Source organism: Peribacillus sp. SIMBA_075 (genome assembly GCF_046534585.1).
In genome coordinates, this window is sequence record NZ_JAWRYN010000019.1 from 1 (window position 1) to 57,363 (window position 57,363).

Below are 57,363 nucleotides of genomic sequence, written 5' to 3' on the forward strand. Positions count from 1 at the left end.
CGCGGAAAGCGAGCATCTGGAGGGGAAATCAACCACAACTCACTACCTGGTAAATAGCAACAAAGTATGTGAAAACAACAGCCTTTTCAAAAGTTGTTCATAAGCTAAAGAAGTGTTCTGGATCATAAGGGTTATTGATGTGACAAAAGGTGGTTTGCACAGTCTTGACTATCTGATTGAAAGAATGCTATCATAAGGTTTCCGATTTTCCGTCTTTTGTAAGTATGTAAAAATTTATATAAATAAACCACTAGATTAATAGAGGTGAGAGCATGAATAATTTTCTTAAAAAAAGCCGGCATTTATTTGCAGATAACATACTAGGCTTTTTCTTTATTGCGGTAGTCTTGTTTTGGATAAAAACGTATATTGGATATCGAGTTGAATTCAACTTAGGTATTGAGAATGGACTACAACAGTTTTTGCTATTCATAAACCCGATTAGTTCAGCCATTTTATTCTTTGGGTTGGCATTACTGGCGAAAGGTAAAAAATCGTTTAAATGGATCATCGGATTGAACTTATTGATGTCCTTATGGCTATTCTTCAATATTGTTTACTACCGTTCATTTACCGATTTCATTACATTACCAACCTTGACACAAGTGCAAAATAATGCCGGGGATTTGGGACCGAGTATTTTAGAATTATTTAAATCCCATGATGTATTTTATTTCCTTGATACGGCACTTTTGATTGTGTTGTATAGTTTCAAAGACTTTAAAGTGGAAAACTTCAAAGTCAAACGCCGTACGGTTGGAATGATTTATCTTGCAGGGCTTGCAATTTTTGCTATTAATTTAGGACTTGCTGAAAAGGATCGTCCGCAATTATTGTCAAGAACATTCGACCGGAATTATATTGTCAAATATCTGGGTATGTTCAACTATACGGTATATGATGCCGTTCAGAATACTAAAACGTACGCTCAGCGTGCAACTGCAAATAGCACGGATATCGCGGAAGTGGTCAATTATACGAAGGCAACAAGCGCTGAACCGAACCCTAAGTATTTTGGTGCAGCAAAAGGTAAAAATGTCATATACCTGCATTTGGAATCCATGCAGAATTTCATGATCGATTATAAGTTGAACGGGGAAGAAGTAACTCCATTTCTAAACTCACTTGCACATGAGAAGTCAGATTTCATGTACTTTGATAACTTCTTCCATCAAGTAGGCCAAGGTAAAACGGCAGATGCTGAATTCATGCTTGAAAATTCCCTGTTCGGTTTACCACAGGGGGCAGCATTCACAAACCGAGCCCAAAATACGTATCAAGCGGCACCTGCGATTTTAGGAGAAAAAGGATACACATCTGCTGTTTTCCATGGTAATTACAAATCTTTCTGGAACCGAGACCAGATGTATAAGGCTCTTGGGTTCAATCAATTTTTCGATGCAAGCCATTATAATATGGAGAATAAAGAAGAAGTGCTAAGTTATGGTTTGATGGATAAACCTTTCTTTAAAGAATCGATTCCAATGTTAGAAACGCTTAAACAGCCTTTCTATACAAAATTCATAACGGTATCTAATCATTTCCCATATGCCATGGACCAGGACAAGGCAACAATCGGTAAGCAAACGACAGGTGATGCTTCCGTTGATAATTACTTCCAAACTGCACGCTACGCAGACGAAGCGCTTAGGGAGTTTTTCGTTTATCTGAAGAAATCCGGTCTGTATGATAACTCAGTAATCGTTATGTATGGCGATCACTATGGTATTTCGGAAAACCATAAAGAAGCCATGTCAAAAGTGCTTGGCAAGGATGTTGGCGCATTTGAGAACGCCCAATTGCAGCGTGTACCATTATTGATTCATGTTCCAGGTGTTAAAGGCGGGGAAATGCACCAATACGGAGGACAGATTGACCTTCTCCCGACTTTATTGCATTTGTTAGGAATTGAATCTAAAGATTATGTACAATTCGGTTCTGACTTATTGTCTAAAGATCATAATGAAGTTGTACCTTTCAGGAATGGTGATTTTGTAACACCAGATGTTACTTCCATTAAAGGAAAATACTTCGATACGAAAACAGGAGAACTGGTCAAGGAAAATGATGACATCCGCAATTATAAAAAGAGAGTTGAAAAGATGCTCAATTTATCCGACCAAGTGGTGAACGGTGACTTACTCCGTTTCTATACTCCAAAGGGTTTTAAGCCAATTAACCCTGCTGATTATGATTACACATATAATGAAGAAGGTTCAAAGGAATCCGATTCTGATAAATAAGCTGAAAAACAGGCAGGAAGCCATTGCTTCCTGCCTGTTTTTTTATATGCGTTAGATCATGCTTCATTGGTCATCATGGCAACATAATTTCTTATTTCTTCAGGCTTTCCCGCGTATTTTTCTGCACGCAGTTTATCTTTCATGATTTTATCCTTTGCTTTGATCAGGATTTCTTCACCCATGGATTGTGGCACGACAACGACTCCATCTATGTCCCCTATGATGATATCACCTGGAAACACTGTGACACCTCCACAGGAAATGGGGATATTGGTTTGCCCTACACCAGCCTTGCCACTTGAGGCAACCGTTGTCCCTTTACTGAAAACAGGGAAATTCATTTCTTTAATTGCTTCAAGATCACGAATGACTCCATCGACTACGAGACCGCCAATTTCCATGGTCTGCATCATGCCGACAACAAAGTCACCTGCTATTGCACGGTATGTATCACCTTTGCTGTCAACGACTATTATATCTCCAGGTCTTGCTTCGCCGATTGCTTTCAAGACGGCTGAATTATCACCGACGGGCATCTGTACGGTTAAAGCACGTCCGGCAAAATGAAACTTTTCTTTTAAGGGTTTAATCGCTGATTCCAGATTGTTCAATCCCTCCATTGCATCTGAAATGGCCGTGGTGGGCAAATTCCTAAACTGTTGAATGAGAGCATCCATGAATATGATTCCTCCTTGAAGGTTATGAATATAGTCTAATTATACACAAATTTCGTAATTTTCCATTTAGTTTCTGCTTATCGGTAAAATGGGAAATGTGGTGAAGTTCTTCTGTCATAAGGGGGCAAGGTAAGTCAATGGTTTAATCAATCGATTGATTAAATTTTCATGTTCATGGATTATCCTTTACACATCGCGTTTCCTACTTGTTCTGTATGTACTTCTATATAGCCTGTTTACTTCATTCGCCTATGTCATCAAGAGGGAAATATCTCAGTTATCCTGCCTCGAGCGACGGCGCAGTGAAGCGGTCCTTAAGTGGAACCGGTGTGAGGGAGATCACTAAAGAGTTTTCAGCAATCTTCAAAGCAGGAGCAAAACCAAGACGGAGGTTGCCAATGTAAGCCAAAGGGGGCTAAAAACTTCTGGATGAATGATCAAAAAAATGATTCCTGCTATAACGGCAGCCTGTTGTATGGTTATATGTCTAATGAAGTGTATTCCGGCTTTAAAACAGGCTTTAAGTAGAGGCATATGATTCATTTTCATTCCTCCTTTTTCTTTCAATAATATGACCAGGCATAAAAGAAAATACATGGGGATTCGTTTTCTGCTCAAGGATTACGGGTATAGTAAAGGTAAAATAAAAGGAGGAATCATAGGTGGTTATTGTATATATTAGTCTTGCCCTCTTTATCGGATCGATCATCTATTTCGCTTTTTTTGCTTTCAAAACATTTAAGGATTCCAAACCGACAATTGAAAGTGTGACTGAAACTGTTTCACGCATTTAGGCAAAAACGGATCAGATTAAATCAGAGACGGATCAACTCGCCATGACTCAGCAAGAAATCACAGAAGATGTTCAATATAAAAAAGAGGCTGTACAATATACGGTTGATGCCGCTAAAAAAACACCGGAACCATTCAAAAATATTTGGTTTACCATAAAAGGCGACAAATGGAAGCTTAGAAATAAAAGTGATGCATAGGCGTTTGCCCGAATTTGGAAATGCACATGATATCGTAAAGTAATAAAAGATTTGTTGGAATTTTACCGGAATGGTTCAGGAGAAACGCGCAGGGATCTGCTTACACGGAGGGGAAAAAGCCCGAGAGGTTATGATTATGACCTATCGGGCTTTTTTTGTATTGGGAGAGGAAAAAGAGATGGCTTTGATTCAATTGTGATTGCGTGAATATTTAATATAGGCGATGAGTTTAAAATATAATGATTGCTGGCATGGTTATTAGTTTTTTTATCATCGGCGATAAAAATCATTGCATAGGGAACCCATTATGCCATTTGGACTCGAATAGGGGCTCCTGGGATCAGTTCTGGTAGGCATCATGTACGGTACGAGGTGCGTTTGGTGTTTTTTGGGTGAAGGTACTATCGGATTGAAAGTCACTTCTCATGAATAATCTATCCACTCCTCGTAAATAGTAATGTTAAACGTTTGAAAGGAGTGGAGAATATGAATTATAAGGCGATAGTATCAAGTGTGATGATGGTTTTAGTGATTACAGGTTGTTCTACTAATAATAAACAAGGTGCCAATGAAAATCTTGGCCTGAATCGTACGCATCAGGATAATGTAAAACATCCGACGAATGTAAGCGATACAAAGCGAAATATAAATAATGATAATGATAATAATGCAAACGATATGAGGGTCTCCGATGATATCTCAAATCGTGTTGAAGCCTTGAAGGAAGTAAAGGACGCCAGGGTCATCGTGACTGATAATAATGCATATGTTGGGGCAGTATTAAATGACGGCGGGGATAAAGATATCTCGAATGACCTTAAAGGCAGGATTGCAGATGCAGCAAGAGGAGCAGATCCATCGGTAGACAACGTTTATGTTTCGACAAACCCTGACTTTGTTCAAAGCATGCATAAGTATGCGAATGACATTCAGAATGGAAAACCCGTTGCAGGATTCGTTGATGAGTTCCGTAAACTTGTAACACGCGTTTTTCCAAGCCAAAAGTAATTGGCAAAGAGTTAAATGAATGAAGACGCAAAGGCTTATCCGTTAGATATCATGCTTTTTTAGGCATGGGATCCGGATAGGTCTTTTCCTATTTCAGGAAAAAACTAAAGGTAATCAGCAGCGAGTTGGTTTTTAGGATATCGGTGAATCATGACTAACTTTAAAGAGGGTGGTTACAATAATTGGGTAAACTAAAAAATTCAAGACAGGTAATGGGAGGCGGAATTAGTGAGGTTTTTTAAGGGAAGGAAGAAAACGGATGCAGCAGCCTTTCAGGTTACTTCCAAGGACTTTCAAGAACTTCTTAAAAAATTTGAAGCATCTAATGATTTTCTTACCTTCCAATTTCCGAATGAAGATGGCTATACCATCTCCTATTTCAGTTCACTGATTAGTGAACAACAGCTCCATGAACAAGTACTGGCTGTCATCTCTAATCAAACAAAGAAGGATCTTAAGCAATTAAAAAGCGATATTCCGATGGAAGATATGAAAGTGACGACTGATATAAACGTCATTCAAAGGTTGGTTTTGGCAGGATCGATCTTGATTCAATACAAGAAAGATGATGAAATGTGTTTGCTGATTCCTTGTGCTCACAGTGTGAAAAGGCAAACTTCCATACCCGAGTCGGAATATACAGTCGCTGGGCCTAAGGAGGCTTTTGTTGAATCGCTTGATACGAATTTGAATCTAATTCGCAATCGGTTACCCATTCCTGAATTGCAGTCCAAGGAATTTCGGGTTGGGAGCATCTCGCAAACCAGGTTAGTGGTGCTCTACATAGATGGGATTGTAAATCAACAGATCATCCATACAGTCATGCAGAGAATAGATGATATAGAGTATGATACGATCGTGGATATTTCGTTTGTAAACCAGATGATCACGGATAATCGGAATTCGATGTTTCCCCAACTGATTGATACGGAGCGGCCTGACCATCTGGCCAGTGTATTATCAGAGGGGAAAATAGGGATTATGCTGGATGGATCGCCTCATGCATTAGTTGGTCCCAACACCATCATTTCGTTCTTTTCTTCATTTGAGGATTATTTTCAAATTTGGAATCTTGGTACTTCATTCCGTTTGATTCGTCTTTTCGCAGTCCTGTTTTCCGTTTTATCTTCACCTCTGTATGTTGCCGTTTTAACCTATCATTATCTGGTGATCCCTACTGATTTGTTGCCAATCTTAATTTCATCAAGGGGAGTGATCCCTTTTCCGCCGATTTTGGAAGCGATCGTACTGGAAGGTACGATCGAATTGCTGAGGGAAGCAGCGGTTAGGCTGCCTGCTAAGGTGGGCTCTACCATCGGCATTGTTGGCGGTATAGTCATCGGTACAGCCGCTGTGGAAGCGGGATTTGTCAGTAATGTCCTATTGATGCTTGTCGCTTTGGCTGCCTTGGCTTCATTTACAGTGCCGATTTACCAAATCAGTAATACGATTCGCCTTATCCGCTTCCCTTTTCTAATTGCAGCGCAGTTATACGGACTGTTCGGATTAGCTTTATGCAGTGCATTCATTTTAAGTCATTTATTGAAATTGACTTCGCTTGGCAGTCCATACTTAGACCCTCTTTACCCGTTAAGGATTTATGACTTTAAAGATAGTCTAATTCGCCTCCCTTTTTCAAAGCAGACTAAACGCCCACAATTTCTGCGGACGGAAAAGCCACTAAGGATAAGGAGGAAGGAGGAAACTAATAACTCCCAAAGTGATATTGATGAATAAGGCGAAGAAAGCGGTGAAAATGTATGGAAGTCAAACCAAAGGAAACTAAACTAATATCTCCATTTTTTGTTTTTTTTCTCTTGCCAGGCATGCAGATCGGAGTAGGGGTATTGGGGTTTGAACGGATCATAGCGAAAGAGGCTGGTCAAGACGCTTGGATATCGGTCCTCATTTCAGGGTTAATCATAAATGTTCTGCTTTGGATGTGTTTCAAGCTTTTAGGCAGGGGCCCCCAAACACTGGATTTGGTTGCCATCCATAAAGATTTGTTTGGTAAATGGGTAGGAAATGCTTTCAACATTTTTTTCATCCTCTACTTTATAATGATCTCCATCATTCTTATCAGGACTTATTTGGAAGTCATTCAGGTTTGGATGTTCCCTGGTGTTAATGTCCTGATGCTATTAACCATCATTCTAATTCTCGTGTATAGTTTTGTGGTGGGAGGGTTTAGGGCCGTTACTGGTTTTTGTATAATCGGACTTATTATTGGATCGCCGTTATTACTTTTGAATTATTTCCCATTAAAGCACGCCCACTTTGAGAATTTGGGTCCTTTACTTGATCATTCCTTTTTGGAAATCATGAAGGCCTGTAAGAGAATGACCCTGAATTACCTTGGTTTTGAATTACTCCTGATCTATTACCCATTCATTAAAAAGCGTGAAGACTCTCAAAAGTGGGCCCACTTAGGTGCGTTGTTTACCATGTCGATATATTTAGTCTTCATTATTGTCTCGTTAGCCTACTATCATCAAGATCAGCTGAAAGATGTAATTTGGGCTACATTGACTTTATGGAAAATTGTGGACCTTCCATTCGTTGAGAGGTTTGAATATATAGGGATTTCCGTTTGGCTGTTCATGGTGCTGCCGAATGTTTGCCTAGGGGTTTGGGCAGCGAGCAGAACAGTAAAAAGAGTGTTTGGATTTAGACAGAAAAAGGTGTTAGTTTACATCCTGCTTATCATTTTAGTTTCTTGCTGTTTTTTGGATAACCGCTATAGAATCGATAGGTTTAACACAATCAGTTCGGAAATAGGTTTTTATATCGTTTATTTGTACCTTCCTCTCTTATTCATATGGCAGTCGATTGTCTATAAAGTTAGGAGTCTTAATCCATGAAAATCAAACTTCTCTTGATTACATTATGTTGTTTCATGATGACAGCGTGCGGGGTGGAGAAGCAAATATTAGAAGATATTTTAATTGCTGAAGTCGTAGGTTATGATGATGCCGGAGACAAAAAAGTGAAAGGAACGGTCGCTGTCAGCGTTCCTCAGCCTGGGGAAGAAGCAAAACTAAGTAGAGAAGTATATGAAGCGACCTCCCATAATATAAAGACTGGCCGCCAGCAAGAAAATGCAAAAACACCATTCCCGATTGTCGGCGGGAGACTGACAGTCATTCTCTATGGTGAACAATTGGCAGGTAAGGGCTTGAATGATTATATTGATACATATAGGCGTGACCCAATGGTGGGAAGGGATTTATATTTAGCGATCGTTCATGGCAAAGCGGAGGATGTAGTTAAAATGGAGCCAAGGTTGATTAAAACTCCAGGAGTCCAAGTGAAAGAGCTGATCGAACAGAATATCAGGACTAATTTGCCTGATGTAGATTTGCACAGGTATTTATATGCATGTCATGGTAAAGGAATCGATCCGGTCATGCCCCTATTGGAAACTGCAGGAGACCATATACGGGTAAGGGGTATCGCCCTGTTTAAAAGGGACAAGTATATCGGCAAATACATCCCTTATCAGGACGGATTTTTATTCAAAGTCCTTAGTGAAAATTTTAAGCTGGGGAGTTATGAAATCAAATGGAAGGAAAATGACTTTTCAGATATCAATAACGTGGAATCACGTGTCCATTATGATATCAGGAATGCAAATCAAGACCCCGAAGTCAGGATTGAAGTGAAATTAAAAGCGAGTCTGCTTGAGGTCCAAGGTTATGACTTGGGTAAATCAGTCGACCTGAATAAAATAGAGGCCAAAGCAGAACATGTCATTGGTGAAAAATTACATGAGATGGTAACCATGTTTCAGGAAAACAACATAGATCCGATTGCACTCGGTGATATCGCTAAAAGTAAAACAAGAAATTTCAATCAGAAACATTGGGAGGAGGCCTATCCTCATATTCCAATCGAGGTGGATTTGGATATTGAAATGATTCAAACGGGAATAGTAGAATAAAAGAAGAATATTCTGAAGTTTCCCCCTTTATAATAGGGGTATTGGTGTAATTATATCAATGCGGCTAAAGAGGGGGGAAAGGCATGGACAAAGCATGGTGGAAAGAGGCAGTTGTATATCAAGTGTATCCAAGGAGTTTCATGGATAGTGATGGAGATGGGGTAGGGGATTTAAACGGGATCTTTATGAAACTCGATTATTTACAGGAGCTGGGTGTGAACGTGATATGGCTATCCCCTGTTTATCAATCTCCCAATGATGACAATGGGTACGATATCAGTGATTATCAATCAATCATGACTGAATTCGGGACCATGGCTGATTTTGATAGGTTGCTGAAGGCGTTGCATGAACGTGGAATGAAGATGATGATGGACCTGGTGGTCAACCATTCTTCAGATGAACATTCGTGGTTCAAGGAATCCCGATCCTCTATAGACAATCCAAAGCGTGATTATTATATTTGGAAACCTGGAAGGCATGGGAAAGAACCAAATAATTGGGAGTCCATTTTTAAAGGTTCGGCATGGGAATATGATGAAGGAACAGATGAATATTATTTACACTTATTCAGCAAGAAACAACCGGATTTAAACTGGGAGAACCCTAAGCTCCGTGAAGAAATCTACAGCATGATGACTTGGTGGCTGGATAAGGGTGTCGATGGTTTTCGGATGGATGTCATCAACTTCCTATCAAAAGATCAGAGCTATTCAGATGGATCCATTCAGCATGGGAAGCAGTTTGGTGATGGAAGCCCCTTTTTCTTGAATGGCCCGCGGATACATGAGTTTTTACAGGAAATCAATCAACGGGCACTTTCAGGATATGACGTGATTACCGTTGGGGAGATGCCAGGAGTCACCCCGGAGGAAGCGCAATTGTTCACAGGGAAAGATCGTGGTGAATTACATATGGTCTTTCAATTCGAACATATGGATTTGGGGGGCGGACCAGAAGGGAAATGGAGTAACGAAAAGTGGAACCTAAGCGATTTAAAACGAATTCTTTCCAAGTGGCAGACTGGTTTGGAGGAGGATGGCTGGAACAGTTTATACTGGAACAATCATGATCAGTCCCGGATTGTCTCAAGGTTTGGAAATGATGGAGAGTATCGTATTGAAAGTGCAAAGATGCTTGCCGCCTGTCTTCATATGCTTCAAGGTACACCTTATATATATCAAGGGGAAGAGCTGGGAATGACCAATGTTGCATTTGAAAGCATTGATGAATATCGGGATATTGAAACGTTGAATTCATATGACGAACTCGTCAATTCGCATGGCTGGTCAAAAGAGCGGATGATGTCAGCCATTCACGCCCGAAGCAGGGATAATGCGAGGACACCGGTTCAGTGGAATGACTCCCGGAACGCAGGATTCACGAAAGGGACTCCTTGGATTAAGGTCAATCCCAATTTCCCCGAGATTAATGCAGAAAAAGCCTACAATGATCCAAATTCCATTTTTCATTTTTATAAAAGGCTTATCCAATTACGCAAAAAATATGAAATTGTCGTTTATGGCCGTTTTGAACTGCTCTGTCCAGATGATGAACGAATATTTGCCTATACGAGAACGTTGGAAGATGAAAAGCTGTTAGTGCTATGCAACTTTAAGGAGGAGCATGCCGAATATTCTTTGCCTGAAGAGCTAAATTCATATTCTGCTACAAGGCTGATCGGTAATTATGAACAGGGGGAAAAAGGAATCTCGAGAATGCCTCTGCGTCCATATGAATGTCGTGTATATCATTTGAAATGAAAAAGGACCTGGTTTTCTCCGTTGGAGAAGACCAGGTCCTTTTTAGTATTATTTTGATTTAAGGTCACATTCCTCAAGAGGAATGACTTTCGTTTTATGTTTAATTTTATAGCCGAACCATAGGACGAAAAATAGAATTAAGCCAATGTAGGAAACGAACATTGAATTCCAGTCGATCCCATTACTGCTGAAAGCTTGATAGCCTTGTCCGATGATAATGATAATACATAGGACAAGGGCGAATATTGGCCCGAATGGGAAGCCTTTGGCCCGGTATGGCAAAGCATTCATATCAAGGCCTTGAGCTGCGTAGGCTTTGCGGAATCGATAATGGGCGATCGCAATCCCGACCCAGGTGACGAATCCTGCCATGCCTGAAGCATTCAATAACCAAATATAAACGACACCATCTCCGAAAAATGATGCTAAGAATGCAACGCAGCCAACTAAAGAAGTCACGATAAGTGCATTCACGGGTACTCCTCTTTTATCTAACTTGCCAAGGAATTTAGGTGCTTTCCCATCACGTGCCAAGTCCCAGAGCATACGGGTTGAAGCGTACATGCCTGAGTTACCGGCGGAAAGTACGGATGATAAAATGATCGCGTTCATGATGGATGCAGCAAATGCAAGGCCAGCCCGTTCAAATACGAGCGTGAAGGGACTTACGGCAACATCTTCACTCAATAAACGTGAATCCGTAAACGGAATGATCATTCCAATTACGAAAATGGCAAGGATATAGAATAAAATGATGCGCCAGAAAACGGATCTGATCGCCTTAGGGATATTCTTTTCTGGATCTTCACTTTCACCAGCCGTCACTCCAAGCAATTCTGTTCCTTGGAATGAAAAGCCGGCAGCCATGAATACACCTAGAATCGTGAAGAACCCTCCATTAAAGGGACCTTCGCCCATTGTGAAATTGGAAAAACCAATAGGGTCTTTTCCACCCATGATTCCGAGAATGATCAGGACACCAGTGATCAAGAAAATGACGACTGTCACGACTTTGATCATGGCAAACCAGAATTCTGCTTCCCCAAAACCTTTAACGGACATGTAATTGATAAGAAACATAGTGATTAACGCAATAGCACTCCAGATGAAGGAGGGAGTATCAGGAAACCAGAACTTCATAATTAAGACAACAGCTGCTAATTCAGCGGCAATGGTGATTGCCCAGTTATACCAGTAGTTCCATCCAATCGCAAAACCGAAAGACGGATCGACGAATTTGGATGCATAGACACGGAACGAACCGGCCACTGGCATGAATGCTGCCATTTCTGCAAGACTTGTCATTAAGTAATAAACCATGATGCCGATGACCGCGTATGCCACCAAGGCACCGCCGGGTCCGGCTGAATGGATGGCACCGCCACTTGCTAAAAATAAACCTGTTCCAATCGTTCCACCTAATGAAATCATCATTAAGTGCCGCGCTTTCAGGCTCCTTTTTAATTCAGTGGGGCTTGATGCTGATTGTGAATTTGGCAATTGATGTTACACTCCTTTTTATTGGAAGGGAACGAAATATAAAAAAACAGCAGTCGAAAAAGATCGACGGCTGTTTATAATAAACCCGTTTATCCTTCCGAAGATAGCTCCCCACGCTTTTAGAAAAAACGTGACAGTGATGTTCCTGTTCGGTGACACCGCCAGCGAGAATATACATGGAATATACCCTAACTTCGGCAACTTATCCTTTCAAACGGAGTCTTGAATTTTCCAGAATCTCGTCCGTTCTACTTTTATAAGCTGCAGCCTCTAACTCATCGGTAAATGAGGAAGTATTCAATTTTCTTAAATCGTAACGCCAGCTTGTAATTGGCCGTACGATGGTACTCATGAAAAATTATGCAATCGCAAATAGAATGCTAGTAACTGAGTAAACTTTACTATATCAAAATTATAAAATAACTTCTGGGATATCGCAATGATTATTTTATGTGGTTATTTTTCCCTAGTTCTCGAAAGATTGGAAGAGGAAACGATATATAAAAGTAAAGCCATTCTGATAACAATACCGTTATTAAACGGTCCTTCTTTTTATAAGGGCGTAGTCCAATTTTACATGTTGGACCGATTCGGGATTCTCAAATAGATCCACTGCCATTTTTCCAATCCATTCCAGAGGCAAGGAAATGGTCGTGATGTCCAGCATCTCACTGAGGCCATCATTATTGAAGCCCAGAATGGCCACCTCTTCAGGTACCCTCATACCCGATTTCTTAGCGGTGAGCATGAATCCAGCAGCCGTGTCATCATTAGTGATGATGATGGCTTCAGGTTTGTTTATCATCGAATGCCAATCCTCAAACAACTTTACACCGTCTTTGATGTGATAACTGCCTTCAAACAACCATTCTTTATTGTTTATAAGTTGATGTTTACTCATGATATCGTTAAAGGCCTTTGTTCGCAGAGAACTGTTCCTGCTCTTTTTACGGCCGAGGCTGTATCCAATTTTCTTATATCCTTTAGAAATCACGTATTCAAGGGCACAGGAGAATGCTGCATAATGATCAATGCTGATGGATGAGAATTCAGCCTGGGCTGTATCCTCACATAAGATAATAGGTCCGTATTTTTGATAATCCAAGAGGATTTTCATTTCCGAAATTCTTGAACAAACGATAATGCCATCGAGTTGCTTCATTTGCAGCATATTCAAAGCCTGGATTTCTTTCTCTCTTTCATAATGGGTTTGAAAGATCACGATATGACACCCAATTGCATTTGCCTGTTTAGTAATTCCGTTAACGATTGCCCCGTAATATGGGTGATTGGTGAAGGGGATGATGATGCCGATAAGATTTGTTTTGCCTTTTGAAAGATGAATGGCGTTGATGTTTCTCGAATAATTCAAGCGATCAATGGCTTGTAAAACGCTCTCTCTCTTATCAGGGCTTACATAAGGATGATTATTCAATACACGAGATACTGTTGAGACAGATACACCAGCACATTGAGCAATTTCTTTAATGTTTGTCATGGGATCACCATTTTTTCTTTTTTTTATATTGTACCGTATGAAACCCATTTCAGAGCAAGAGAACAGAGCATGGCTGCTGAAGATTTCTTCAAATAAGGTCTTGTTCTGGTATGGGTTTCATCCTTTAAGATTGGTTTAAGTCTTAGAGGAGGAGGAGATCAGGATGTTCCAAACTTTAATCAGCCTGTTTGTACTTTGCGGAATCGAATTGGGATTGGCGTACATGGCAGTTTCTTTAAAGCCGGAAAAATGATTGGCAATGCACATGGAATGCCAGATGCCCGTCGAGAAATCCGCGTTTACTCTTGAAATACACACGTTTACTCGTGAATTTCACGTCGTCCCATCATAAACATTAGAAAAAGCTCCCCTAGTTTATATTCACCATAAAAACTCTACAATATAAATTAACTTCATCATTACGTTTTATGTACTGAAGGAAAAGCACTCTCCATTTTAGTAGTTGGAATGCTCATCATACCTGCCGCAACGGCTTATCTGCTGACAGATCGGTTAATTAGAATGATATTTTCAGTATAATGGTCGGGGTGTTAAATTAAGTCATCGGTTATAATTCAGCTGCCATTTTGGATGCCTCGATATCCGGTTGCATGGTTGGATTGGCCTTTCTCTTTTCCCCAAGCCATGGATTGGTCAGAAGTGTGCTGAAATTGGAGAAAATCAAAGGAGGCACATGCTTAAATTCCCCCTTTCTGCAGGCTCCATGCAGATAACTTCATGAAGCTTGTAAACTATTCTTCGATATAGTTGTGATTTTATTTGTTTAAAGTATAATGAATAAGTGTATTTAAAGATGTATCGCAGGAGCCTTTTTAAGGGAGAGTTAAGTATGGAAGAACAAAATAAATTTTCATCTCGAATAGATTTTTCTTTGGTCACAATATTGCTGTTATTATGCGTAGGAAGTTGCTTAGCAATCTATAGTGCCCAAACGACTGGACAGTACGCGGAAAACTTCTTAATCAAACAAATCTTTTGGTATATAGTGGGGATTGGAATCGTATTAGGGTTTATCACCCTTGATTCGGATCAACTGAAAAAAATTTCCTGGTATGCCTATGGATTCGGATTATTTTTGCTTTTATTGCTGATCCTAATGCCAGAAAGTGTAGTACCTAAAATAAATGGTGCAAGAAGCTGGTACAAAATTCCAGGAGTCGGTTCGATTCAGCCATCGGAATTCATGAAGGTTTTCCTAATCCTGGCATTAGCAAATCTTATATCAAACCATCATCTCAAAAACACGCTGAAAACGATTCAAACGGATATCTGGCTGCTTATTAAAATCGGTCTCGTTACAGGTGCCCCGCTAATGTTAATCATGCAACAGCCGGATTTAGGCACCGGGCTTGTCATCTTGTCAATCATGCTAGGAATGGTTTTCATATCAGGTATATCATGGAAGATTCTGCTGCCTATCATTTCGGGAGGAATCGCCGTGGCTTCCACGGTCCTATACTTCGTCCTTTGGAAGCCGGAGATCCTGGAAAAATACTTAGGGGTAAAAACCTATCAATTCGGCCGTATCTATTCTTGGCTTGATCCATATAATTATGCGAGCTCCGAGGGGTACCACTTAACCAGATCCTTACTGGCCATCGGCTCCGGCCAGACCACAGGTAAGGGGATAGGTGAGAGGGTAGTGTATCTCCCAGAGAGTCATTCGGATTTCATTTTCAGCATCATCGGTGAAGAATTCGGTTTCATCGGATCAAGCATCTTGATTTCCTTGTTTTTCCTATTGATTTACCACATAACAAAAACGGGAATGGACACGAAAAATAACTTCTATACATATATCTGTGTTGGCGTTATAAGCATGTTGACGTTTCACGTTTTTCAAAATATCGGCATGACGGTAGGCCTTTTACCGATTACGGGGATTCCACTTCCATTTATCAGTTATGGAGGAAGCTCGCTAATGGGGAACATGATGGCCATGGGCTTAATATTCAGCATTCGGTATCACTATAAGAAGTATATGTTTTCTACGGATATCTAAACATAAAGCCGGCCTCCCGTGGCCGGCTTTACTTGTGCAAAAAAAACAAAGGGAAGCAGAATCTCCCCCTGAATGTTTGCTTATTGAATGTTCGATCCAGGTGGGAACTGATTTTTATATCCGGAAAATTGTTGATACGATTGGCTTAGGCTCGGAGCCTGCGCCTTTTCTAAACTATACCAGCCTTTTTCGAACATAAGGTTATAGAGCTCACGCTGCATCTCCTGATTTTCTTTCGAAACGGAGAAAATGTCTTGGAATAATGCTTGGTTACTCATTTCATGCAAGGCAACGGAAAAGGAGTTACAAAAGTACTTTTCAGTTGTGAGCATATCATTTATAAAATCCCTGTCATTCATTTGAGGAGTCTTTGCTACAGGAGATTCTGGATTTTGGACTTTGTTTTCATTGGGCATCAAGAACCCTCCTTTACTGGTATTGTTGTTGAACCTGGTTTTGATCCGGATTCAAATGTTTCAAAATGGTATCGTAATGGCGTTGATGCATGAGTCCGCACCGATTTAACGCATCAATGATTTGTGGGTCCTTGCATTGAGTGGCAAAAAAATGTGCTTTTTTAATCGCATTCAGATTCCATGCAAGCATATCGGTTAAGTATAAGCTGTCTTTTACCGAAACCATTTCCGGTGGCTGTTTCATATAGCCGGTGGACTGCTGTTGGCTGTTAAACGAATTTTGCTGTTCCATCATTCTACCTCCTTCAGTGTTCTTTAAACGTACTTAAGTTCCCCTTCAAGAAATTTTTTTATTCTTGATTCTAAATTTCTGAAAATTGAATTAAATGGTAAAATAATCTTGTGCATCTATTTTCCGAAATGATTTGGAGGGGAATGCAGATGGAAAGAATATTGAGAAGTCTATTTCTTTTTTTATCAACGAACAAAAGCATGACAATGGCAGCGAAAAAATACGGATTACGGTTTGGGGCCTCGCGTTTCGTGGCAGGAGAAACATTGGATTTGGCCTCTGTTGTGATTGCAGACCTAAATAGGAAAGGGCTCGCTGTTACCATTGATTATTTAGGCGAATTCATAGAAGAGGAACAAGAAGCAAGGAAGATGGCAGATGAATGTATAGAAGCGATTCGCATGATTGGCAGAAATGAACTGGATTCACAGTTATCTCTGAAGCTAACCTCGATGGGCTTGGATGTATCCGAACGAGTCGCAATGAACAACATGCGGAGGATTTTAGCGGAAGCCAAAGCCCATAAGGTTTTCGTGACGCTTGACATGGAAGATTTTCCGCGCTGTCAGCCAACTTTGGATGTATTCAAAAACTTAAAGGCTGAATATAATGAATTGGGGACTGTCATCCAAGCATATCTGTATCGGACCGAAAAGGATATTGAGGAGCTGAATGAATACCATCCGAATCTAAGACTTGTTAAAGGAGCATATAAAGAATCAAGGGAAGTGGCTTTTTCCGAGAAAAAAGACGTCGATGAAAATTTCAAGAAAATTATCAAGAAGCATTTGCTGAATGGCAATTATACAGCAGTTGCCACACATGATGATAAAATCATTGATTATACGAGGGACTTGGTCAAAGGGGAGGGAATTCCCCAGGATCAATTTGAATTTCAAATGTTGTATGGCATACGTAATGAGAAGCAGCTTGAACTTGCTAAAGAAGGATATAAGGTTAGGGTGTATGTTCCTTATGGTACGGATTGGTATGGGTATTTCATGCGCCGCCTTGCGGAGAGACCGGCCAATATTGCTTTCGTTTTAAAAGGCCTTTTCAAGAAATAGAAAGCGAGAGCCGCCCCGGATAAGGGACGGCTGCTCTAATAGAAGGCTTTATTTTTTGAATTGATTGTTCTGGCTGTTCACTTTATTGATTCCATGTTGACGTTCACCGCCAGGTCCGGCATTGCCTTTTACGCTTGCTGCACTTACAGCTGCTTTAGAAGGATTATTTTTACTCTTCATTTTATAATTCACCTCCTGCCCGGTTATTTTTTACTGAACAGAGGAGAAATAACCAAAGTAATTTGGAGGAAAAAATATTTTTTTTCCTGTTTAATCATTGCGGAATTTCCAAATTTATTCTATATTAATAATAAGAAAAAATATTCAAAATTTTTTGGATTAAAAATGAATGAGTATTCATTCAATATATTGCGTAAGGGGGATATAAACTTGGTTCGACAAATACGAAAGGCTGCTGTTCTAGGGTCAGGAGTTATGGGATCAGGGATTGCCGCACACCTTGCTAACATTGGCATTCCGACTTTATTATTGGATATTGTACCTCGTGAGCTCACAGAGGATGAAAAGAAAAAGGGTTTGACATTAGATAATGAACAAGTGCGTAACCGCATCAGCCAAACTGCGATTACTAAACTTTTAAAACAGAAACCAGCTCCGCTTTCTGCTAAGGGAAATATTGCATTGATCGAGGCAGGAAACCTGGAAGATGATATAAGTCGCTTAAAGGATGTCGATTGGGTCATTGAAGTGGTCGTTGAAAAACTTGAGGTTAAGCAAAGTGTATTTGCCCAGGTTGATCAGCATCGTAAACCAGGAAGCATCATTTCATCGAATACATCCGGAATCTCAATCGAAGCGATGGCAGAAGGCCGTTCGGAGGATTTTCAAAAGCACTTCCTGGGAACCCACTTCTTCAATCCACCGCGTTATCTTAAATTGTTGGAAATCATCCCTACTAAAGCTACTTCACCAGAAGTGCTCGAATACATGAAACGATTCGGAGAAGATGTACTGGGAAAAGGTGTCGTCGAAGCCAAGGATACGCCAAATTTCATCGCAAACCGCATTGGCACTTATGGTTTATTGGTCACTCTCCGGGAAATGCAAAAAGGCGGATACAGTGTCGGAGAAGTCGACTCGGTTACAGGACCGTTGATCGGAAGGGCAACTAGCGCGACTTTCCGGACACTTGATGTAGTTGGATTGGATACCTTTGCACATGTTGCCAAAAACGTATATGACCAGGTGGATGGGGAAGAAAAAGAAGTTTTCAAAATACCTGATTTCATGAATGAAATGCTTAAGAATGGGTGGCTTGGAAGCAAGTCAGGCCAAGGGTTTTTCCTGAAAAGGGGCAAGGAAATCCTTGAACTGAATCCCGGAACCCTTGAATATGCTGAACGAAAAAAATTAAAAACGCCTTCCATCGAAATGGCTAAACAGGCCAAGGGCTTGGAAAATAAACTGAAAGCGCTTGTTTATAGTGAAGACCGTGCTGGCCAATTGCTTTGGAACGTGCTGAATCCGGTGATTGTATATTCTGCCCAACTGCTTGGTGACATCGCGGATGACATAGTGGCAATCGACCAAGCGATGAAATGGGGCTTCGGCTGGTCCACTGGTCCTTTTGAAACCTGGGATGCGATAGGTGTAGAGAAATCGGTAGCCCGCATGGAAGCGGATGGCCTCACAGTTCCGCAATGGGTGAAGGATATGCTCGCCAAGGGCATCACTTCTTTCTATAAAGAAGAAAATGGCATTGTCCACTATTATGATAATGGTGAATATAAAGAGCTTATCGAAAATCCTAAAGTGATCAATCTTAAAGCAATCAAGAAGCAAAAAGGCGTAATCAAGAAAAACAGCGGTGCAAGCTTGATAGATATCGGCGATGGAGTGGCTCTTCTTGAATTCACTTCACCGAATAATGCAATCGGTCTGGATATCATGCAAATGATCAATGCGGCGGTCGACGAAGCGGAAGCGAATTTTAAAGGCCTGGTCATCGGTAACCAAGGCAAGAATTTCTGTGTTGGCGCTAATATTGCAATGATGTTGATGGAAGCGCAAGATGACAATATTCTCGAACTTGATATGGTCATCAGCCAATTCCAAAAGGCGATGCTTAAAATTAAGTACAGTGCGGTCCCGGTAGTGGTAGCCCCGTTTAATATGACACTTGGCGGTGGTGCTGAAGTATCCCTTCCGGCTGCGCGCATCCAGGCAACGACTGAAACGTATATGGGACTAGTGGAAGCTGGTGTAGGTTTGATCCCAGGCGGCGGCGGTACTAAAGAACTTTATGTGAAGACATTGAGGAATATGCCGAAGGGTGTCGACTTTGATTTACAGAAAGTGGCCAACAAAGTATTTGAAACGGTCGCCATGGCAAAAGTTTCAACCTCTGCTGAGGAAGCACGCGGGGATAATTTCCTTAATTCAACTGATGGAATAAGCGTGAATGCGGATCATCAACTATATGATGCGAAGCAGGCAGTCATCTCCATGTATGAACAAGGTTATACTGCTCCAACCTGCACAAAGATTCCTGTAGTAGGTGAAACGGGTTATGCCACACTGCTATTGGGGGCGGAATCCATGCGCCTTTCAGGATTCTTATCCGATCATGACCTTGTCATAGCCAAAGAGCTTGCATACGTCTTGGCAGGGGGGAAACTCCCATTTGGCACGAAAGTGGATGAACAGTATATCTTGAACCTAGAAAAACAAGCGTTCCTAAAACTGATTTCAACTCCAAAATCACAAGCAAGGATGCAGCACATGCTTGTTAAAGGGAAACCACTCCGTAACTGATAATAGATGAAGATATGGCCAAACGAAGGTTAATAGATTGATAGCTTAAAAATGAGTAAGGGGGATCCTCATGAAAGAAGCGGTAATAGTAGCTGGAGCAAGGACTCCGGTAGGAAGAGCGAAAAAAGGTTCTCTTGCTAATGTACGCCCGGATGATTTAGGGGCTCTTGTTGTAAAGGAAACGTTAAAGCGTGCAGGGAATTATGAAGGCACCATCGATGATCTGATTATCGGTTGTGCGATGCCTGAAGCTGAGCAAGGATTGAACATGGCGCGTAACATTGGAGCATTGGCAGGATTGCCTTATACAGTGCCAGCCATAACCATTAACCGTTACTGTTCAAGCGGATTACAAAGTATCGCTTATGGAGCGGAGAGAATCATGCTTGGCCAAAGTGATACAGTCATTGCAGGCGGAGCGGAATCCATGAGCCTTCTGCCGATGATGGGCCATGTAACACGTCCGAACGCGCAACTTGCGGAAAAAGCCCCGGAATATTATATGGGTATGGGTCATACTGCTGAAGCCGTTGCAAAAAAGTACGAAATTTCCCGAGCCGATCAAGATGCATTTGCTGTACAAAGTCATCAAAGGGCGGCTAAGGCCATTGCAGAAGGAAAGTTTTCGGATGAAATCGTGCCGGTTGACGTAACCCTCCGCTCAGTGGGGCCTGATCTTAAATTAAAGGAAAAATCATTCACATTTGCGGAGGATGAGGGCGTTCGTCCAGGAACGACTGTTGAAGTGCTGAAAAAACTAAGACCTGCATTCTCTGTTACAGGATCCGTAACAGCAGGGAATTCATCACAAACGAGTGATGGAGCAGCCGCGGTCATGGTCATGGATGGGGAAAAGGCATCTTCATTAGGGATGAAACCGATTGGTAAGTTCCGCTCCTTTGCTGTAGCGGGGGTACCACCTGAAATTATGGGCATCGGACCGATTGCAGCCATCCCTAAAGCTTTAAAACTAGCAGGCCTTGAGTTATCCGATATTGGTTTATTTGAATTGAATGAAGCCTTCGCTTCCCAATCCATTCAAATCATTCGTGAGCTGGGATTGAATGAAGAGATTGTCAATGTGAATGGTGGAGCCATTGCCTTGGGCCATCCCCTAGGATGTTCAGGAGCAAAATTGACATTAAGCCTGCTTCATGAAATGAAGCGCAGAAACCAACAATTCGGAGTCGTGACAATGTGTATCGGCGGCGGAATGGGAGCTGCCGGAGTATTTGAATTATTAGCGTGACCCACCCTTTCCAGAAGCTGTCAACATGCTTCCGGCGGGTTTACTATCATTAACATTTAGGAGGAAATAACATGTCGAATCAAACTAAAGATAACCTCATTAAAGGCGGAGCCTTTTTAGTAGAGGATATTACGTATGATCAAGTGTTTACACCTGAAGATTATTCCGATGAGCATAAAATGATTGCCAAAACTTCTGAGGATTTCGTAGTGAATGAAATTCTGCCGCAGGTTGAACATTTAGAGAACCATGAATTTGACCGTTCTGTTAAATTACTGAAGCATGCAGGTGAAATCGGTTTACTTGGTGCTGACGTTCCTGAGGAATACAGCGGATTGGGTCTTGATAAAATCAGTTCGGCATTAATTACAGAAAAAATGGCACTTGCAGGCGGCTTCGGTATTACGCATGGTGCACACGTAGGTATCGGATCTTTGCCAATCGTATTATTCGGGAATGAAGAACAAAAGAAAAAATATCTCCCTTTACTGGCAACGGGAGAGAAAATTGCTGCGTATGCATTGACGGAGCCCAGCTCAGGTTCAGATGCCTTAGGAGCAAAAACGACAGCGAAATTGAATGCAGAAGGAACCCACTATATTTTAAATGGTGAAAAACAATGGATTACGAATGCAGGTTTTGCAGATGTCTTCTGTGTTTACGCTAAAATCGACGGCGAACAATTCTCTGCTTTCATTGTTGAGCGAGATTATAAAGGCGTATCAACTGGTGCTGAAGAGAAGAAAATGGGGATCAAAAGCTCATCTACACGTACATTAATCCTTGAAGACGTTCTTGTACCAGTCGAAAATCTTTTGGGTGTAGCAGGAAAAGGGCATGTCATTGCATTCAATATCCTGAATATTGGCCGGTATAAGTTAGGCGTGGGTGCTGTCGGCGGATCTAAACGTGCCCTTGAGATTACAGCTGCTTATACGAATCAACGCCAACAGTTCAAAACGAAAATTTCCGATTTTAACTTGACGAAAGAAAAACTTGCAACAATGGCGGCAAAAATTTATGCTGCTGAAAGCTCTGTTTACCGTACCGTTGGACTTTATGATCAAAGACAGAGCAAGTTGACGGATGAGCAAGTGAAAGATGGAAAATCAATGGCAGCTGCAATCGCTGAATATGCAATTGAGTGTTCAGTGAATAAATTCTTCGCCTCCGAAGTATTGGATTACGTTACGGATGAAGGTGTACAGCTTCATGGTGGTTATGGTTTCATGCAGGAGTATGAAATTGAAAAAGCATATCGTGATTCCCGTATTAACCGGATCTTTGAAGGTACAAATGAAATCAATCGATTGCTTGTTCCGGGAACTTTCCTGAAAAAAGCACTTAAAGGGGAATTGCCACTTCTTCAAAAGGCACAAAGCCTGCAAGAGGAATTAATGATGATGATGCCGGAAGAGCCTGGCGATGAGCCATTGGCACAAGAAAAAATGCTTGTTAGAAACGCTAAGAAAATCGGTATTTTGGCTAGTGGCCTTGCTGCACAGAAATACGGGAAAAACCTTGATCAAGAACAAGAAATCCTCTCCAACATTGCTGATATAGCTTCCCTTGCCTATGCAGCTGAGTCCGTTGTGTTACGTACGGAAAAAGCAATTGCGTCTACGGGGCTGGAGAAGAACAAACAAAAAGTACTTTATACGGAAATTTTCGTTCAGGAAGCTTTCAATGAAATAGAACAACATGCAAAGGAAACGTTAATTGCGGTTGAAACAGGCGACACACTTCGCATCATGCTTGCTTCCCTTCGCAAGCTGACAAGACACACTCCAATCAATGTCATTGCGAAAAAACGTGAAGCTTCGGTTAAGGTAATCGAAACGGAAAAATATGCGCTATAAGCAATAAATCAGAATCTGTAAAGGGGATGCCCGTAAAGGCATTCCCTTTATTTCCTTTGATGAAATCTCATTGGGAATTCAAAGGATATTTCATTGTATTGCGTGGTGAAAACGGGTATTCTAATGATAGGTGGTGAAACGATGGGCTTAACATTATATTGGTACCCAAAATGCGGCACATGCCGTAATGCGAAAAAGTGGCTGGATAATCATGAACTGCAATATGAAGCAATCCATATAGCGGAAAACCCGCCTTCGCGAACTGAAATCGAACAACTATATAAAATCAGCAATTTAGAGTTGAAGAAGTTTTTCAATACTAGCGGTCAAAAATATCGGGAGCTGGGCTTAAAGGATAAGCTGAAAGAAGCTTCTGATGCAGAGATGCTTGATATATTGTCCACAGATGGCATGCTTCTGAAAAGGCCGATTGTTACGGATGGTACCAAAGTGACGGTAGGCTTCAAAGAAGAGCAATTCAATCAGGTTTGGAACTGAAATTTAACAAAATATTTGGTTAATTCCTTACTAAAACATAAGATCTGCCTTATAATGGAATAGATAAAAAAAGATGTACATATGGAGGGTTAAAATAATGACAACAACACCAAAAGAACTTCGTTACACTAAAGAACATGAATGGGTCAAAACGGAAGATGGAACAGTGCGCATTGGAATTACTGCTTTCGCCCAGTCCGAGCTTGGGGACATCGTATTCGTTGAGCTTCCGGAAATCGGTGATGAACTGAAAGCGAACGAGCCATTTGGAAGTGTGGAATCCGTTAAGACGGTTTCTGAGCTTTATGCTCCAATTAGTGGCAAGGTTGTTGAAGTAAACGAAGATTTAAGTGACAACCCTGAATATGTAAATGAATCTCCTTTTGAAAAAGCATGGATGATCGTGCTTGAACCATCAAATAGCAGTGATATTGAAGATCTGATGAGCGCTGAAGAATATGAAAGTTTGATTAACGGTTAAAATAAAGGAGAGGGGGGCCTGGAAAGGCCTGCTCTCTTTTTCATTTTGTACAATTGCAGTTGCGCACATAATTCGTGAGATGGAGTGATGACATGGAATGGGGCGAGTTCGATAAAGTGATCATTGTAGAAGGCAGTTCCGATAGAAAAAAAGTTGCCTCCGTTTTAAATGAAGATGTGGATATAAGATGTACGAATGGGACCATATCATTAACTAAGCTCGATGAATTAGTGGATGAATTGATGGAACGTGATGTTTATCTCCTGTTTGACGCAGATGAATCAGGAGAAAAGCTGCGGAAGCAATTCCGAAGGGAAATGCCGGAAGCGAACCACCTGTATATTAATAAAATGTACAAAGAAGTGGAAAGCTCACCCGAACATCATATCGCAACTGTGCTTTTATCTGCCAATATGAATGTGAAAATGAAATTTTTAAGTCAAAGGATGAACGATTAATTGATGCAGGAATGGAAAGAAGAAGAGTGTAAGATTGCCGTTGAAAAAGGGGAAACCTTTTGTTTATATTTATATACGCCTTTATGCGGTACCTGTCAGGTGGCTTCCAAGATGCTGACGATATCCATGGAACTTTTCCCGGAATTGAAGGCAGGCAAAATGAATATGAACTATGTCCAAGCAATCGCCGAATCGTATGAAATTGAAAGTGTCCCTTGTTTATTGCTTTTCAAAAAAGGACAGCTGCACAAAAAAATATATGCCTTTCAATCCGTTCCTTATTTGTATGGATTGCTTAAGGAAATCAGCTAAGAAACCAATCAGAACCGGATTGGTTTTTTTATGCTCCCAAATTGAAATCAAAAAAAGAATATTCTAACAATTCATTGACTGATTAATTCTAAAATGCTATATTTTGAATTAAGTAAGTAACGGCTGAATTTAATAGTTCTTATCAAGAGTGGCGGAGGGACTGGCCCGACGAAGCCCGGCAACCGGTATAAATTTATATACGGTGCTAATTCCAGCAGAGTGTTGGCTCTGGAAGATGAGGTGTGTTTTAAAACCTCTTCTTGTGGAAGTGGTTTTTTTGTTTATGAAAGGCCAGGTTTTCATGAAATTCCAACTAAATCCATAGAAAAAGGTGAAATCATATGTCAGAGAAAAAGTTGCGTTTTGAAACATTGAGTGTTCATGGCGGTCTGCAAGCTGATGAAACAGGTGCCCGGGCAGTCCCTATCTACCAAAGCAATGCATACTTGTTCAAAGACACAGACCATGCAGCGAATTTATTTGGTTTAAAGGAGAATGGTTATATATATACACGACTCCATAATCCCACGGTCAGTGTTTTTGAGGAAAGAATGGCCTTATTGGAAGGCGGTATCGGCGGATTGGCAACTGCAAGCGGAATGGCAGCCATCTCACTGTCAATCCTGAATATTGCCGGTGCAGGGGATGAAATTGTTTCAGCCTCTACATTATATGGCGGCACGTATAATCTTTTTGAAAATACTCTTCCTAAATATGGGATTAAGGTGAAGTTCGTTTCACCTGATGACCCAGAAAGTTTCAAAAGGGCAATTACGCCAAGAACAAAAGCCATATTTGCTGAAACGATCGGAAATCCAAGTTTGAGGGTCCTTGATATAGAAGCAGTAGCGGACATCGCCCACGAAGCCGGGATACCTTTAATTATCGATAATACCTTCGCTACACCGTATCTATGCAGACCAATTGATTTTGGGGCGGATATTGTCATCCATTCCGCTACAAAATGGATTTTGGGAAATGGAACGACGTTAGGCGGTGTCATAGTGGATGGAGGGAAGTTCGACTGGAACTCGCCAAACTACCCTGGCTTTACGGAGCCAGACCCAAGCTACGACGGTCTTGTATACGCCGATGCAGTTGGACCTGCTGCTTTTATAACGAAAGCCCGAGTGCAGTTGCTTCGTGATTTAGGTCCTGCGCTAAGTGCCCAAAGTGCATTCCAGTTTACGCTTGGACTTGAAACGCTGCATGTAAGAATGAAAGAGCATCTTTCGAACACCAAGTCTGTTATTCAATATTTGGAAAATCACCCTGCCGTGACTTGGGTTTCACATCCCGGTAAAGAGGATCATCCAGATAAAGCCCTTGCGGACAAATACTTGCCTAAGGGAGCAGGATCTGTTGTGACTTTTGGAATACAGGGTGACCGCGAAGCCGGGGCAAAACTTATCAATTCGGTGGAATTATGGTCCCATGTAGCTAATGTAGGGGATGCTAAGAGTTTAATCATCCACCCTGCCAGTACGACCCACCAACAATTGAATGATGCAGGTCTGGCGAAAGCGGGAGTGCGTGCTGATCAGGTCCGTTTATCCATCGGGATTGAAAATGCAGAGGATTTAATAGAAGATTTAGAGCAGGCAATTGAAAAAGCGACGAATATCGTCTCCCTGACGTCTAAAACGGTTTAAGCAAAAAGTCCAGTTCATTCTTTTACTAGAAATAATATACATTGCACTCCTTTTTTATCTATGATAAAATTTCCCCATACTAAAGAACTTAATGTTGTACAAATATTCTATATATTAGCTCTTATCAAGAGAGGTGGAGGGATGTGCCCGATGAAACCCGGCAACCGACAAGGAGATTCCTTGGAAAGGTGCCAATTCACACAAAGTTTAATTACTTTGGAAGATGAGAGGAAGGCCAGCTTCTTCACCTGCCTTTCTGCTCATGCAGAAAGGTTTTTTCTATTTCATTTGGGAAAACCTTCATGAAAGGAAAAAATGGTATTAAAAACTGACTAATAATGTAGAGAAATCAACTAAGTTCATAGGTTTTATTGGATAAAAGAGGTGAGCATTAATGATTACATTGACGAAAGTAAGTAAGCTTTTCCGAACAGGAAAAGGAAACGGTGAGACTATTAAGGCAGTAAATAATGTGAATGTTGAAATAAATAACGGCGAGATTTTCGGTATTATTGGTTACAGCGGAGCGGGGAAAAGTACTTTGATCAGAATGCTCAATGGATTGGAAACACCTACAGAGGGATCCGTTGTGGTGGCTGGGAAGGAAGTTTCAAAAATTAAAGGGGCTCAGCTCCGTAAGGCACGTCAGGAAATCAGCATGATTTTTCAACATTTCAATCTATTATGGTCCAGGACCGTTCAGGAAAATATATCCTTCCCATTGGAAATTGCAGGAGTTTCAAAACTTGAACGCACCAGGCGTGTGAACGAATTGATCAAGTTAGTCGGATTGGAAGGCAGAGAAAAGGCATATCCTTCGCAATTAAGCGGAGGGCAAAAGCAAAGGGTGGGAATAGCCAGGGCCCTTGCAAATGATCCTAAGGTCCTGCTTTGTGATGAAGCGACTTCTGCCTTAGATCCACAGACTACCGATTCCATACTCGAATTGCTTGTTGACATCAATCAGCGCCTGGGGTTGACGATTGTTCTGATAACACATGAAATGCATGTAATACGTAAAATCTGTCATCGCGTGGCCGTGATGGAAAACGGGCAAGTCGTTGAAGAGGGACCTGTCCTGGATGTATTCAAGAATCCTAAAGAACAAATGACGAAGCGTTTCGTGCAACAGGTAACGGAACCAGAAGAAACGAAAGAAACGATGGACCATTTGCTTGAACGCTTTCCTGCAGGTAAAGTGATTCAATTGACTTTTGTAGGTGATCATGCAGAAAGCCCGTTGATCACCAAGCTCGTACGTAACTTCGAGTTGGATGTCAATATCGTTCAAGGTAAAATATCCCAAACAAGAAGCGGTTCATATGGAACGTTGTTTATCCACCTTGATGGTAATGAGGATGAAATGCTCCGCGCAATAGAATTCATAAAAGCACAGCAGGTAGGCGTGGAGGTGATTACTCATGCTTGAAGAATTATTGCCGAATGTAGATTGGGAATCCATTTTAGAAGCAACGAAAGAAACGCTTTATATGACAAGCATCTCTGTAGTGGCTACCTTCTTTATAGGCATACTATTAGGGCTGATCCTGTTCTTGACAGGGAAAGGGAATATATGGGAAAATCGGGCGGTCAATGCGGTCATTGGTGCTTTCGTTAATATATTCCGTTCCATTCCATTTCTTATTTTGATCGTGCTGCTCATTCCTTTCACTAAAGCGCTTGTCGGTTCCATGATTGGTGAGAATGCAGCATTGCCAGCACTTATTATCGGGGCGGCGCCATTTTATGCGCGTATGGTTGAAATTGGTCTCCGTGAGATCGATAAAGGTGTAATTGAAGCGGCTAAATCCATGGGGGCAAAAACGAGTACGATCATTTGGAAGGTCCTTCTTCCAGAGTCGATGCCGGCCCTTATTTCCGGGATTACGGTAACTTCGATTGCATTGGTCGGCTATACCGCAATGGCCGGGGTCATCGGCGCAGGCGGGCTTGGTAATCTAGCCTATCTAGACGGCTATCAAAGAAGCAACAATGACGTTACGTTAGTAGCGACTATCGTTATTCTGATTATCGTCTTCATTATTCAAATTATTGGAGATGTGATTACATCTAAATTAGACAAAAGATAAAGGGAGATGAATAGGATGAAAAAGTTTTTAGGATTTGCATTAATCCTTGTTTTATCGATTGCTCTGGCAGCTTGTGGAGCCGATAAGGACAAAAGTGGCAGCGATACAGAAAAGGAAACGAAGAAATTAGTTGTAGGGGCATCCAATGTTCCGCATGCTGAGATTCTTGAAAAAGCTAAACCTCTTCTTAAAGAAAAAGGAATAGATTTGAAAATTGAAAAATTCCAGGATTATGTTTTACCGAATAAGGCTTTAAATGATAAGGAATTGGATGCTAACTATTTTCAGCACCTACCTTTCCTTGAGGCGGCCAATAAAGAGAATGGATATCATTTAGTCAACGCGGGCGGAATTCACATCGAGCCTATCGGACTATATTCACAAAAATATAAAAGCATCGCTAAACTTCCGGAAGGGGCAACAATCATTATGAGCAGCTCGGTTGCTGACCACGGACGTGCGTTATCTCTGTTGGAAAAGAATGGCCTGATCAAGTTGAAAGAGGGCATCGATAAAACGACAGCAACAACAAAAGACATCGTTGAAAATAAGAAAAACCTTAAATTTGATGCTAATTATGAAGCAGCTTTACTTCCAAAGATTTATGAGAGTGGCGAAGGGGATGCAGTTCTGATCAACTCTAACTATGCAATCGACGCAGGCTTGAATCCATTGAAGGATTCGATTGCCATTGAAGATTCAAAATCACCATATGTGAACGTTATTGCGGTTAACAAAGGTGATGAAAATAAAGAAGAAATCAAAACTCTGGTAGAAGTATTGCATTCTAAAGAGATTCAAGATTTCATCCTTAAAGAATATGATGGTGCAGTTGTACCGGTTGATAAATGATTCAAGAAATGGCGGCCTGATAAATTCAGGTCGTTTTTCATGTTTAATCCCGAATCTGAAGGGTAAATAATTATTGAAGGAAATAAAATGATACACAAATTTGAAAGGATGGTTCACTATCAATACTCTTGATTTAAATGTAACAAGCGAAATGGAAAAGGCGATGCAGTCTTCACATGGGATTGGCTACAGTGAGTACAGTAGGAACTTAGACCTCCGTATCGAGGTTGAGAAGGAACGAGATAGGGAACATGTAAAGTGCAACAAAATGGTCCTGGATCTTCAACGCAAAATTCACGTCTAAGCATATAAAAGAGTTCTTTAAAAGATCGGTCTGTAGAGGTAAAATGGAAAGTGGTCCGGAAAATAAGGGTTTCCTTATTGGATAAACTTACATAATGCCTGACAGTCCGATTTTTTTCTTTCCAAACCGGAACGTTCATACCTTCCAATCGAATCTGTCGAACATATATTAATAAGAACGAAGGTTTGCCGAATAATAAGATAATTTTAACAAAAGCTAAAATACGGCTGAATATGCTGTAAATATGCCCTATCTGTTAGTATCCTAAGAATAGGACAGGTTTTTACTATGTAATAAGTGGAAACCCCTATCTATATTAGTTGATTCTAAATTGGATTTGTTATAAAATTGGAATGAGAATAAATTGAGAATGCTTTTATGCAAATTATAGTAAAGAAAGTTATCTTTACTTTCTGGTAATAAAATAGGAATTAGTTCACGGAGGTATTATTATGTCAGCTTCTACATTAACGGTTAAAGATCTTCACGTATCAATTGAAGGTAAAGAGATTTTAAAAGGGGTAAACCTTGAAGTTAAAGGTGGAGAAATCCATGCGATCATGGGGCCAAATGGAACTGGTAAATCCACTTTATCATCAGCAATCATGGGTCACCCAAAATATGAAGTGACAAGCGGAAGCATCACATTCGATGGGGAAGACGTATTGGAAATGGAAGTCGACGAGCGCGCTCGTGTAGGTCTATTCCTTGCTATGCAATATCCAAGTGAAATCAGTGGCGTTACAAACGCTGACTTCTTACGTTCTTCCATTAACGCACGCCGTGAAGAAGGCGATGAAATTTCATTGATGAAATTCATCCGTCAAATGGATCAAAAAATGGAATTCCTTGAAATGGATGAAGATATGGCGCAACGCTATTTAAATGAAGGTTTCTCCGGCGGAGAGAAAAAACGTAACGAGATTCTTCAATTAATGATGATTCAACCTAAAATTGCAATTTTAGATGAGATTGATTCAGGGCTTGACATCGATGCACTTAAAGTTGTTTCAAAAGGAATCAACGAAATGCGCGGAGAAGACTTTGGATGCTTGATCATCACTCACTACCAACGTCTATTAAATTACATCACTCCTGATTATGTACACGTAATGATGCAAGGACGTGTCGTAAAATCAGGCGGTCCTGAACTTGCTGCCCGCTTGGAAGCGGAAGGTTATGATTGGATCAAACAAGAATTGGGCATTGAAGACGAAACTGTTGGCGAAGAAGCGTAAGTAGGAGGATTTGCAATGACTACAGAAACGAAATTACCGATTGAACAAGAGGATATAAGCTCTTATTCAACTAAAAATAATGAGCCAGCTTGGCTTTCCGAGCTTCGGATTCAAGCGTTTTCTGAATTTGAAAAGCTCCCGATGCCAAAGCCGGATAAAACGAAAATCGACAAATGGAATTTTACTTCTTTCAAGACCCACGCGGTTGAAAGTGAAGCTTTCGCCTCTAAAGAGGAGCTTCCGGAAGAAATCAAAGCCATCATTGAAGAAAACGGAAACTTATACATTCAACGCAACAATACGCCGGCACATATCAATCTGTCAGCAAATGTGAAAGAACAAGGCGTCATTTTTACGGATATTTTCACAGCGGCACGTGACCATTCCGAGCTTGTGCAAAAGTATTTCATGAAAGACGGCGTTAAAATCGATGAGCATCGTTTAACAGCATTGCATGCTGCATTAGTTAATGGGGGAGCATTCCTTTATGTTCCGAAAAATGTAGAAATCAAAGAGCCGATTCAAGCGGTATTCTTGTTGGATAATCCAGATACTGCACTTTTCAATCATGTATTGATCGTAGCGGAAGATAACAGCTCGGTAACATATGTGGAGAACTATTTCTCAAATGTTGAATCTAACGAAGGCATCGCCAATATCGTAACTGAAGTATTTGCGAATGCGAATGCAAAAGTGGAATACGGAGCGGTCGATACACTTTCAAAAGGCTTTACGACATATGTTAACCGTCGTGGAGTGGCAGGACGTGACGCCCGTATTGAGTGGGCGCTTGGCCTGATGAACGATGGAAATACGATTTCAGATAATACAACATATCTAATGGGCGATGGCTCTCACGGTGATACTAAATCCGTTGTTGTCGGACGCGGGGAACAAAAACAGAACTTTACGACAGCCATTATTCATTTTGGCAAACGCTCTGAGGGCTATATCCTTAAGCACGGTGTCATGAAAGACGCAGCATCCTCTATTTTTAATGGAATTGGGAAAATAGAGTTTGGTGCTACAAAGGCTAATGCCGAACAAGAATCACGCGTACTGATGCTGAGTGAAAAGGCACGCGGTGACGCCAATCCAATCCTCTTGATTGATGAAGATGATGTAACGGCTGGTCATGCTGCTTCCGTCGGCCGTGTTGACCCGCTTCAACTGTATTATTTAATGAGCCGTGGTATTACAAAGAAAGAAGCAGAAAGACTTGTCATTCACGGATTCTTGGCCCCTGTTGTTAACCAGCTTCCTATTGAGGGAGTTAAAAAACAATTAGTAGCGGTCATTGAAAGGAAAGTACAGTAATGAACCCATACGAAATTCGTAAGCTTTTTCCAATATTAGATCAAGAAGTCAATGGTCAGCCATTAGTTTATTTAGATAGTGCTGCAACCTCTCAAAAACCGGCTGCAGTGATTGAAGCGATTGAGCAATATTACCGCGGATACAACTCGAATGTTCACCGCGGGGTGCATACACTAGGAACAAAAGCTACGGATGCGTATGAAGGTGCACGTGAAAAGGTACGTAAGTTCATTAATGCTTCTTCTACAGAAGAAATCATCTTCACTAGAGGTACAACGACTTCTTTAAATACTGTAGCAAGAAGTTACGGTGGTGCAAATATTAAAGCGGGTGACGAAATCGTCATCTCCTACATGGAGCATCATAGTAATATCATTCCGTGGCAGCAGCTTGCCAAAGAAAAAGGCGCTGTACTGAAGTATATTCCGCTTCAGGAGGATTGTACGATTTCCCTTGATGATGTGAGGGCAACAATTACGGACGCAACGAAAATCGTTTCCATCATGCAGGTTTCGAATGTACTTGGTGTTATCAATCCTGTGAAGGAAATCGCGCAAATCGCCCATGAACACGGTGCTATAATGGTAGTCGACGGGGCGCAAAGCACGCCGCACCTAAAAGTGGATGTCCGTGATCTGGATTGTGATTTCTTTGCCTTCTCAGGTCATAAAATGGTCGGCCCAACTGGTATCGGCGCATTATATGGCAAAAAAGAACTTCTGGAAAAAATGGAGCCGATTGAATTCGGCGGTGAGATGATTGATTTTGTAGGTTTGTATGAGTCTACATGGAAAGAACTCCCGTGGAAATTCGAAGGCGGAACCCCTATCATTGCAGGTGCCATCGGTCTTGGGGCTGCGATTGATTTCTTGGAAGAAATCGGCTTGGATAATATTGAACGGCACGAACATAAACTCGCCGCTTATGCGATGGAGAAAATGTCTGCAGTTGAAGGACTGACGATATACGGTCCAAAAGATTCAGAAAAACGTGCGGGTGTAGTAACCTTTAATATTAATGACGTACATCCACATGATGTCGCTACCGTACTTGATGCAGATGGAATTGCTGTCCGTGCCGGTCATCACTGCGCACAGCCATTAATGAAATGGCTTGACGTGTCCTCGACAGCAAGAGCAAGTTTCTATCTCTATAACACGGAAGAAGATATTGATAAGCTTGTGTCCGGGCTTGTTAAAACGAAGGAGTATTTCAGCAATGTCTTTTGATAACTTAGATACACTTTACCGTCAGGTCATTATGGATCATTATAAGAAACCACGTAATAAGGGCATGCTAGAGGATGGCAGCATGACGATTGACATGAACAATCCAACTTGCGGTGATCGGATTCGATTAACGATGAAGATTGAAGATGGAAAAGTCAACGATGTTAAATTCGATGGTGACGGTTGTTCGATATCCATGAGTTCAGCTTCCATGATGACTCAAGCCATTAAGGGCAAAGACGTTGAAACTGCTTTAGCCATGTCCGAGACTTTTTCCTTAATGATTCAGGGAAAAGAATACGATGATGAGATGGACCTTGGGGATATTGAAGCCCTTCAAGGCGTTTCTAAATTCCCTGCCCGAATCAAGTGTGCGACGTTAGCTTGGAAGGCCATGGAAAAGGGATTGAAGGAATAATTAAATTAAAATGAGCTGTTGTAATTCAGCCATTTGAAATGGAGGAATACGAGCTATGGCAAAGAAAATGCCTGAAATCGGCGATTATAAATATGGCTTTGCGGATAAAGATGTTTCCATCTTCCGTTCAAAGCGCGGTCTGACAAAAGAAATCGTGGAAGAGATTTCTCGAATGAAGGATGAACCGCAATGGATGCTTGATTTCCGTTTGAAATCATTGGAGCATTTTTACAACATGCCAATGCCTCAATGGGGCGGCGACATGCAGAGCTTGAACTTTGATGAAATCACATACTATGTTAAACCATCAGAGAAATCGGAAAAATCTTGGGATGAAGTTCCTGAGGAAATCAAACAGACTTTTGATAAGTTGGGAATTCCTGAGGCCGAACAAAAATATCTTGCAGGCGTATCCGCTCAATATGAATCTGAAGTGGTTTACCATAGCATGAAAGTTGAATTGGAAGATTTGGGTATCGTGTTTAAAGATACGGACTCAGCACTTCGTGAAAATGAAGATATCTTCCGTGAGCATTTTGGAAAAACGATTCCGCCTACTGACAATAAATTCTCGGCATTGAACTCGGCGGTTTGGTCAGGCGGATCTTTCATCTATGTACCAAAAGGCGTTAAAGTGGATACTCCGCTTCAAGCTTATTTCCGAATCAACTCTGAAAACATGGGTCAATTCGAACGTACGCTGATCATTGTTGATGAAGGCGCATCCGTTCACTATGTAGAAGGTTGCACAGCACCTGTATATACAACTAACTCCCTTCATAGTGCGGTTGTTGAAATAGTCATTAAAAAAGATGCTTACTGCCGTTACACGACGATCCAAAACTGGGCAAACAACGTGTTTAACCTGGTTACGAAACGTGCGGTCTGTGATGCTAACGCAACTATGGAATGGATTGATGGTAACATCGGTTCTAAATTGACAATGAAATATCCTGCTGTCATCTTAAAAGGTGAAGGTGCCCGCGGTATGACATTATCCATTGCCATTGCCGGAAAAGGCCAGCACCAAGATGCTGGGGCAAAAATGATTCACCTGGCGCCAAATACATCTTCAACTATCGTATCAAAATCAATTTCTAAACAAGGCGGTAAAGTAACATATCGCGGTATCGTTCACTTCGGACGTAAAGCGGATGGAGCTCGTTCGAACATTGAATGTGATACATTAATCATGGATAATCAGTCTACATCTGATACAATCCCTTATAATGAAATCTTGAATGACAACATTTCCCTTGAACACGAAGCGAAGGTTTCCAAAGTATCTGAAGAACAATTGTTCTACTTGATGAGCCGCGGAATTTCTGAGCAAGAAGCAACGGAAATGATCGTAATGGGCTTCATCGAACCATTTACAAAAGAACTTCCGATGGAATATGCGGTTGAAATGAACCGTCTGATCAAGTTCGAAATGGAAGGCTCCATCGGATAATAACCGACTGTCATGCCTGTAAGGCGATTTAGAATAACCCATTCATACAAAAAGCCTGCCAGGGAGACTTGGCAGGCTTTTTGTTTTGGAAAGTGATACTCGACACCCTTATCAAAGATTGAATATGGTTATACAAGGGTAAAAAATAGTAGCCAGGAAATGGGGCCTGTCCCGAAAGGAGTGATGGTCAGATGATATATGTTGGTGTGACCGGTTGGGGGGATCATGATAGTTTGTATCATGGCGGTGTGTCGCAACGTGATAAACTCAAAGAGTATGGGGCTCATTTTCCCATTGTGGAGGTGGATGCCTCATTTTATGCAATCCAGCCAAAGAGGAACAGTGAAAAGTGGATATCCGAGACACCAGCGTCATTCCAGTTTGTCGTTAAAGCCTATCAAGGGATGACGGGACATCAGCGTGGGGAAATTCCATTTGAAAGTAAAAAGGAAATGTTCAAGGCCTTTCGGGACTCTCTAGAAGCTTATCAGAAGTCCGGCAAGCTCGCGATGGTCCTATTTCAGTTTCCGCCATGGTTTGATTGTAAACGTGAAAATGTAAATTACCTGAGATGGTGTAAAGCTGAAATGGGCGATATTCCAGCTGCCATAGAATTTCGGAATCAAAGCTGGTACAGACCCAACATGGTCCAGCAAACCCTGGACTTCATCCAAAAGGAGGGTTGGGCCCATACTGTATGCGATGAGCCTCAGGCTGGGGAGGGATCCATTCCTATCGTCCTCCATTCCACCCATGAAGATAAAACGCTGATCCGCTTTCATGGTCGTAACCTGCATGGTTGGCAAAGACCTTCTTCGGGTGATAATTGGCGTGAGGTCAGGTACTTATACCGATATAATCATCAGGAATTGAATGAATGGGTGGAGAAAATCAGGATATTGGAAAAGGAATCCAAGGAGATATATGTCCTTTTCAATAATAACTCAGGCGGAGATGCCGCTGATAATGCCAAACAAATGATTGAGTTGCTTGGTATAGAATATGAAGGACTGGCTCCCCGGCAGCTTGGTTTGTTTTAAGACGCATTATATAATTAATAAAGAGATGGTATAACAAGCAAGTAAGATGTAATATCCTCACAAACAGGTAAAGGCGGATTTCTTTATGGTATGGTTAGTATTAGTGGGTATCGGATTATTAGCGGGTTCAATTGGCTCTCTTGTCGGTCTGGGCGGCGGCATCATCATTGTGCCTTCTCTTTTATATTTAGGTGCATCTACAAATATAATAGAAGAACTGACACCTCAGATCGCCGTCGGTGTTTCAACGGTGATCATGATTTTTACCGGCTTATCTTCTACTTTATCTTATTTAAAACATAAAGTGGTGGATTATAAGGCAGGCTTAATCTTCTTTATTGGCAGTGCACCTGGTGGAATAATAGGAGCCTATGTGAATAAAAACCTTAATGTCCAAGCTTTTTCATTGTACTTTGGGGCTTTCATGATTTTCATGGCTATCGTGTTATTAGTGAAAAACCGTTTGAAGCCAATGGTTTTCAAGCCTGGTAAAGCGAAAATAGTTAAGACGTATAAAACTGAAAATGGACATTCGTTTTCTTATGGTTACCATCCCCTGATAGCTGTATCGATTACATTTGTCGTGGGATTCAGCTCCGGGTTATTTGGAATTGGCGGTGGAGCCTTAATGGTTCCTGTAATGATGCTTCTTTTCTTCTTCCCTCCGCATATGGCTGTAGCGACTTCGATGTTCATGGTATTTCTATCTTCGGTCACAAATTCGATTACACATATTTCCCTTGGAAATGTAAATTGGCCATATGCTTTTGCCCTGATACCAGGTGCATGGTTCGGTGCTAAATTAGGGGCTTACATCAATACGCGCCTAAAGAGCGGGGCACTTGAAAATATGTTGAAAATAGTACTGATAATCATTGGTTTACGTCTTATATACCAAAGTATTACAGGATAAACGAGGAGGAAAAATGATGTCAGAAATCATTCATTTATATCACACCAATGATCTCCATAGTCATTTTGAAAATTGGCCTCGTATTGATAAGTTTCTTAAAGAAAGAAGACAACTTCATCAAGAAACGGGAGAAGAGGCAATCATACTTGATATAGGAGACCATGTGGATCGCTGGCATCCATATACAGAAGGTACGTTGGGTAAAGGAAATATTGAACTTCTGAATGAAGCGGGCTACCAATTTGTAACCATCGGCAATAATGAAGGGATCACTTTACCTCATGATGCGTTAGACTCCTTATATGATCATGCAAGGTTCAAGGTCTTGGCAGCCAATATTTATTATAGGGATAATGAAAGGCCGGAATGGGCGCTGCCATATTGGATACATACAACGGTAAAAGGCACCAAAATTGCCTTGATAGGTCTGACAGCTTTTTTTCAAAAGTTTTATTCTGAGATGGGCTGGGAATTAACAGAACCATTCGTTGAGTTAAAGGAACAACTAGAAAGGGTTAGAACAGAGGCAGATGTAATCATCATCCTTTCTCACCTGGGCATCCATGATGATGAGCGGATGGCAGCGGACTTTCCGGAGATTGACGTCATACTTGGCGCGCATACCCACCACATCCTTCACCAAGGGAAATTGATCAATGATACACTCCTATGCGGTGCAGGGAAATATGGTTTTTTTGTTGGACAGGTGGAAATGACCGTCAATCAGGAAAAGAGAATTAGCAAGAAGAGTGCCATTCTCTATGATACGAATGACTTTTCGGAATTAGAGAATGAACGATCATGGATTGAAGCGATGTATCAGGCCGGTGGGGAAACGCTAAAACAGGTCGTAGTGGACTTACCGGAAGCGCTGGAAAATGATTGGTTCAAAGTAAGTGCTTTGACGAAAATCCTTGGTGAGGCCTTAAGGGAGTGGAGTCAGGCGGATTGCACCTTTTTGAATGCGGGTCTTCTGCTCGATGGATTGCCAAAGGGACCTGTCACAAAAGGGGATATTCACAGAATCTGTCCACACCCCATCAATCCTTGCATCGTTGAAGTTAATGGGAATGAATTAAAGGAAATCTTAATGCAATCGAGAAATGAGGAGTGGCCACACATTCAGGTGAAAGGTTTCGGTTTCCGGGGAAAAATCATGGGCGTCATGAATTATGATCAAATTGAATTTAACGAAATGGAGAATGGAATCGTAAAAGGGATATTGATAAAAGGGGAGAAACTGGAGACTGATAAGTCCTATAAACTGGCAATACCTGATATGTTCACGTTTGGGCACTTTTTTCCAAGTATTCAGCGCACAAATCGCAAGAAATATCTATTACCGGAATTCTTACGGGATATCCTTTTATGGAAGTTGAAAAAAATATATACAGATGCCTAACGCTAAATCACGGTTTCGCCTTTTCATTCATAAAGTATGAGGAAGAAAGGGGCGAACCCAATGATTAGCATGATACCAATAATACTTGATAATCATACATTCCTAGCCATTTCTGTCCGACTTCCCAAAACGAATTTACTTGCCATCGCTTCCGATAAAGGATATATAATGTGCGGTGCGTTGGATGTAGCGCTGCTGAATGATAAATTGAGAGATCGTAAAATCCTTGCAGGCAGGGCTACAGGAGTTAAATCGATTGATGAGCTTTTGGAAGCGCCGCTTGAATCAGTTACCTGGGAAGCTGTGGAAAAAGGCATTTATCCAGGAATGATTGGTAAAGAGGCATTAATCAAAATGATTTGAAGTGGTGGGCTTTCTTTTATCCAGAAGGGGGCCTTGTTTTAATTCACCAAGAAAATAGTTAATATTTTTCAATAAATATTTTTAAACGGATTCATTTATAAGGATATTTTCCGATAACCCTTATAAAGGAACGGTTTGATTTACAAATATTGAATTGGGAAATGGAGTACAAGTATGAGGCTAGCCATTACAAAGTCCCTGAGCCCTGGAGCCAGGCTTGGAAAAGACATTTATAATGAGCAGGGCCATATCCTCTTGTGTGAGGGTCTTACATTAACGCAGAAAATGATCGCTCGACTGGTATCCCTTAATATTCCTTTAGTTTACATTCAAGATTCTAGGACGGATGACATTATTCCAATGCCACCAGTATTCGGGAACCTAAGGAGAGAAGCCATTAATAGGATTGAAACCACTTTCCTGGACATGAAAAACGAAATGAACCTTGATGGATCTTTCACGATGGAGCAACCTAACGTCAAGTTCACTCAAATCGTCCGAAACATCATGGACGAGCTCAATAGGAATAATGAGTTATTAACTATATTGGCGGATGTTTATACATACGATGACTATATCTTTACTCATTCCTTCAATGTGACCCTATATACCCTGGCAATCGGGATGGAGTTGAATATTAATAATAAGAATCTCGAAATTCTTGGGCTTGGAGCGATTTTACATGATGTCGGCAAAATGTTCATACCTTTGGGAATCCTCCATAAACCCGGTAAGTTAACGGAAAAGGAATTTGAACAAATCCAAAAACATGCCGATTATGGATTTCATCTAATCAAAAATGTTCATACCGTTTCACATTTAGTTGCAAATTGTGCCTATCAGCATCATGAAAGGCTTGATGGATCTGGATATCCACGTGGAATAAAAGGGGATGAAATCCATTATTTTGGCAAGATCATTGCCGTTGCCGATGTGTTTGATGCCGTGACTTCCAATCGGGTTTACCGTAAGGCCATGCTGCCTCATCAGGGGTTGGAAATCCTTTATGCGGGAATCGGGAAAAAATTCGACAATACGATCATCGAGGCGTTCCGCCGGGCAGTTGCCATCTATCCAAATGGTAGAATTGAATGATGGGAGAAAAGGTGTCACATCCGCTCAGAATGAGGGGATAGGGGACCGACCTATGATAAGGATACTTGAAGAAAATGGGGAACAGGTAAAAGAGTCCTATGAAGTGGATTTGAATAAAAACCTGCAGTTGCTGATCATGAAATGTCTCAATATACAAGAACCAGCCTAAACTCAAGGATAAGCTGGTTTTTTTATTCCTTGTTTTCCTTCATGATGGCAGGTGCCACCGAACCGTTTCCGTTACTATAATAACTTGGTACATCACCCTCAATTAGCAAGCTGCCGACTGTCACTTCCTGACTGACCTTGGTCTCTTTAGTGAAGGAGGGGATGACGATTTGAATATTGACATCAAAATCAACAATCAATTCATAATACACATTATTGATGCCTGCGTTTGTCAATTTTGTCTTCAAATCCGATTCAACATTACCGATGACTGACATTTTCACTGGGATTTCAGGTCCATAGTTGGAAAGGAGATTATTCCCGGTTACGACACCCAATGGTATATAATAGACTACACTTTTATATTGTTCATCATTTATTTTGGAGGAACCCTTTTTAAAAGGATTTCCCTGTTCGATGCCAAGCTTGTTTTGAATATCCTTTGTAATGTTAGCGCGCAATTCACTGTATATGACCGGATTGAAGCTATAGGAAGAACTGGAGTCCTTACCACCTTCGTTGTTGGTGATGATTTTGTTCATATCAATCTTGGATATATTCTCATCTACAGATTCATGAATCGTTTCCGTTGCAATCCGTTTGATTTCATGTTCGGCTACACTCATGATCACCGGTTCAATTGATTTATCAACATACCAAAGAGTCATGATGCTTGATATGATAAAAAGGATAAATGAGTAGAGGAATACTTTTCGGGTGGGAAGAGGCCCCTTTTTTCGGAATTTCTTTGTTCGAAATCTTTTTCGGAACACGCTTTAGCCCCCTTTACTAATACCTATGCATCAAGTTCGGGGGTTTATGTTCGAATCAAAAAAAAGCAGCGAGAAATTCGTCGCCGCTCACTTTTGTTTTTTAGCTAAATCCTTCCTTTCCCACATTTTTAAATAGGGGTAAGGGTCAAAGCTCCATTCTGTGATTCCGTTGTCTTTGTACATCCCATAATGAAGATGCGGAGGGAACTTACCCGCAGTTCCAGGAGGGCCGTAACCTGTACTGCCTACACCTCCGATGATTTGTCCGGGCTCGACGACTTGTCCGACTTTCAATCCTTCGGCAAATCCGCTTAAATGGGCAAAGTAATGATACGTATTATTTAAATCCCGTATCCCAATCCGCCAACCCCCGAATTTATTCCAGCCTTTCATTTCAATGATTCCATAGCTCGTTGACCGAACAGGAAGGCTATAATCCGCAAATATATCTGTACCCTCATGGATTCTCCTTCCGCCCCATCCACGAGCGCTTCCCCATGTATTTAAATACGTATAATGCGTCCGTACTGGAACTGGAAAGGCTTTTTCCTGTAAATCCAGCCGGCCATATTTCTTATAGATCTTCGCATTGCCGATAATGATGCTGACGGCTTTATCTCGTTTATAATATTCCCACAAGCCGATCCGGATATTATCTTCATCTGAACCATAAGTATGGAGATGCTTCGAAAAAGCGTATAATCGATCGGTGTCATTAGTGACATCAGCTTTGCCATCGCCATTCCCATCCTGGCCTAACCCATCAAAAAAGGTGATCGTTAGCGGGTTCACGTCGTTTAAGTGAGGATTGAGAGCCCCACCCCACTTTGAAGGCTCGATATTGATGCCAATTAAACCCTTTGCCGGCTCTAAATCCCGTCTGGCAGCCCTTAGGCTGTGCTCATATTGATCAGCGCCAGCAAGGTAATACCATGGGATTTGCAGGGTAGCTTCCATGTTTCTATAAAGCGCCATTCTTCCTGCATAAGCTTCAGGGGTATCAGCGGCATTAACCATTTGGCTTGATGCATCCAAAATAAACAAACAAGAAATGATAAGAAGAAATAATTTTTTCAACGGGGCAACTCCTTTCATGAGAATCTCCAATTTATAAAGACATCAGTCCATCTTTTATAGTTTTGCTGATTTGGCTTTAAACATGAAAAATAAATAATGGGAAACCAACTATAACTTGTATAAATGCTTTTTTATTGTTAAAGTAGGGTGTGTTAATTTCTATAGAATGGAGTGACATTTTCATGTCTTCTACAAATAAAGAAATTCTTCGTAAACCAGATTGGTTAAAAATAAAGCTTAATACTAATGAAAACTACCTCGGTTTAAAAAATATGATGCGGGAAAAAAATCTTCATACAGTCTGTGAAGAGGCGAAATGTCCGAATATTCACGAATGCTGGTCAGTGAGAAGAACGGCCACATTCATGATCTTAGGTGAAATCTGTACAAGGGCATGCCGTTTTTGTGCAGTTACAACCGGACGTCCTAATGAATTGGACTGGGCTGAACCAGAGCGTGTTGCGGATTCCGTTGTTCTGATGAATTTAAAGCATGTTGTCATTACAGCTGTTGCCCGTGACGATTTAAAGGATGGAGGCGCTGAAGTTTTCGCTGAAACGGTCCGTGCCATCCGACGCAAGAATCCATTTACATCAATTGAAGTATTACCGTCGGATATGGGCGGGTTGCATGAAAATATTAAGACTTTGATGGATGCTAAACCAGACATTCTGAACCATAATATAGAGACAGTCAGAAGTCTATCCGACCGTGTACGGGCTCAAGCTAAATACGAACGTTCATTGGAGCTTTTAAGAAGAGCCAAAGAACTGTATCCGGAGATTCCGACAAAGTCCAGCTTAATGGTCGGCCTTGGAGAAACACGGGAGGAAATCCTCGAAACGATGGATGACCTAAGGGCTAATAATGTGGATATCATGACGATCGGCCAGTATTTGCAGCCGACTAAAAAGCATTTGAAGGTGCTGAAATACTACACGCCTGAGGAGTTTGCAGAATTGAAGGAACGTGCATTGGAAAAAGGATTCAGCCATTGTGAATCCGGCCCGCTTGTCCGTTCTTCCTACCATGCGGACGAACAGGTTAATGCAGCAGCTAAACATAAGCAAACCAAAGGTGAAGAATTATTGAAATAGAGTGAAATAAAGGACCGAAAAATTCGGTCCTTTCATTTTTAATTAACGGTTATCCATTTTTTGATGGATGTTATCGTGATGATCCCTTTTATCGTTAACCATTTCTCCGTTTTCATTTTCTGCGTCACTCATTTTGTATCCTTGAGGCGATTTCAGCATTCTTTTGATGGTTTGTTCAATCGTATAGTCCATCCCTTTGCTGCCGGATTTCAATGTAGCGAAATTCTCGACATCTTGGGAAAGGTTTTGAAAATCATCACTGACGTAGACGTGATAGTAGCGAGGAACGACGGACATAGCTGTTCGTTTAACTTGGTCAGCGGTTTCGGTCCGATCCTTGGTATTTGTATCGTATACGACAAGAACTTCCTCATCCGTTACGAGGGTAGCCGCATCATTGACATTTGGAATCTGTACACTGAGCTTAGAAATGACATCAGACAATTGTTCACGGTCAATGGAAGCAGCCTTGTTAGAAATGTTACGGCCGTCAATGGTTGTACTATTGGTGCGGGTAAAACCGAAATCATCACTTTTATTGTCATGATTGCGATAATCCTCGTCATAATATTGGGTCGGATTATTTACGTTTGTTGGGTTACCAGCATGATTTTTTGCACCGAGCCCCTGATCATGTTTATTAGAACATCCGGTCAGTGCAATAATCGAACTTAAACCTATTGTTATTATCGTTTTTTTCATCAATAACACCCCCGTAACTTTAGGATGAACATATTTCTCTATTTTTCGCTTAGTAATTGATGGGGAATCAGTTATAATTTAAGAAGGAATGTATTTTTGAGAGGTGAAAGCAATGATTAACATCAATAACATGACCTATGAAATAATCGAGGATGAAAGGGAAGGCTATAACGAAGAAGCGTTTAAAGCCAGATACAGTGAGATTTTAACGAAGTATGATTATATTGTAGGGGATTGGGGTTACGGCCAATTGAGGCTGCGTGGATTTTTTGATGATTCTAATCAGAAAGCGACCTTCGATACAAAAATAAGCACGCTTACTGAATATTTATATGAATACTGCAATTTTGGCTGTCCATATTTCGTCATGAAGAAAATAAAGAAATGAAAAAGGCCAGAATTTACTCTGGCCTTCCATGTTAAGAGCTTCCGTATCCTTTATAAGGAGGCTGCTCATGGTTTTCTGGATCATCATGTGTCGGATGAGCACCAGGATATTTTCGAGGTAAGTCTTCGTGCAACGATTTATTTTCAAAATTAAAGGCACTTTGATATCGTTGCCCTTCCTGCCATGGCGTGTTTTTATTTTGAACTGGTGCATCCTTTGCTCTGGATGATCCAAAAGGTCCTTCGGGAAATTCTTCAGGAATTAAATAATCCCGCTGTTTTTCGACATTGGAGAAATCGTGGTATATTTCCTCTTCTTTGCCCAAGGTAATCCCCCCTCATGTAATCGTACATTCAGTAGGTTTTCCCGATTAAGAAAAAAACTTCAGCTTTCAGACGATTTCCATTAAAAAGTGACTTAATTCTTCCGCTTCCGCTTCTGACAACTGAAAGGCATGCTCAAGATAGCCTTCCTCTTCTAAATCATCAGGTCCAATGATCGCGAATCGGTTACTCTGCATATTTAAAACAAGTTTCTTCCCATAAAAACGATCAGTTGTCGTAATGGCCAAATCGAATCTTGATTCTTCGCCCATGAAACTTATGAACCGGGTTTTTGAATCAACGACGTCATTGTATAAATAAAAACGATCTTCCATAATATCATTCCCTTCTTATGTTCACATTTGTAATTCCATCATAACAAAGTGACTTCAATAGGGGAACAGACATTTTCGGGCTTCCAAAGGTGGAGGAACTTCGTCACGCGTCTTGATGCATTAGGATCGGCAAGCAATCATGCCGCGAGAGAGTTTTCCTCGATTAAAGGAAAATTGTCAAGAATGCAAATGGGAGTAATTTTGGTTACTTTTATTTCAATGGATGACGGGAAATGCGACCCCTGTAAAGAAGTCAATGTACGTTTCTGCCGATGTTTAGTAGAGGGATCGGTTCAAAGGTTGTGGCTGAAGGAATTGAGAGTAGGGGAGAAGCTATGGTATTATCAAGGAATAAGGTTGTTTTGGTACAGGGTTATAACTCGGCTGGCCAATCAACCATAGTAATGCTTCCTATATCATCTTAGATCAGAAAGGATCTGGAAAAAATGTACTTTGTAGACCGCCAAAAGATTGAACAAATATTAGGTTTTCTTGAAAAGCAGCTTGGACTTTTTGAAGGGCATGATAATTGGGATGGAGACATTGGGGAACTTATCGCTGAAAGGCTCATACAGACTTCAATCGATTCCGTGTTGGATGTAGGAAATGCAGTAATTGATGGTTTTATTATGCGTGATCCGGGAAGTTACGAAGATATTATCGATATCCTTCATGATGAAAAAGTCATTTCAGAAGAAAAAGCGATACAATTTAAAAAGGTTTTGCCGCTAAGGAAAATGCTGGTTCAAGACTTCATTGAAGTTGATCACAACGAACTGCATAAGGTATTCTCGGAAAATATCGCGGCATTTAAGCAATTCCCGAATTTGGTGAGGAACTATTTAACAAACGAATTGGGACCTGTATCTGCTTTTAAAAACTAGTATTGTTAGGAAGGCGAATTCAAATGAAGTCGTATAAAGGGTATTTGATTGACTTAGATGGCACCATGTATCGCGGGACTGAACAAATTGCGGAAGCTGCAGGTTTTATAAATGACCTAAAAAAAAGGGATATCCCTTATTTATTCGTCACCAACAACTCGTCCCGGACTCCGGCACAGGTAGCGGATAAATTGAGAAGCATCGGCATATCAACGGAAGATGATCAGGTTTTCACGACAAGCATGGCCACAGCGAATTACATAGCTGAACAAAAGGAAGCTGCATCGGTCTATGTAGTGGGTGAAGAAGGCATTATCGAGGCTCTCAAGGAAAAAGGAATGAAGCTTGTGGATGAGCATCCAGACTTTTTGGTAATGGGCATCGACCGCGGCATTAATTATGAAAAGTTGTCAAAAGCCTGCCTTGCAGTTAGAAATGGCGCAGTTTTCATTTCAACAAATGGCGACATTGCCATTCCTACTGAACAAGGCCTTTTGCCGGGGAATGGTGCTTTGACATCCGTTGTTTCCGTTTCGACTCAGGTACAGCCGATTTTCATTGGAAAACCTGAATCCGTAATAGTGGAACAGGCTCTAAGAGTATTAGGGGTACCTAAAGAAGAGACAATCATGGTTGGGGATAACTATGATACGGATATCCTCGCCGGCATTAATGCAGGGATCGACACATTGCTTGTACATACTGGGGTAACGACCAAAGAACGCTTGAAGCAATATAAGGAGCAGCCGACGCATGTGGTGGACACGCTCGACCTATGGCGCTTCGAATGAAAAAACCAGGCCTGCGAAAGCAGCCCTGGTTTTTTTATGTCGCAAAACAGTGAAAATCAATGAAATGAATTATGGCTTACTATTCTGCATTTTCGGTTCTGTGGGCAAGCCGGCTTGAAGCGGCAGCTGCAATTGCTCCAACAATATCATCTAGAAAGGTATTTACCTTACCTGTGCTTTTATCGTTCAAATATTTTAAGATACCCGGCTTTTGCTTATCGATGAAACCATAATTAGTAAAGCCGATGGATCCGTAAACATTCACAATAGAAAAAGCTAATATTTCATCCACCCCATATAGGCCTTCATCTATTTCAATGATGCTTAGCAAGGGTTCCTCGAGCAGTTTTTTCTCGGCTAGAATATCCAACTGTATGCCGGTCAGTATGGCATTTTGGACCTCGCGTTTTGAAAGGACCCGTTCTACATTATGAAGGCAATCGGCCATTTGGAGATTTTCATGGTAACCTGATTGTAAATACATGACAAGTTCAGCGATATCCTCCAATTTCACTCCTCTTTCAATTAACCATCTTCGAGCCGTTTGTTCAGAAATTGATTGTTCAATATTAGCCATGTAATCACCCGTTTCTCTATATTTTAAAGGGATAGTTCTAATGCCTGCAGTTTTTAGTTGATTAAAATGAAAACCCATGTTTTAATGCGAATTTCCAATAAGGTTTCGATAATCATTCAGAAAACGGATTATTCCACATATATATAAGTATATGATGTCCAATATTTCTATTATATCCATTTAATGAGGGGGGCCATTCCATGATAGAAGAAATCATTTTTAATAATTATGGTATACAGGTAGGGCTTGAAGAAACCAATAGCAGGTTTCCAAGCTTCCGTTCAGGGAATATGGTTTACAGCATCGTTCCCATTGGAAATATGGAGCAGGAGGAATTAGTGGAACGGCATAAAATGTCTCAACACCTGATTTCACAAGGAGATCGCTACGTATCGGCCTTTGTCCTTGCCAATCATGGAAGTTTTGTTTCGGAAGCGGATGAACAATTATTCATCCTTCTTGCCAATCAGGCTTTAGAAGGCCCGAAAAATTTCAACCCAGGAAGACGGCTGGCAAGATTTCACCAGCGTGGGAGAAATATTACTGAAACGATTCGAACATGTTCAAGGATTGGTAAATGGAAAGAGTTATGGGAACAAAGGATCGATCAGTTAGAAATGATTTGGAGGGATAAGCTCAATGCCCATCCTGATAACCAGTTTGAAAAATTATTTATAGAAACCTTTCCCTATTATATGGTGCTTGGTGAAAATGCGATTCAATATTTGGTCGACACGGAAATTGATGATGCCCCGCAAATTGTCGATAGTGGAACAGTATGTTATGAACGTTTTTTACATGATACCTGGAAAAGCAATAAATGGATGAAAAATCCGTTTGATTGGGTGTTCGACCACGGCACCAGGGATGTGGCGGAATGGGTGAGGGAACACTATTTTCAAAATGTACATACCCATCAGAAAGGCATTGGCCATTTCTTTCACGAATATCAGGCTATAGAACAATTCTCCAGCTTTTCAGCCCGGTTGTTATATTCAAGAATGCTATTTCCCATTCATTACTTTGAAACAGTAGAAGAGTATTTTTCAAAAACGACGGAATCAAGGTCAAATGAATTGGAGGACAAAATATCGTCGATCACGAAATCCTCCCAACAATATGAATCATTCCTCAAACATTTTTATGAATTGGCGGAAGTTCCGGCCAAGCAATATAATTTACCTCAAATTGACTGGATTTAGGAAAGAAATATGATCCATCCTTAATTACTATGTTATGATGATAACAAGATTTTTTTGAATAGTTAGATATTTAAAGTGAATTACTTAAAGATGTGGAAAGGTGAGTCCATGAAAAGATTGATAATGGCGGCCCTTTTATTCCTTTTAGTCATCCAGACGACAAATCTTGCGAAAGCTGAAACGAAAATAAGTTGTGAAGCAACTCAATTCAAGATTGTCATGAAGTCTACTACTGATATGAAAGAAAAGGCGTCGGCTGCAAGTAAAACATTAAAGAGTTATAACAAAAATAAAGAATTAGCGGCAAGTGGGAGAACTGGAAACTGGTATAAGGTCTGTCACTCAAAAAAGACTGCATATATCAAGATGGCAGATGCAAAAGAGGTTTTCAGTTCCGATGAAAAAACCCTTCTGAAGAAATTCGATATGAGAAAGGGTGTTAACCAAGTTGTATCGGTAAAAGGGAAATCGATGAGTGATACGGAGGTCACGATCCAAACGTATGAAAAGAAACAAGGTGAATGGAGACGGGCATTAAAAGGGATGGAAGGCGTCATTGGGAAGAACGGCTTCACGAAGAGCAAAAAAGAGGGCGATGGAAAATCCCCGGTTGGGATTTATTCATTTGGTACTGCTTTTGGAAGCGAAACGAAGCCGGCCGGTATGAAAATGAGCTATAGGAAAACGACCAATTATGACTACTGGATTGATGATCAAACATCAAAGGATTATAACAATTGGAAAACCTATAAAGGGAATCCGGCAGATAAATGGAAGTCTTTCGAAAGGATGAATCATGAACTATATAAGTATGGGGCGGTCATCAATTATAATACGAATCCCATCATAAAAGGAAAAGGCAGTGCAATCTTTCTTCATATATGGAGAGGGGAAACAATGCCGACGGCGGGATGTATAGCCACTGCCGAAAAGAACGTCCTCAGTATACTGAAATGGATGGATCCCTTGCAAAAGCCACATATAGTAATGGGTACAAATGATTCATTAAAGAGCGTTAAGTAATAATCTTCAAAATGGTTTTCCCATGAAAAATTAGTGTTATCCGTTCTTACTCATTCAAGGGATGGACAAAAAAGTTCGTACATCCATCTTTTCTAACTATTGATAATTATATGAATTAATCTTATAATGTCTACTATACAAATACAAATGTTTTCTTCAGGTAAACAGTTCTTAAGGGGGAACCAAATATGAAAGCCATCTCGATCGGTTTATTAGGGTTAGGTACAGTCGGATCAGGAGTCGTACAAATCATCGAAAGTCATCAGGACAAGCTCACGCATCAAGTGGGCTGTTCCATATCCATTAAGAAGATTCTAGTCAAAGACACGACGAAGGAGCGGCTTGTCGATATTGAAAAAGGTATGTTAACTGACAATCCTGAGGATATCCTTTCGAATCCCGAGATTGATGTTGTAATTGAAGTTATGGGTGGAATTGAAGAAACACGCGGTTATCTGATTGAAGCAATAAAAAATAAAAAGCATATCGTTACGGCCAATAAAGACCTAATGGCTTTATATGGACCGGAACTGCTGGAATTGGCCACCGAGAATCAATGTGATTTATTCTATGAAGCAAGTGTTGCAGGCGGAATTCCGATTTTACGAGGTCTTGTCGATGGATTATCTTCTGACCGCATCACGAAAATGATGGGAATCGTCAATGGAACGACAAACTTCATTTTAACGAAAATGAGCAAGGAAGGCAGAGCTTATGATGACGTATTGAAGGAAGCTCAGGAGCTAGGATTCGCTGAAGCCGATCCTACAGCCGATGTAGGAGGATTGGATGCTGCCCGTAAAATGGCGATACTATCCACTCTCGGGTTCTCAATGAACATTGGCTTGAATGATGTGGATGTACAGGGCATCACCGAGATATCCGAAGAGGATTTGAGATATAGTAAAAAGCTTGGCTATACAATGAAGTTGATTGGCGTTGCTTCTAGGGCAGGGGATAGGGTCGAAGTGAGCGTCCAGCCTGCACTTCTTCCGGAGTCACATCCGTTAGCATCGGTAAATAATGAATATAATGCGGTATACGTTTATGGTGAAGCTGTAGGGGAGACGATGTTTTATGGACCAGGAGCGGGCAGTTTACCGACCGCGACTGCAGTCGTTTCGGATATGGTGACGGTCATCAAAAATATGAGGCTGGGCGTAAATGGCCGTAGTGCGGTTTCACCGCAATACCCTAAACAATTAAAAGCTGCAACTGAGATCTTCGCTAAGTTCTTCATTCGATTGCATGTTCAGGATGAAGTTGGCGTTTTAGCCCGAATCACGAATTTATTTGCCGAGCATGGGGTAGGGTTCGATAAAATCCTTCAATTGCCGCTGGATGAAAAGGAATCTTCCGAAATCGTATTAGTTACGCATACTGCCACATTGGCTGCGTTTGAGCAAATAATACAGAAATTACATGATTACAATATGGTAAAAGAAGTGAAGAGCACATACAGAGTTGAAGGAGAGGACATCAAATGAGCTGGCAAGGACTTATAAGCACATATAAAGATTTTTTACCTGTCAATGAAAATACACCTGCACTATCCCTTTTGGAGGGTAATACACCTTTAATTAGACTGAATCGATTATCTGAAGAGTGGGGAATCGACTTACATGTAAAATATGAAGGGGCGAATCCAACTGGATCTTTTAAAGACCGCGGAATGGTCATGGCCGTCGCCAAAGCGATCGAAGCGGGTAGCGACACGATCATCTGTGCTTCTACTGGGAATACATCGGCTGCTGCCGCAGCTTATGCCGCTCGTGCCAACCTGCGCTGTATCGTTGTCATTCCAGAAGGCAAAATAGCAATGGGCAAGCTCGCTCAAGCCGTTATGTACGGAGCGGAAATCATCTCGATCGAAGGGAACTTCGACCAGGCTTTAAAAATCGTCCGTTCACTTAGTGAGAGCTCACCGATAACTCTTGTGAATTCGGTCAACCCATATCGGATTGAAGGGCAGAAGACAGCGGCTTTCGAAATTTGTGACGCTCTCGGCTCTGCACCGGATATATTGGCGCTCCCAGTCGGCAATGCAGGTAATATCACGGCTTACTGGAAAGGGTTTAAAGAATATAATGAATCGAAACAAACGGGCCTTCCTGAAATGAGAGGGTTCGAAGCGGAAGGTGCGGCTGCAATTGTCAGGGATACCATTATCGAAAACCCCGAAACGATTGCAACTGCCATCCGGATTGGTAATCCAGCCAGTTGGAACTTCGCTGTGGAAGCAGCAAATGAATCCAAAGGTAAAATTGATGAGGTGACAGACGAAGAAATTCTGGAAGCCTATCATTTCCTCGCTAAAAAAGAGGGAGTATTTGCTGAGCCAGCATCATGTGCCTCCATTGCAGGCATCTATAAACAATTAAAAAGCGGTGAAATCAAAAAGGGAAGCAAGATCGTTGCTGTACTTACAGGAAATGGATTGAAAGATCCGAATGTGGCAGTCGATACAAGCACGATTCAACCGACATTGTTGCCAATGGATGAAGAGGTCATTTTAGAACATCTGCAAGGTGTGAACCAGGCATGAGTGCAGATTCCGAGATGTTCTTGATCCGTGTACCAGCGAGTACGGCCAACTTAGGACCAGGATTCGATTCCATTGGCCTGGCCTTAGGACTTTACTTGGAAATACACGGATCTACATCAGATCATTGGGAAGTCGTTCCCCTCTCAGAAGAGATGTCTGTTTTTCCAAGGGATGACCGTAATTATATCGTCCAAATTGCCAAGAAAACGGCTGCCTTTTATGGAAAGGAACTATCCCCATGCCGGCTTTTCGTCTCTAGTGAAATTCCACTGGCACGGGGGCTTGGAAGCAGTGCCTCTGCCATTGTAGCTGGTATTGAATTAGCGAACATCGTTGGTGAACTCCATTTATCCGATGAGGAAAAGAATAGGCATGCTTCCCTCTTTGAAGGGCACCCGGATAATGCAGGGGCATCTGTGTATGGTGGAATGGTTGTGGGTCTGCATACAGAGGAAAGAACGGATGTCGTTTCGTTTCCGATCGAAGGAGTTAAGGTGATTGCAGTCATTCCCAATTTTGAATTGCTTACTGAGGATTCAAGAGATGTCCTTCCTAATTCGCTTTCCTATAAAGAAGCGATAAACGGAAGTGCAGCCGCCAATGTTTTGCTTGCGGGAATTTTATCTAAAGATTGGAAGATTGTCGGTAAAATGATGCAAAGCGATCGTTTCCATCAACCCTATAGGGCGCGCTTAGTCCCTCATTTAGCACTTATAGAAGAAGTTGTCCATAAAGAAGGCGGAATTGGTACAGCCCTAAGCGGAGCAGGTCCTACTGTTTTATGCTTGGCATCCGCAGAAAAATGTGAAAGTGTGTTCACGGGACTGAAGGGGAAATTTCCGGAATTTCTTGTGAAAGAGCTGGAAATCGATAATGATGGCAGCCATACGGCAATCCTTTCGGAACAAGAAAAAAAGGAATTGAAATTTTTGAAATCGTAAGCCATGCTTGATTTAAGTAGATTATAAAAAAGCTGACCCGCGTCAAGCCGTATCAAATCATTTGATAGGGCAAAAGCCGAGTCAGCTTTATTTTATAACAGTCCAGAAAAAGTTCCGGTCTGCACGAAAAAGGTTGAACGTTTATAGATGAGGTGATCCTTCATCCATACGTTGCATGTTATTTAAAGGGCTATTAGAAAACTTGTTCAACTTCCACTACACCAGGGACTTCTTCAAGAAGGGCACGCTCAATCCCAGCTTTTAGCGTAATGGTCGAACTAGGACAGCTCCCGCAGGCTCCTAGTAATCGTAATTTTACAATTCCATCTTCTACGTCAACTAGTTCACAGTCACCGCCATCACGAAGAAGAAACGGACGAAGTTTATCTAGGACTTCTTGAACTTGAACTTCCATTGTTTGTTCAGACATTGCAATCGACTCCTTTCCTAATCATATTATAATGCGAAGGTAGTAAAAAATCCAACTGTAACTTTGCGGAAATATAATCTATATTATTCTGGTAAGATGGAAACAGGTGAATTTTTCTTAAAAGTATTCAAAATGAAGTGAAAATATTAAAATGATGGAGGTAGAGTATAGTAATGAAAGAAATTGAGATAGAAGTGTATGGAGCGGAGCAAATTTGCGCGAGCTGTGTAAATCTCCCCTCTTCGAAAGATACTTGTGAGTGGCTTGAGGCTGCATTAACGAGAAAGTTCCCTGAGCAGAAATTCAAAATAACCTATATAGATATATACAATCCTCCAGAAAAGGTGAAGCAAAAGAGCTTTGCCATGAAGATGATCGAAGAAGATTTATTTTATCCACTGGTCCTCATTGAAGATGAAATTATTGAAGAAGGAAATGTGCGGCTCAAGAAAGTGGTAGAAACTATGGAAAAACATGGATATACAATACAGGTGTGATATATAATGGAAGAAAAAAGAAAATGACCCAAAATAAGCTGCGCTCAGCTCATTTATGGGTCATTTTATAAAATGTAATCGCATAAGAAGGTTTGGAATCAACCGTTATGGTATTTATACATCCAGAGAATGCCTGATTTCATTAATCGTGCCACTCTTCCCGTAATAGGGCGGTTTGCAACAAGACCAAAACCTTGTTTCTTCCCAAGAGAGCCTAATGTCCCTTTTAATTTCATGGTAGGGAAGCTTTCTGGAAGTGGTTCATTTGCCCATTTTTTCACAAGGACCTGGACGATTTGCTCAGCTTGGGACTCTGCTAATTGAGCACTAGGTGCATGAGGCAGGCTTGCACAGTCACCGACCACAAAGATGCTGTCATTAGTAGGAAGGAAATGCTGAGGAGTCAGAACCGCTCTTCCTTGACGGTCTTTTTCAATATCCATATCACGGATGATTTTGCTTGGCTGAATTCCAGCTGTCCAAACGATGACGTCACTTTGAACTGCTTCGTCGCCATTATAAAGAAGGTTTGGCTCAACTTTGGTTATATTTGAATGATGGACGATATCGATTGTATGTTTATCGAACCAAGACTCGACAAATGTGCTTAATCTTTCTGGGAAAGCAGATAGAATATGCGGTCCACGGTCAAATAGCTTAACGTTTAAATCTGAACGGCTTTCAATCAATTCACTTGCAAGCTCAACACCGCTAAGTCCGCCACCTACGATAGAAACGGTTGCACCAGCCCCTAAATTATTCAAAGCTGAATATGTGCTGCGTGATTTATCGATTGTTTGGATACTATAGGTGTGTGTGTCTGCTCCAGGAATATTGTGGTATTTATCTTCGCAGCCAAGGCCGATGACTAAATCATCATAAACGACAGGGTCTTGATTTTCTATAATGACTTGTTTATTTTCCATATCGATGGAAAGTACTTCTCCGTATACGTTCTTCAAGCGAGGATGTTCAGGAAATGCAACACGGATGTGCTGATCAGGAATGGTACCTGCTGCTAAAGCATAATATTCCGTTTTTAAGCAGTGATAAGGATTACGGTCGATAAGCGTGATGCTCACATTTTCAGGAAGCTGATTAGGCAGCAATCTTTGCAACATGCGCATACCACCATACCCACCACCAAGTATGACTAAATTCTTCATATTATTTTCCCCTTTATTTGATCTCTTAAAAATTTGATAAATGCTCACTTGTGAAAACAACTATCCCATTATAGGATTTCCCCAAATGAACCTTTTAAGTTTATTTAAATATATATACCCCAATAGTAGTAAGAATAAAAAATTAATTAATATTCTTTTTTACGTACCCCGACAAAAGTATAACGAATATAAAAGGAAATCACAACCTGTATCTTAAAATCGGCTTATTTTATATGCGTAAATATTGACTGTAATTGGGAAAAGTAATAAGATGGTTTGTTAGTAACTGTGAGGTGAAACAATGTACCCGATTATTGAATTTTGTGTAAGCAATCTGGCTAGCGGTGCTCAAGAGGCTCTGGAAAGATTGGAGCGGGATCCGAATTTAGATATCTTAGAATACGGTTGTTTGGGATATTGCGGCAAATGCTCCAGTAACTTATATGCGCTTGTAAACGGTGAAGTGGTTTCCGGTGACACAACGGATGAATTGGTAGATAAAATATATAAGTTCATTGATGAATTTGACATGTTCTAATCATCAACAACGTAAAAAGGCTGTTCCTGCCTGGGACAGCCTTTTCATTGCCTTATCCATTCATAGCTCAAGCAACGGGTGGGGAGTTGCCCTGTTCTTGCTTAATTTCCTGAAAGCGGTCCCTGGCCATCTGGATGATGGAGGTTTCACGGGCATTTCTTTGTCTTTCGAATACTAACGAAAAATACTTGATTGCTGCCTTTTCATTCCCTATTCTCTTTGAGATGTCGCCAGCGAGATATAGGATTCTGGCTTCAGATACCTGGGTACCGCTGAAGTCCCCTGTTGAATAGGATGCTTCATATTCCTTAAGTGCGAATCTCAAAAACCTTTTTTCTTGTTCCTTGGACCGATTGATCCTATTTAGCCAGGCAATCCGTAAATGGATTCCGGCCAGGATAATATGTTTTTCCTTTTTTAAAGCCCCGCAATAACTAGCCAGCTTGTAAGTATTGATGGCGTCTTTAATGGATCTCTCATTGCTGAAATGATGGGGAACCCACTTGGAGCTTACCTTTTCCATAATGATTTCCTTTGTGGCTTGAGGGAAGTACCGGGAGAAATCATCGGAATAGGAAAAGCCGCAGTGAGGGCAAACAAAAATATTATAGTAAAGGGCATTAACGGCTGAATCAGCATAAACGGGGCAAAAGTCCGTGTCATATTTTGCTACTTTTACAAAATGCGATCGTACCCTTTTTGTGGTTGATTTTTGTTTGCATAGAAGGCATTCCATGTTTTTGTCATATAGAGGCTGTATATCTTCGATGGAGATTACCTCCCTTACTTTAAATTTTTTGTTTAGGTCAAAATATTCAGTCCGATATACCCATAAGCCTTATTATAAACCATTTTTTAAATAATGTTGGTAAAATAGGTGCGGGAATATGAATTTTTTCAAGCCGGAAAATTGAGCGTGGGAAATTCTTTGGTATATACTATAAAGAGAAATAGTTCTATCTCACTTATAAGAAGAAGGAGGGATTTATTGTGAGTGAAGTTGTTCAAATAACGGAAGCTGCTGCTTTTCAGATAAAAGAAATGATGAAACAAAATGGTGAAGAGGGTTCCTTTTTAAGAGTGGCCGTCAAAGGCGGGGGCTGCAGTGGATTATCCTATGGAATGGGTTTTGAAAATGAGCCCGGAGAGAAAGATAGCCAGCTGGAACAGTTTGAAATTAAGATCCTTGTTGATAACGGGGATGCAGATATATTGAATGGAACGGTAATTGATTATAAACAAACGATGATGGGTGGAGGCTTTACGATCGAAAACCCAAATGCCATCGCTTCATGCGGTTGCGGGTCTTCCTTCAAAACGGCAAAAAACGCCGGCACGCCGGAGAATTGCTAACAATTTCTGTTCATTTGGAAAAGGGGGGCACTTTAACAAGTGCCCCCCTTCAGTTTGTTTGGGTTGAAGGGCCATGAAGGTCGAATAAAATCGTGAACGGTCGAAAGCAGTGCGGGAAAGGACGAAAAAGTGCTCC

61 protein-coding genes and 3 riboswitches are annotated in these 57,363 nt (G+C 41.1%); of the genes, 44 read left to right on the plus strand and 17 right to left on the minus strand.

What is annotated here, in order from left to right; translation table 11 throughout:
- Positions 1-272: 272 nt before the first annotated feature.
- Positions 273-2,243, plus strand: coding sequence for a lipoteichoic acid synthase (gene ltaS, locus SB775_RS14880; RefSeq protein ID WP_410862043.1), 1,971 nt, complete (start codon positions 273-275; stop codon positions 2,241-2,243).
- A gap of 56 nt (positions 2,244-2,299) precedes the next feature.
- Here ltaS and SB775_RS14885 read toward each other — a convergent pair whose 3' ends face one another.
- Positions 2,300-2,920, minus strand: a complete 621-nt coding sequence (locus SB775_RS14885) for an RraA family protein (RefSeq protein WP_410862044.1) — start codon at positions 2,918-2,920, stop codon at positions 2,300-2,302.
- A gap of 363 nt (positions 2,921-3,283) precedes the next feature.
- Complete coding sequence (locus SB775_RS14890) at positions 3,284-3,463, minus strand: hypothetical protein (RefSeq protein WP_061465512.1); 180 nt, start codon at positions 3,461-3,463, stop codon at positions 3,284-3,286.
- Between the two features lie 119 nt (positions 3,464-3,582).
- On the opposite strand from SB775_RS14890, the gene SB775_RS14895 reads away from it, so the two are divergent.
- From SB775_RS14895 to SB775_RS14925, 7 genes are all read left to right on the plus strand, one after another.
- Positions 3,583-3,714: a hypothetical protein gene (locus tag SB775_RS14895; protein ID WP_410862045.1), complete on the plus strand. Its 132-nt coding sequence runs from the start codon at positions 3,583-3,585 to the stop codon at positions 3,712-3,714.
- 42 nt (positions 3,715-3,756) lie between these two features.
- Positions 3,757-3,912: a hypothetical protein gene (locus SB775_RS14900; protein WP_410862046.1), complete on the plus strand. Its 156-nt coding sequence runs from the start codon at positions 3,757-3,759 to the stop codon at positions 3,910-3,912.
- A 486-nt stretch (positions 3,913-4,398) separates the two neighbouring features.
- Complete coding sequence (locus SB775_RS14905; protein ID WP_410862047.1) at positions 4,399-4,920, plus strand: YhcN/YlaJ family sporulation lipoprotein; 522 nt, start codon at positions 4,399-4,401, stop codon at positions 4,918-4,920.
- Positions 4,921-5,148: 228 nt separating this feature from the next.
- On the plus strand, positions 5,149-6,657 hold the full coding sequence (locus SB775_RS14910; RefSeq protein ID WP_410862048.1) for a spore germination protein: 1,509 nt from the start codon (positions 5,149-5,151) through the stop codon (positions 6,655-6,657).
- A 23-nt stretch (positions 6,658-6,680) separates the two neighbouring features.
- Positions 6,681-7,781, plus strand: coding sequence for a GerAB/ArcD/ProY family transporter (locus SB775_RS14915; RefSeq protein ID WP_410862049.1), 1,101 nt, complete (start codon positions 6,681-6,683; stop codon positions 7,779-7,781).
- A complete protein-coding gene (locus tag SB775_RS14920) occupies positions 7,778-8,860 on the plus strand; it encodes a Ger(x)C family spore germination protein (protein WP_410862050.1) in 1,083 nt (360 codons plus the stop codon). The genes SB775_RS14915 and SB775_RS14920 overlap by 4 nt, the downstream gene beginning before the upstream one ends.
- 83 nt (positions 8,861-8,943) lie before the next feature.
- The gene (locus SB775_RS14925) at positions 8,944-10,623 is read left to right on the plus strand and encodes a glycoside hydrolase family 13 protein (RefSeq protein ID WP_410862051.1); all 1,680 of its coding nucleotides are present in this window, start codon (positions 8,944-8,946) and stop codon (positions 10,621-10,623) included.
- A 48-nt stretch (positions 10,624-10,671) separates the two neighbouring features.
- On the opposite strand, the gene SB775_RS14930 is transcribed toward SB775_RS14925, so the two are convergent.
- The 3 genes from SB775_RS14930 to SB775_RS14940 form a co-directional block, all read right to left on the minus strand.
- Entirely contained in the window at positions 10,672-12,123 is a 1,452-nt protein-coding gene (locus SB775_RS14930; protein WP_410862052.1) for an amino acid permease, read from the minus strand.
- Between the two features lie 96 nt (positions 12,124-12,219).
- Positions 12,220-12,404: riboswitch (Lysine riboswitch) on the minus strand.
- Positions 12,405-12,658: 254 nt separating this feature from the next.
- Positions 12,659-13,621, minus strand: a complete 963-nt coding sequence (locus SB775_RS14935) for a LacI family DNA-binding transcriptional regulator (RefSeq protein WP_410862053.1) — start codon at positions 13,619-13,621, stop codon at positions 12,659-12,661.
- Between the two features lie 568 nt (positions 13,622-14,189).
- Positions 14,190-14,315: a hypothetical protein gene (locus SB775_RS14940; protein WP_410862054.1), complete on the minus strand. Its 126-nt coding sequence runs from the start codon at positions 14,313-14,315 to the stop codon at positions 14,190-14,192.
- A 156-nt stretch (positions 14,316-14,471) separates the two neighbouring features.
- On the opposite strand from SB775_RS14940, the gene rodA reads away from it, so the two are divergent.
- Entirely contained in the window at positions 14,472-15,644 is a 1,173-nt protein-coding gene (rodA, locus tag SB775_RS14945; protein ID WP_089361904.1) for a rod shape-determining protein RodA, read from the plus strand.
- A gap of 80 nt (positions 15,645-15,724) precedes the next feature.
- Here rodA and SB775_RS14950 read toward each other — a convergent pair whose 3' ends face one another.
- Both SB775_RS14950 and SB775_RS14955 read right to left on the minus strand, forming a co-directional pair.
- Positions 15,725-16,060, minus strand: a complete 336-nt coding sequence (locus SB775_RS14950; RefSeq protein ID WP_089361903.1) for a spore coat protein — start codon at positions 16,058-16,060, stop codon at positions 15,725-15,727.
- 13 nt (positions 16,061-16,073) lie between these two features.
- Positions 16,074-16,352, minus strand: coding sequence for a hypothetical protein (locus SB775_RS14955; protein WP_061465500.1), 279 nt, complete (start codon positions 16,350-16,352; stop codon positions 16,074-16,076).
- A gap of 149 nt (positions 16,353-16,501) precedes the next feature.
- Between SB775_RS14955 and SB775_RS14960 the strand changes: the two genes are divergently transcribed.
- Positions 16,502-17,419, plus strand: a complete 918-nt coding sequence (locus SB775_RS14960; protein WP_410862055.1) for a proline dehydrogenase family protein — start codon at positions 16,502-16,504, stop codon at positions 17,417-17,419.
- A gap of 48 nt (positions 17,420-17,467) precedes the next feature.
- On the opposite strand, the gene SB775_RS14965 is transcribed toward SB775_RS14960, so the two are convergent.
- The gene (locus SB775_RS14965; protein ID WP_089361901.1) at positions 17,468-17,599 is read right to left on the minus strand and encodes a YuzL family protein; all 132 of its coding nucleotides are present in this window, start codon (positions 17,597-17,599) and stop codon (positions 17,468-17,470) included.
- Positions 17,600-17,764: 165 nt separating this feature from the next.
- Between SB775_RS14965 and SB775_RS14970 the strand changes: the two genes are divergently transcribed.
- From SB775_RS14970 to SB775_RS15070, 22 genes are all read left to right on the plus strand, one after another.
- Positions 17,765-20,194, plus strand: coding sequence for a 3-hydroxyacyl-CoA dehydrogenase/enoyl-CoA hydratase family protein (locus SB775_RS14970; RefSeq protein WP_410862056.1), 2,430 nt, complete (start codon positions 17,765-17,767; stop codon positions 20,192-20,194).
- A 70-nt stretch (positions 20,195-20,264) separates the two neighbouring features.
- Entirely contained in the window at positions 20,265-21,443 is a 1,179-nt protein-coding gene (locus SB775_RS14975) for an acetyl-CoA C-acetyltransferase (protein WP_410862057.1), read from the plus strand.
- A 71-nt stretch (positions 21,444-21,514) separates the two neighbouring features.
- A complete protein-coding gene (locus SB775_RS14980; RefSeq protein WP_410862058.1) occupies positions 21,515-23,302 on the plus strand; it encodes an acyl-CoA dehydrogenase family protein in 1,788 nt (595 codons plus the stop codon).
- Between the two features lie 141 nt (positions 23,303-23,443).
- On the plus strand, positions 23,444-23,800 hold the full coding sequence (locus tag SB775_RS14985; protein WP_289336870.1) for an arsenate reductase family protein: 357 nt from the start codon (positions 23,444-23,446) through the stop codon (positions 23,798-23,800).
- Positions 23,801-23,897: 97 nt separating this feature from the next.
- Positions 23,898-24,281: a glycine cleavage system protein GcvH gene (gene gcvH, locus SB775_RS14990; protein ID WP_061465494.1), complete on the plus strand. Its 384-nt coding sequence runs from the start codon at positions 23,898-23,900 to the stop codon at positions 24,279-24,281.
- 92 nt (positions 24,282-24,373) lie between these two features.
- A complete protein-coding gene (locus tag SB775_RS14995; protein WP_061465493.1) occupies positions 24,374-24,739 on the plus strand; it encodes a toprim domain-containing protein in 366 nt (121 codons plus the stop codon).
- Between the two features lie 3 nt (positions 24,740-24,742).
- Entirely contained in the window at positions 24,743-25,051 is a 309-nt protein-coding gene (locus tag SB775_RS15000; protein WP_061466285.1) for a thioredoxin family protein, read from the plus strand.
- 136 nt (positions 25,052-25,187) lie between these two features.
- Positions 25,188-25,293, plus strand: a riboswitch (SAM riboswitch).
- Positions 25,294-25,392: 99 nt separating this feature from the next.
- Positions 25,393-26,703 (plus strand): O-acetylhomoserine aminocarboxypropyltransferase/cysteine synthase family protein, encoded by a 1,311-nt coding sequence (locus tag SB775_RS15005; RefSeq protein WP_410862059.1) that lies wholly within the window; start codon positions 25,393-25,395, stop codon positions 26,701-26,703.
- Between the two features lie 118 nt (positions 26,704-26,821).
- A riboswitch (SAM riboswitch) is annotated at positions 26,822-26,933 on the plus strand.
- A gap of 164 nt (positions 26,934-27,097) precedes the next feature.
- A complete protein-coding gene (locus SB775_RS15010; protein WP_410862060.1) occupies positions 27,098-28,132 on the plus strand; it encodes a methionine ABC transporter ATP-binding protein in 1,035 nt (344 codons plus the stop codon).
- The gene (locus tag SB775_RS15015) at positions 28,125-28,793 is read left to right on the plus strand and encodes a methionine ABC transporter permease (protein ID WP_410862061.1); all 669 of its coding nucleotides are present in this window, start codon (positions 28,125-28,127) and stop codon (positions 28,791-28,793) included. Before SB775_RS15010 ends, SB775_RS15015 begins: the two co-directional genes overlap by 8 nt.
- Before the next feature lie 15 nt (positions 28,794-28,808).
- Positions 28,809-29,645 (plus strand): MetQ/NlpA family ABC transporter substrate-binding protein, encoded by an 837-nt coding sequence (locus SB775_RS15020; RefSeq protein ID WP_410862062.1) that lies wholly within the window; start codon positions 28,809-28,811, stop codon positions 29,643-29,645.
- A gap of 163 nt (positions 29,646-29,808) precedes the next feature.
- Positions 29,809-29,949 carry a YuzK family famiily protein gene (locus tag SB775_RS34685; RefSeq protein WP_483878241.1) on the plus strand — a complete coding sequence of 47 codons (141 nt, stop codon included), beginning with the start codon at positions 29,809-29,811 and terminating at the stop codon, positions 29,947-29,949.
- A 452-nt stretch (positions 29,950-30,401) separates the two neighbouring features.
- Entirely contained in the window at positions 30,402-31,187 is a 786-nt protein-coding gene (sufC, locus tag SB775_RS15025; RefSeq protein ID WP_061465489.1) for a Fe-S cluster assembly ATPase SufC, read from the plus strand.
- 15 nt (positions 31,188-31,202) lie between these two features.
- Entirely contained in the window at positions 31,203-32,504 is a 1,302-nt protein-coding gene (sufD, locus tag SB775_RS15030; protein ID WP_410862063.1) for a Fe-S cluster assembly protein SufD, read from the plus strand.
- Positions 32,504-33,733 carry a cysteine desulfurase gene (locus SB775_RS15035; RefSeq protein ID WP_061465487.1) on the plus strand — a complete coding sequence of 410 codons (1,230 nt, stop codon included), beginning with the start codon at positions 32,504-32,506 and terminating at the stop codon, positions 33,731-33,733. Before sufD ends, SB775_RS15035 begins: the two co-directional genes overlap by 1 nt.
- A complete protein-coding gene (sufU, locus tag SB775_RS15040) occupies positions 33,723-34,151 on the plus strand; it encodes a Fe-S cluster assembly sulfur transfer protein SufU (RefSeq protein WP_061465486.1) in 429 nt (142 codons plus the stop codon). The genes SB775_RS15035 and sufU overlap by 11 nt, the downstream gene beginning before the upstream one ends.
- Positions 34,152-34,206: 55 nt before the next feature.
- Complete coding sequence (sufB, locus tag SB775_RS15045; RefSeq protein WP_061465485.1) at positions 34,207-35,604, plus strand: Fe-S cluster assembly protein SufB; 1,398 nt, start codon at positions 34,207-34,209, stop codon at positions 35,602-35,604.
- A gap of 191 nt (positions 35,605-35,795) precedes the next feature.
- A complete protein-coding gene (locus SB775_RS15050; protein ID WP_410862064.1) occupies positions 35,796-36,644 on the plus strand; it encodes a DUF72 domain-containing protein in 849 nt (282 codons plus the stop codon).
- A gap of 85 nt (positions 36,645-36,729) precedes the next feature.
- Positions 36,730-37,557, plus strand: coding sequence for a sulfite exporter TauE/SafE family protein (locus SB775_RS15055; protein WP_061465483.1), 828 nt, complete (start codon positions 36,730-36,732; stop codon positions 37,555-37,557).
- A gap of 16 nt (positions 37,558-37,573) precedes the next feature.
- The gene (locus tag SB775_RS15060; protein ID WP_410862065.1) at positions 37,574-38,959 is read left to right on the plus strand and encodes a bifunctional metallophosphatase/5'-nucleotidase; all 1,386 of its coding nucleotides are present in this window, start codon (positions 37,574-37,576) and stop codon (positions 38,957-38,959) included.
- A 60-nt stretch (positions 38,960-39,019) separates the two neighbouring features.
- On the plus strand, positions 39,020-39,322 hold the full coding sequence (locus SB775_RS15065; RefSeq protein ID WP_089361889.1) for a YunC family protein: 303 nt from the start codon (positions 39,020-39,022) through the stop codon (positions 39,320-39,322).
- A gap of 174 nt (positions 39,323-39,496) precedes the next feature.
- On the plus strand, positions 39,497-40,417 hold the full coding sequence (locus tag SB775_RS15070; RefSeq protein WP_410862066.1) for an HD-GYP domain-containing protein: 921 nt from the start codon (positions 39,497-39,499) through the stop codon (positions 40,415-40,417).
- A 191-nt stretch (positions 40,418-40,608) separates the two neighbouring features.
- Here the strand turns inward: SB775_RS15070 and yunB are convergent, their stop codons facing one another.
- Both yunB and SB775_RS15080 read right to left on the minus strand, forming a co-directional pair.
- A complete protein-coding gene (yunB, locus tag SB775_RS15075; protein ID WP_089361887.1) occupies positions 40,609-41,358 on the minus strand; it encodes a sporulation protein YunB in 750 nt (249 codons plus the stop codon).
- 87 nt (positions 41,359-41,445) lie between these two features.
- Entirely contained in the window at positions 41,446-42,453 is a 1,008-nt protein-coding gene (locus tag SB775_RS15080; RefSeq protein WP_410862067.1) for a M23 family metallopeptidase, read from the minus strand.
- Between the two features lie 164 nt (positions 42,454-42,617).
- Between SB775_RS15080 and lipA the strand changes: the two genes are divergently transcribed.
- Positions 42,618-43,532 (plus strand): lipoyl synthase, encoded by a 915-nt coding sequence (gene lipA / locus SB775_RS15085; protein WP_089361886.1) that lies wholly within the window; start codon positions 42,618-42,620, stop codon positions 43,530-43,532.
- A gap of 42 nt (positions 43,533-43,574) precedes the next feature.
- Here lipA and SB775_RS15090 read toward each other — a convergent pair whose 3' ends face one another.
- Positions 43,575-44,234: a YhcN/YlaJ family sporulation lipoprotein gene (locus SB775_RS15090; protein ID WP_410862068.1), complete on the minus strand. Its 660-nt coding sequence runs from the start codon at positions 44,232-44,234 to the stop codon at positions 43,575-43,577.
- A 112-nt stretch (positions 44,235-44,346) separates the two neighbouring features.
- Between SB775_RS15090 and SB775_RS15095 the strand changes: the two genes are divergently transcribed.
- Positions 44,347-44,622, plus strand: coding sequence for a YutD family protein (locus SB775_RS15095; protein ID WP_061465475.1), 276 nt, complete (start codon positions 44,347-44,349; stop codon positions 44,620-44,622).
- A 31-nt stretch (positions 44,623-44,653) separates the two neighbouring features.
- On the opposite strand, the gene SB775_RS15100 is transcribed toward SB775_RS15095, so the two are convergent.
- Positions 44,654-44,947, minus strand: a complete 294-nt coding sequence (locus SB775_RS15100) for a cytosolic protein (protein ID WP_410862069.1) — start codon at positions 44,945-44,947, stop codon at positions 44,654-44,656.
- A gap of 66 nt (positions 44,948-45,013) precedes the next feature.
- Complete coding sequence (locus SB775_RS15105) at positions 45,014-45,280, minus strand: DUF3055 domain-containing protein (RefSeq protein ID WP_061465473.1); 267 nt, start codon at positions 45,278-45,280, stop codon at positions 45,014-45,016.
- A 446-nt stretch (positions 45,281-45,726) separates the two neighbouring features.
- Here SB775_RS15105 and SB775_RS15110 point away from each other — a divergent pair, with 446 nt between their 5' ends.
- Together SB775_RS15110 and SB775_RS15115 are read left to right on the plus strand one after the other, a co-directional pair.
- Positions 45,727-46,164: a DUF86 domain-containing protein gene (locus SB775_RS15110; protein WP_089361883.1), complete on the plus strand. Its 438-nt coding sequence runs from the start codon at positions 45,727-45,729 to the stop codon at positions 46,162-46,164.
- 23 nt (positions 46,165-46,187) lie between these two features.
- Positions 46,188-46,955 carry a TIGR01457 family HAD-type hydrolase gene (locus tag SB775_RS15115; protein ID WP_284469325.1) on the plus strand — a complete coding sequence of 256 codons (768 nt, stop codon included), beginning with the start codon at positions 46,188-46,190 and terminating at the stop codon, positions 46,953-46,955.
- A gap of 79 nt (positions 46,956-47,034) precedes the next feature.
- Here the strand turns inward: SB775_RS15115 and SB775_RS15120 are convergent, their stop codons facing one another.
- The gene (locus SB775_RS15120) at positions 47,035-47,532 is read right to left on the minus strand and encodes a phosphatidylglycerophosphatase A family protein (protein ID WP_061465470.1); all 498 of its coding nucleotides are present in this window, start codon (positions 47,530-47,532) and stop codon (positions 47,035-47,037) included.
- Positions 47,533-47,732: 200 nt separating this feature from the next.
- Between SB775_RS15120 and yutH the strand changes: the two genes are divergently transcribed.
- The 5 genes from yutH to thrB all read left to right on the plus strand — a co-directional run bounded on the left by yutH (position 47,733) and on the right by thrB (position 53,243).
- Positions 47,733-48,734: a spore coat putative kinase YutH gene (yutH, locus tag SB775_RS15125; RefSeq protein ID WP_089361881.1), complete on the plus strand. Its 1,002-nt coding sequence runs from the start codon at positions 47,733-47,735 to the stop codon at positions 48,732-48,734.
- A gap of 108 nt (positions 48,735-48,842) precedes the next feature.
- Positions 48,843-49,757 carry a L,D-transpeptidase family protein gene (locus SB775_RS15130; RefSeq protein ID WP_410862070.1) on the plus strand — a complete coding sequence of 305 codons (915 nt, stop codon included), beginning with the start codon at positions 48,843-48,845 and terminating at the stop codon, positions 49,755-49,757.
- A gap of 188 nt (positions 49,758-49,945) precedes the next feature.
- Positions 49,946-51,244, plus strand: a complete 1,299-nt coding sequence (locus tag SB775_RS15135) for a homoserine dehydrogenase (protein ID WP_089361880.1) — start codon at positions 49,946-49,948, stop codon at positions 51,242-51,244.
- Positions 51,241-52,302 carry a threonine synthase gene (thrC, locus tag SB775_RS15140; protein ID WP_061465467.1) on the plus strand — a complete coding sequence of 354 codons (1,062 nt, stop codon included), beginning with the start codon at positions 51,241-51,243 and terminating at the stop codon, positions 52,300-52,302. The genes SB775_RS15135 and thrC overlap by 4 nt, the downstream gene beginning before the upstream one ends.
- Complete coding sequence (gene thrB, locus SB775_RS15145) at positions 52,299-53,243, plus strand: homoserine kinase (RefSeq protein ID WP_089361878.1); 945 nt, start codon at positions 52,299-52,301, stop codon at positions 53,241-53,243. The genes thrC and thrB overlap by 4 nt, the downstream gene beginning before the upstream one ends.
- A 193-nt stretch (positions 53,244-53,436) precedes the next feature.
- Here the strand turns inward: thrB and SB775_RS15150 are convergent, their stop codons facing one another.
- Complete coding sequence (locus SB775_RS15150; protein ID WP_034310199.1) at positions 53,437-53,673, minus strand: NifU family protein; 237 nt, start codon at positions 53,671-53,673, stop codon at positions 53,437-53,439.
- A gap of 173 nt (positions 53,674-53,846) precedes the next feature.
- On the opposite strand from SB775_RS15150, the gene SB775_RS15155 reads away from it, so the two are divergent.
- On the plus strand, positions 53,847-54,170 hold the full coding sequence (locus SB775_RS15155; RefSeq protein ID WP_089361877.1) for a YuzD family protein: 324 nt from the start codon (positions 53,847-53,849) through the stop codon (positions 54,168-54,170).
- A 98-nt stretch (positions 54,171-54,268) separates the two neighbouring features.
- Here the strand turns inward: SB775_RS15155 and SB775_RS15160 are convergent, their stop codons facing one another.
- On the minus strand, positions 54,269-55,336 hold the full coding sequence (locus SB775_RS15160; RefSeq protein ID WP_061465464.1) for an NAD(P)/FAD-dependent oxidoreductase: 1,068 nt from the start codon (positions 55,334-55,336) through the stop codon (positions 54,269-54,271).
- A gap of 301 nt (positions 55,337-55,637) precedes the next feature.
- Between SB775_RS15160 and SB775_RS15165 the strand changes: the two genes are divergently transcribed.
- Positions 55,638-55,874: a YuzB family protein gene (locus SB775_RS15165; RefSeq protein WP_061465463.1), complete on the plus strand. Its 237-nt coding sequence runs from the start codon at positions 55,638-55,640 to the stop codon at positions 55,872-55,874.
- A 67-nt stretch (positions 55,875-55,941) separates the two neighbouring features.
- On the opposite strand, the gene SB775_RS15170 is transcribed toward SB775_RS15165, so the two are convergent.
- The gene (locus SB775_RS15170; protein WP_410862086.1) at positions 55,942-56,649 is read right to left on the minus strand and encodes a DUF2225 domain-containing protein; all 708 of its coding nucleotides are present in this window, start codon (positions 56,647-56,649) and stop codon (positions 55,942-55,944) included.
- A 215-nt stretch (positions 56,650-56,864) separates the two neighbouring features.
- On the opposite strand from SB775_RS15170, the gene SB775_RS15175 reads away from it, so the two are divergent.
- Positions 56,865-57,227: a HesB/IscA family protein gene (locus tag SB775_RS15175; protein ID WP_061465461.1), complete on the plus strand. Its 363-nt coding sequence runs from the start codon at positions 56,865-56,867 to the stop codon at positions 57,225-57,227.
- Positions 57,228-57,363: the final 136 nt, after the last annotated feature.

What these genes read in the sequence shown, in the direction of transcription:
- SB775_RS14970 (WP_410862056.1), top strand. Translation starts at nt 17,765, where the DNA reads ATGAATGAGTATTCATTCAATATATTGCGTAAGGGGGATATAAACTTG.
- SB775_RS14920 (WP_410862050.1), top strand. Translation starts at nt 7,778, where the DNA reads ATGAAAATCAAACTTCTCTTGATTACATTATGTTGTTTCATGATGACA.
- SB775_RS15070 (WP_410862066.1), top strand. Translation starts at nt 39,497, where the DNA reads ATGAGGCTAGCCATTACAAAGTCCCTGAGCCCTGGAGCCAGGCTTGGA.
- lipA (WP_089361886.1), top strand. Translation starts at nt 42,618, where the DNA reads ATGTCTTCTACAAATAAAGAAATTCTTCGTAAACCAGATTGGTTAAAA.
- SB775_RS14925 (WP_410862051.1), top strand. Translation starts at nt 8,944, where the DNA reads ATGGACAAAGCATGGTGGAAAGAGGCAGTTGTATATCAAGTGTATCCA.
- SB775_RS14960 (WP_410862055.1), top strand. Translation starts at nt 16,502, where the DNA reads ATGGAAAGAATATTGAGAAGTCTATTTCTTTTTTTATCAACGAACAAA.
- SB775_RS15090 (WP_410862068.1), bottom strand. Translation starts at nt 44,234, where the DNA reads ATGAAAAAAACGATAATAACAATAGGTTTAAGTTCGATTATTGCACTG.
- SB775_RS15120 (WP_061465470.1), bottom strand. Translation starts at nt 47,532, where the DNA reads ATGGCTAATATTGAACAATCAATTTCTGAACAAACGGCTCGAAGATGG.
- SB775_RS15005 (WP_410862059.1), top strand. Translation starts at nt 25,393, where the DNA reads ATGTCAGAGAAAAAGTTGCGTTTTGAAACATTGAGTGTTCATGGCGGT.
- sufU (WP_061465486.1), top strand. Translation starts at nt 33,723, where the DNA reads ATGTCTTTTGATAACTTAGATACACTTTACCGTCAGGTCATTATGGAT.
- SB775_RS15115 (WP_284469325.1), top strand. Translation starts at nt 46,188, where the DNA reads ATGAAGTCGTATAAAGGGTATTTGATTGACTTAGATGGCACCATGTAT.
- sufD (WP_410862063.1), top strand. Translation starts at nt 31,203, where the DNA reads ATGACTACAGAAACGAAATTACCGATTGAACAAGAGGATATAAGCTCT.
- SB775_RS14935 (WP_410862053.1), bottom strand. Translation starts at nt 13,621, where the DNA reads ATGACAAACATTAAAGAAATTGCTCAATGTGCTGGTGTATCTGTCTCA.
- sufC (WP_061465489.1), top strand. Translation starts at nt 30,402, where the DNA reads ATGTCAGCTTCTACATTAACGGTTAAAGATCTTCACGTATCAATTGAA.
- SB775_RS15105 (WP_061465473.1), bottom strand. Translation starts at nt 45,280, where the DNA reads ATGGAAGATCGTTTTTATTTATACAATGACGTCGTTGATTCAAAAACC.
- SB775_RS14885 (WP_410862044.1), bottom strand. Translation starts at nt 2,920, where the DNA reads ATGGATGCTCTCATTCAACAGTTTAGGAATTTGCCCACCACGGCCATT.
- SB775_RS14980 (WP_410862058.1), top strand. Translation starts at nt 21,515, where the DNA reads ATGTCGAATCAAACTAAAGATAACCTCATTAAAGGCGGAGCCTTTTTA.
- gcvH (WP_061465494.1), top strand. Translation starts at nt 23,898, where the DNA reads ATGACAACAACACCAAAAGAACTTCGTTACACTAAAGAACATGAATGG.
- SB775_RS15165 (WP_061465463.1), top strand. Translation starts at nt 55,638, where the DNA reads ATGTACCCGATTATTGAATTTTGTGTAAGCAATCTGGCTAGCGGTGCT.
- SB775_RS15020 (WP_410862062.1), top strand. Translation starts at nt 28,809, where the DNA reads ATGAAAAAGTTTTTAGGATTTGCATTAATCCTTGTTTTATCGATTGCT.
- SB775_RS14965 (WP_089361901.1), bottom strand. Translation starts at nt 17,599, where the DNA reads ATGAAGAGTAAAAATAATCCTTCTAAAGCAGCTGTAAGTGCAGCAAGC.
- thrB (WP_089361878.1), top strand. Translation starts at nt 52,299, where the DNA reads ATGAGTGCAGATTCCGAGATGTTCTTGATCCGTGTACCAGCGAGTACG.
- SB775_RS15015 (WP_410862061.1), top strand. Translation starts at nt 28,125, where the DNA reads ATGCTTGAAGAATTATTGCCGAATGTAGATTGGGAATCCATTTTAGAA.
- rodA (WP_089361904.1), top strand. Translation starts at nt 14,472, where the DNA reads ATGGAAGAACAAAATAAATTTTCATCTCGAATAGATTTTTCTTTGGTC.
- SB775_RS15135 (WP_089361880.1), top strand. Translation starts at nt 49,946, where the DNA reads ATGAAAGCCATCTCGATCGGTTTATTAGGGTTAGGTACAGTCGGATCA.
- SB775_RS15110 (WP_089361883.1), top strand. Translation starts at nt 45,727, where the DNA reads ATGTACTTTGTAGACCGCCAAAAGATTGAACAAATATTAGGTTTTCTT.
- SB775_RS15055 (WP_061465483.1), top strand. Translation starts at nt 36,730, where the DNA reads ATGGTATGGTTAGTATTAGTGGGTATCGGATTATTAGCGGGTTCAATT.
- SB775_RS15150 (WP_034310199.1), bottom strand. Translation starts at nt 53,673, where the DNA reads ATGTCTGAACAAACAATGGAAGTTCAAGTTCAAGAAGTCCTAGATAAA.
- SB775_RS15130 (WP_410862070.1), top strand. Translation starts at nt 48,843, where the DNA reads ATGAAAAGATTGATAATGGCGGCCCTTTTATTCCTTTTAGTCATCCAG.
- yutH (WP_089361881.1), top strand. Translation starts at nt 47,733, where the DNA reads ATGATAGAAGAAATCATTTTTAATAATTATGGTATACAGGTAGGGCTT.
- SB775_RS15060 (WP_410862065.1), top strand. Translation starts at nt 37,574, where the DNA reads ATGTCAGAAATCATTCATTTATATCACACCAATGATCTCCATAGTCAT.
- SB775_RS14915 (WP_410862049.1), top strand. Translation starts at nt 6,681, where the DNA reads ATGGAAGTCAAACCAAAGGAAACTAAACTAATATCTCCATTTTTTGTT.
- SB775_RS14995 (WP_061465493.1), top strand. Translation starts at nt 24,374, where the DNA reads ATGGAATGGGGCGAGTTCGATAAAGTGATCATTGTAGAAGGCAGTTCC.
- SB775_RS15155 (WP_089361877.1), top strand. Translation starts at nt 53,847, where the DNA reads ATGAAAGAAATTGAGATAGAAGTGTATGGAGCGGAGCAAATTTGCGCG.
- thrC (WP_061465467.1), top strand. Translation starts at nt 51,241, where the DNA reads ATGAGCTGGCAAGGACTTATAAGCACATATAAAGATTTTTTACCTGTC.
- SB775_RS15095 (WP_061465475.1), top strand. Translation starts at nt 44,347, where the DNA reads ATGATTAACATCAATAACATGACCTATGAAATAATCGAGGATGAAAGG.
- SB775_RS14890 (WP_061465512.1), bottom strand. Translation starts at nt 3,463, where the DNA reads ATGAATCATATGCCTCTACTTAAAGCCTGTTTTAAAGCCGGAATACAC.
- SB775_RS15065 (WP_089361889.1), top strand. Translation starts at nt 39,020, where the DNA reads ATGATTAGCATGATACCAATAATACTTGATAATCATACATTCCTAGCC.
- SB775_RS14900 (WP_410862046.1), top strand. Translation starts at nt 3,757, where the DNA reads ATGACTCAGCAAGAAATCACAGAAGATGTTCAATATAAAAAAGAGGCT.
- SB775_RS34685 (WP_483878241.1), top strand. Translation starts at nt 29,809, where the DNA reads ATGCAGTCTTCACATGGGATTGGCTACAGTGAGTACAGTAGGAACTTA.
- SB775_RS14955 (WP_061465500.1), bottom strand. Translation starts at nt 16,352, where the DNA reads ATGGAACAGCAAAATTCGTTTAACAGCCAACAGCAGTCCACCGGCTAT.
- sufB (WP_061465485.1), top strand. Translation starts at nt 34,207, where the DNA reads ATGGCAAAGAAAATGCCTGAAATCGGCGATTATAAATATGGCTTTGCG.
- SB775_RS15080 (WP_410862067.1), bottom strand. Translation starts at nt 42,453, where the DNA reads ATGAAAGGAGTTGCCCCGTTGAAAAAATTATTTCTTCTTATCATTTCT.
- SB775_RS14985 (WP_289336870.1), top strand. Translation starts at nt 23,444, where the DNA reads ATGGGCTTAACATTATATTGGTACCCAAAATGCGGCACATGCCGTAAT.
- SB775_RS15035 (WP_061465487.1), top strand. Translation starts at nt 32,504, where the DNA reads ATGAACCCATACGAAATTCGTAAGCTTTTTCCAATATTAGATCAAGAA.
- SB775_RS15010 (WP_410862060.1), top strand. Translation starts at nt 27,098, where the DNA reads ATGATTACATTGACGAAAGTAAGTAAGCTTTTCCGAACAGGAAAAGGA.
- SB775_RS14950 (WP_089361903.1), bottom strand. Translation starts at nt 16,060, where the DNA reads ATGCCCAATGAAAACAAAGTCCAAAATCCAGAATCTCCTGTAGCAAAG.
- SB775_RS14905 (WP_410862047.1), top strand. Translation starts at nt 4,399, where the DNA reads ATGAATTATAAGGCGATAGTATCAAGTGTGATGATGGTTTTAGTGATT.
- SB775_RS15050 (WP_410862064.1), top strand. Translation starts at nt 35,796, where the DNA reads ATGATATATGTTGGTGTGACCGGTTGGGGGGATCATGATAGTTTGTAT.
- ltaS (WP_410862043.1), top strand. Translation starts at nt 273, where the DNA reads ATGAATAATTTTCTTAAAAAAAGCCGGCATTTATTTGCAGATAACATA.
- SB775_RS15160 (WP_061465464.1), bottom strand. Translation starts at nt 55,336, where the DNA reads ATGAAGAATTTAGTCATACTTGGTGGTGGGTATGGTGGTATGCGCATG.
- SB775_RS14975 (WP_410862057.1), top strand. Translation starts at nt 20,265, where the DNA reads ATGAAAGAAGCGGTAATAGTAGCTGGAGCAAGGACTCCGGTAGGAAGA.
- SB775_RS15000 (WP_061466285.1), top strand. Translation starts at nt 24,743, where the DNA reads ATGCAGGAATGGAAAGAAGAAGAGTGTAAGATTGCCGTTGAAAAAGGG.